This is a genomic window from Acinetobacter sp. WCHAc010034 (assembly GCF_001696615.3).
In the GTDB taxonomy this organism is placed as follows: domain Bacteria; phylum Pseudomonadota; class Gammaproteobacteria; order Pseudomonadales; family Moraxellaceae; genus Acinetobacter.
Genome location: NZ_CP032279.1, coordinates 3492904 through 3548124 on the forward strand (window position 1 = coordinate 3492904; position 55221 = coordinate 3548124).

Below are 55221 nucleotides of genomic sequence, written 5' to 3' on the forward strand. Positions count from 1 at the left end.
CTTTATTTTGCTCAGCGCTTTAGGGGCAGACGCTAAATCGCCGTTTTTTTACAACCGGGTTAAAGGCGAGCTGGAATATTATGTGAAAAGCCTGTCCTTGTACCGGACATCAATTATCCGGCCCTCCCTGCTGCTGGGGCAGCGCCAGCAGCAGAGAACGCTGGAGGACGCCGTGCAGACGCTGTACCAGCGCTTTTCGCATTTGGTGCCGGACAGTTTTAAATATAAGCCAGTGACAGCAGCCCAAGTGGCTCATACTATGGTCGATGCAGCGGCTGCGCAAACTGAAAAATTTCAGATTTATGATAATTTACGCATACAAAAAACCGATTGAGGGAGAGATACGTGTCTACCGTGCCTTTTGTAACTTGTGATTTGCTGGATGATAACCCGGAAAAAGACCTGCAGGTGGTGACGCCGTCACTGGATGGAAAATTCTTTAAAAGCTATGGCGCCCGCAAAAGCTTTGGCGGGCAGGCCGTTACCGTAAAATGCTTTGAGGATAACTCCCGCGTGAAGGAGCTGCTGGCATCTGAAGGCGCAGGCAAAGTGCTGGTGGTTGATGGCGGCGCGTCTATGCGCTGCGCGTTGATGGGCGACTTAATTGCTGAATCTGCCGTAAAAAACAGCTGGAATGGCGTGATTATTTACGGCTGCGTGCGCGATGTCGACGCCATTGCCGAATTGGATTTAGGCGTGCATGCCTTGGCGGCTATTCCGCAGAAGAGCAACCGCAAGGGCGCTGGGGAAACCGATATTCAGCTGAATTTTGGCGGGGTCAGCATCAACTCAGGCGATTATGTGTATGCAGACAATAATGGCATTGTCATTGCAAAAGAGCCGCTGGCTGCGCTTTAAGCCGCAGAACTGCAAGCCGGACTCAGATGCATCAGCCAGCGGTTTTAGCCGGCTGATGCGCCGGATATTGAACAATAATGAATAACTAAGCAAAACTAAAAGAGGGACACAACCATGCTGCATCATCGAATTAAAGTCGCGCAGGCTTTTCTTTCCGCAATTGCGGAGGGCGGGCGCGGCGCCAGCGGTACGCCTTATCCTCAGCAGCCGGAAAAAGCCTTAAAGCTGTATGAGTTTGAAGGATCGCCTTTTTGCCGCCGCGTGCGCGAAGTGCTGACCACATTGAACTTGGACTATGAGGTGTATCCTTGTCCCAAAGGCGGCCAGCGCTACCGTCAGGAAATGAAGCAGCTGGGCGGGAAAAAGCAGTTTCCTTTTTTAGTCGATGAAAATACCGGCGACCAGCTGTATGAGTCGCAGGCCATCATTCACCACCTGTTCAGGCATTACGGCAAAACCGGAACAACCCCGAAAAAGTATGCGCGCTATCCTAAAATACCTGTGGCGGCTTTTGCCGGAACAATTCTGAATGGCGCGCGCGGCGTTTGGGTGAATAAGAACATTTTAAACCGTGAAGCGCCGCCGCAGCTGCTTGAGCTGTGGGGCTTTGAAGCCAGCCCTTATACCCGCATTGTCCGCGGCGTACTGACAGAATTGGAGTTGCCGTTTAAATTTCACAATGCAGCCAAAGAGCGCTGGCAGGATCAGGGCTTGGCGGCGCTGCGCCTGAAGCCGGGCAAGTATGCGCCGCTGGCGGGCGGCAAGCGTGAACGGATTTTAATGGTTATGGGCGATAACCTGCAGGTGCCTTATCTGGTTGATCCGAATACCGGCGTCAGCATGTTTGAGTCGGCGGAAATTGTGAAATACCTCCAGCAGCAGTATGGAAAATAGATAGCGGAAAAATCCGGCGCTGCTGTGCAGGGGCTGCAGCGCCCGTCCGCAAGGCCTTGAAGCATTTGGTCTAAATTGCCCTAAATGAACTCGCTTTTCCGGCTTTAAGGTGTATAACTGTATAAATATACTTAATTCTAGGGATATCCTGCGGGTATAGATCTGATTAAGCTAAGAAAATTTAGTTAAGGAGAAGGCAGGCGATGGCATTGGAAGCAATTTTGCCGGTACCGGTTCTGGTGGTTGAGGATGAGGAAATTATCCAGCTCAGATTGCGGAAAATTTTAACTGATCTGGGCTATGCCAATGACGTCCTGCTTTTTGCTAAAAACGTAAAGGAAGCGTTTGCTTTTCTGGAACAGCAGCCTATCTCGCTGGCCCTGATTGACTTGGGGCTGCCGGACGGCAACGGTATTGAAATTATTGAAAAGATCCGCGTTTCGGACAGCAATGCGCTGATACTGGTGATTTCGGCATGGAGCACTCAGGAAAGCCTGTTTGGCGCCATTAAGGCCGGCGCGACCGGCTATGTGCTGAAAGAGCGCGATGACGCGGAGGTGCTGCTGTCAATCCGCAGCATTTTGCGTGGCGGCGCGCCGATTGACCCCTTTATTGCGCGTGAGATTCTCCGGCAGATTGCCGCCTCTGAGCATGAAGACACTGTTATTGCGCCGCAAAGTTCAGAGGCTGAACCCAGCCTGCTGACCGCGCGGGAAAAGGAAATACTGAATTTGGTTGCGCAGGGCCTGAGCAACCGTGAAATTGCGGAACAGCTGTTTGTTTCGCGCTATACAGTGGAAAGCCACATTAAGCATATTTACCGAAAACTGTCGGTTACCAAGCGGACAAAAGCGGTCAGCGCTGCGCGGTCACTGGGAATCCTGTAATGCGCCGGTGGAAATATGCATGGCTCATCATGTTCTGCTGTTTCGCCAGCACCTTCAGCTATGCATTTACTTCCTACGACATCAATGATCAATGCCGGGTTGACCTGAACAGCATTTCTAAAGTCAAGACCGACTCCAACCTGCAGCTGCCGCAGGCCGGCTGGGAAGCGGTTAAAATGCTGCCGGACCGCTGGGATATGACATGGCCGGATTATTCAGGCGGCGCATGGTACAAGCTGGAATGGACATGGCAGTGCAAAAACGATGCGCGCCTGGCTGAGCCAATCGTATTTTCACTGGACTATATCAACTCTGCCGGCGCCGTTTTTTTAAATGGCGATATGCTGTGGAGTGACCGGCATCTGCAGGAGCCGCTGTCTAAAAGCTGGAATATGCCAAGGTTGTGGGTCATGCCCATTTCCGGGCTGGAAAACGGCAGCAATGAAATCCTGATTTATGTTTACGGCTATGCAGTGCAGAGCGCGGGCATCGGCAAAATCAGCTTTAATAACGTGATGCAAGCCAATGCGGCGCAGCAGCAGAAAATCTGGAATACCCGCACCTTATTTCAAATCAACATCATTCTTTCAGGTGTTTTAGGTATTATCTGCTTGGTGATCTGGCTGTTCCGCCGCTCGGAAAGCAGTTTTGGCTGGTTTGCCCTCAGTTCGCTGCTGTGGATTTTCTTTACTTCCCATGTGCTGGCGGCAGAAACCGCGCCATTTCCAAACTCACTGGCGGCATCCCGGGCCAACTTATGCTTTTTTATCCTGTATATTCTGTGTTTCTGCACTTACCTGCTGCGCTTTATTTCGGTGCGCAAACCCAAGCTGGAACGCGCCATGCTGCTGCTGACGGCCGTCTGCATTCTGAGCATATGGAGCGTTTCTCTGGGCATGATGAGGCCGCTGTTCGGCACGGTTTTCCTCTTTTACTGCGGCGTTTTTCTGCTGGTGTATCTGTATTTGTGCTGGGTGTCTGTTAAGGCGAAGCGTTCGGACTATATTTTCCTGGCAGTCTGCATGACTGCAATTGTATTTTTCGCGGTTTTTGATGTGTATAGAACTTATACAGGCGAAAGCCATGAAATCGGGCCTTTATCGCCTTATACATCACCGCTGATTACCCTGTTTATTGTGGTGATTTTGGGCGCGCGGCTGAACAAGAGCATTAAGCAGATTGAGCAGTTTAATGATGAGCTGTCGACCAAGGTGCAGCAGGTGAGTCTGGATTTAAGTTCCAGCCTAAATGACAAGCACCGCCTGGCGCTGTTCAATGCGCGCCTGCAGGAGCGCATTAAGCTGTCGCATGATCTGCATGACGGCTTGGGCGCGTCCATTGTGCGCTCGATGATTTTAGTGGATCAGTGTGAGAAGAACATTCCAAATCAGCAGTTTCTGTCGATGCTGAAGCTGCTGCGCGATGACCTGCGCCAGATTATTGACAGCGGTTCGGCCTTGGATGATAAAATTCCTGCATCGCCGATTCTTTGGGCCGCGCCGGTGCGCCACCGTTTCAGCCAGCTGATGGATGAGCTGGATATTCATGCTGCATGGCGCTTTGCGCCGCAGTGGGAGGCGGAACCGTCTGCGTTGCAGTGCCTGAATCTGATCCGGGTGCTGGAAGAAAGCCTGACCAATGTGCTGAAGCACAGCCAGGCCACGCATGTGCAGGTCAGGATGGATTTTACCGGCCCGCATCAGCTGGAGCTGGTGATTCAGGACAACGGCGTCGGCTTTGATGCGGACTGCGTCAAGCAGAATGGCATGAGCATTGGCATGCGCAGCATGAAAACCCGGGTAGAGCGCATGGGCGGCCAGCTGAATATCAGCTCAGCTAAGGGTGAAACCGTGATTCAGGCCATCATCAATTTAAAACCGTCATGATGCGGAAGCTGCAGCGCGCTGTACGGAAAAAATAAGGAAGAGGCCGAATTTCCAGGCCCTAAACTTGCGCCGATTGGCATCTCAAGGGACAATACGCAAAATTTAATGCGTAGTTTTTCTTATGTCCCAATCCATAGATATTTTAGGCGGCATTTCCGCCGAGCAGTTTCTGGCCGAATACTGGCAGAAAAAACCCTTGCTGGTGCGCAATGCCTTGCCGGAAATTGCCGGCCTGCTTGAACCGGATGATGTGATGGAGCTAGCGCTGGAAGAGCACATCAGCGCGCGCCTGATCAAGCAGAAAGACAAAGACCCGGATCAGTGGACAGTAAAGTCTTCTCCGCTGATTAAGGGCGATTTTCAGAAAATGCCGAAGCTTTGGACGCTGCTGGTGCAGGCAGTCGATCATTATTCCTTTGACCTTGCGGAACTCTGGAAGAAATTTTCCTTCATTCCACAATGGCGCCGCGATGACATTATGGTGTCCTATGCGCCTAAAGGCGGTTCAGTCGGCAAGCATTTTGACTTCTATGATGTGTTTTTGGTGCAGGGCTATGGCCGCCGCCGCTGGCAGCTGGGGCAGATGTGCGATGCGGAAACCGAATTCGTTGCCGGGCAGCCGCTGCGCCTGCTGCCGGACATGGACGTGAATTTTGATGAAGTGCTGGCGCCGGGCGACTTGCTGTATGTGCCGCCGGGCCTGTCGCATTACGGCGTTGCGGAAGATGAGTGCCTGACTTTTTCTTTCGGTTTCCGCATGCCAAATATTACGGAAATGATGGACCGCGTCAGCGACAAATTTTCGGATGATCAGCTGCTGAAAAACCCGCTGGCGGACATCATCCGTGATCAGCAAAGCCCGATTGGGCAAATCAGCCAGAATGAGCTGGAATATCTGAAAGCAAAACTGTTTGAACAATTGCAGAATTCGACGATGCTGGAAGACGCCATTATGAGCCTGATGTCTGAGCCGAAATATCCGGAAAATATTCCAGAAGCAGAAGAAATTGGCGCCGGCGATCTGGAAGAAGCGCTGGAGCAGGGCTATCAGCTGATGCTGGAGCCTGCATCGCGCCTGCTGTATACCGATCAGGACGATGCGCTGCTGTTTTGGGCCAACGGCGAAGGCATCTGCATTTCCGAGCAGTTTGCGCCGCATCTGAAGCAGCTGGCGGATGGCCAGCCGATTGCTTTGGATGAAGCGCTGTTTGATCAGGAGATTCTGGAAGATATTGCGCAGCTGCTGAATGACTCCGTGCTGATGCTGCTTCCAGCTGAAGCGGATGAATAAACCCTGCAGGGCATTGTAAAAGAAGGCTTGCTGCGGCATAGCCTGATTTAAAAGAAAACCTGAGCCTGTAAAGTTAAAATATAAGCGCAAGCAAGTATTTTAATCATAACGGCTCAGGTTTTTTCATATCAGCATACTTGCTTTATCAATTGCTTAGCGCTGTTTTAAAGCATTAAGGCCAGCTGCTTTTAAATGCGCAGGCTATGACCACCAGTAGCGCAGAATATGAAAGAAAATAGGCGCAGAGAAGCAGATGGAATCAATCCGGTCCAGCATGCCGCCGTGCCCGTGAATCAGCTGCCCCCAGTCCTTTACGCCGCGGTCGCGCTTAATGGCGGACATCACCAGCCCGCCAAAAAAGCCGAAGATGCAAACAATAAAGCCGATCAGCGCAGCCTGCCAGTAGCTGAACGGCGTCAGCCAAGACATTGCCACGCCTAAGGCTGTGGCAAGGGCAATCCCGCCAATTAAGCCTTCAATGGTTTTTGACGGCGACAGAACCGGCGCGACCTTATGCTTGCCGAATAATTTTCCGCAGACATACTGCAGCACATCAGAGGTCTGCACCACCATAATCAGCCAGAGCGCCAGCCAGATTTTATCGCCCTGAAAGCCCGGAAGCTTCAAATTGATCAGTGCCGGGACATGGGAAATGCAGAATACGCAAACCATCAGCCCCCATTGAATTTTAGCGCTGCGCTCTAAAAAAAAGGTGGTGTCTTCCTGCTTGAGCGTGGCAATTGGGATCAGTAAAAACACGTACAGCGGGATGAAGATAGAATACAGGCCATACCAGTCGATGTAGACCAGATAATACTGATAGGGAATCACAAAATAGAACGCGATCAGCAGCGGAAAATAGTCGCCGCGCCGTGTCGGCAGCAGGCTGATAAATTCGCGCAAGGCAAACAGGGAAATCAGGCCGAACAGGATGATGAATGTGATTTTGCCGATCAGAATGGCTGTGCCTAAAACCAGCAGCATGACCCACCATGCATTGATGCGCGCGTTTAAATTGTCAATGACCGGCGCAGGCTTCAGCCCGGCTTTGCGCTTTAAAATATGCCCAATGCTTGAGGCAATCACTAAAATAGCTGCAAAAATGCCGAACAGCAGATAGGTCATCTGCAGATTGGTTAAATTCATTGATATTCAACCTCTTTTAATTTAAGCAATTCGCTTTGCGCATACTGCAGAAATTCAGCTTTATCCTGCATCAGCTGCCTGTCTAATGGACAGCCAAAGATCACGGTGGACAGCAGCGGCAGCGGAACCAAAGCGCCTTTGGGCATGACGCGCTTTAAATTGGAAATCCACACCGGAATAATTTCAACGTCTGGAAACTGCTGCTTAAGATGGTAAAGCCCGCTTTTAAACTGCAGCAGCTCAACATCATCATTTAAATTGCGCGTGCCTTCCGGGAAAAAAATAATCGAATAGCCTTCGGCAAGCACCGCTTTTACCGGCTGCAACGGGTCTTCGCCGTTCCCGCCGCTGCGCCGTATGGTGACGCCGGAAAAAGCATCCTGAATTAAAAAGCGCCGCAAACCGTCTTTCAGCCAGTAATCTGAGGCGGCAACTGGGCGGGTCCGGCAGCGGATATGCCGGGGCAAAGATGACCACAGCAAAATAAAGTCGATATGGCTGTTGTGATTGGCGTAGTAAATCCGCTGCTTCATTTCCGGCCGGCACCCGACCCACAGGCTGCGCGCGCCAGTCAGCAGGCGAGCGCCGCGCCGGGTTAGAAATGCGATAAAGCGGGCGCAGGATCGGGACAGTAAGTTGGGCTTTCTTTCGGTCTGCGGCATGGTCAAATGGCCTGATGATGTATTGTTAAAGTCCAAAATGCTAAGCACATTAGGACAAGATACTGCATAAACAGCAGACAGGCTTGCGCTTTAAACAGCCGGATGCAGCCCTGAAAGCGCTCAGTCCAGCCGCGGCCGGCTTTCGCCTGAGGCATCAGCTTGAGCTGAATTAAGCTTTGGTCTAAATCTGCGGTGATTTCATGCAGCGGCTGTTCAGACTGCGCTAAGGCGTCCAGCAGCCGGGCATCGAACAGCACCCGCATGGAAAGGTAATGATGCGCAGCCAGCAGCAGCACGCAGAAAAGCAGCGCGGAAAAGCGGTACAGGCCGGGTGAATTGGGCTGCAGCAGGAGAATAAAGCTGAACGCAAAGGCTGCATAGCCTGACAGCAGCAGCCCGCGCGTGGACTGCAGCAGTTTGCTCAGCACTGTAAAATTCATTTTCATGGCGCAAGCCCTTTTAACTGGCGCTGATAGCTTTCCAGCTGCTGCATTTGCGGCGCTCTGATGACCACCCACGGCCGCGCGGACTGAACAAGCGAAACAGCGTGCGCTGCGGATTCTGCATGGCCTTGCTGCATGAGCCACGCCGCTAAAATGGCGCTGCTGCGGGAGTAGCCCAAGGCGCAGAAAATCAGCAGCTTTTGCGCTTGGCCTGAAGAATTATCCAGCGATCCGAACAGCTGCTGAAACTGCAGGGCTGCCTCCGCCAATTGAGCCGCCTGCAGAGGCATAAGGTCCAGGCTGATGAACTGCCGGTAAGCGCAGTCCGCCTGCACGGGAAGCTCTGCACAGGCATCAAACAGCGCAGCATAGTTCTGCGCATGGCTTGCGTTTGGAATCCGGCCCAAATAAATTTCAGCGCTTTCAATGCGGATGATCTTGGAATCTTCCGGATGCCTGCGGGTCCAAAACCGGCTGTTCAGCCATGCAAAACAGAAATAAGGCGCGAATAGCAGCCAAGCGCCTGCAGTCATTCTGCCGTTGGCCTGCTTTTGAAAAAAATGCGGGCGGTTCAGCGCATAAGCGCTGCTGACCATGAACAGGCTGGCAGCGGGGTACAGCAGCCATAAAGCCCATGAGCGGATGAAATAGGCGGCCAGCGCCAAAACCATGGCAGCGCTTAAATAGTAAAGCGCCAGTTTGAAGTGTTTCGGCTCGGTGCGCGAGAGGCGGTTATTGCGCCAAGGCGCTTTTGCCGTAACTGGAAACAGCCAGAGGCAGAGCGCGCCGGCCAATAGCCCTGTCGGAATATCAATAAAGTGATGCTGCCATGTGGTCAGCACCGATAAGCCGATTAGGAATGCCCAAATATCGGCAACAAGCTTCCAGCGGCCGGGCGCATGGCGCCGGTAAAAATCCCACAGGATGATCAGCAGGACAATATGCAGCGAGGGCGCCTGATTAAACGGCTTGTCAAAGCCCATCAGCACATCAAACCATAAGCCGAAGAAGCCCTGCAGCTCAGGCCGTTCAAAGCTGAATTTCAGCGGAAACAGCAGGAAGCAGCTGATTGAAATCAATTGCGCCGCTAACAGGCGCAATACATGCTGGCGCAGTTCAAATTTATTCCAGCACAGCAGCAGCGACAGGCCATAAAACAGGTCAATTGACCAGTAAGGCACAATCGTCCAAGGCCAGAGCGGAATATGCTTTTCCCAGCTAAAAACCATCACGGGAACCTCGGCCAGCCCTGCGGCATACTGGTTGGCGAAGCCGTAACTTAAAAAAAACAGCGGCGCAAGAAACAGCAGGCAGAGCAGCCCCCATCGCCATGTGCCGCTTTGCCGAGTCAGTTCCTGCATGCAGACCTCTTTCATGATGAATTATGGATAGGCCGCTTAGGGCTTGCTTTTTAATTTTTTCGCTACGGAAACGGTAAAGATGCCGAAGTCATCAATGCATTGATCGATCTTCTGAAAGCCGGCTTCTTCCACCAGCGCATCCATTTCCGCCTGAGAGCGCAGGCGCATCACCCATGCATTGCCTGCGCGGTGAGAGGTCAGCGCGCGGGCGATGAATTCCTGCTGCGGATGCCAAATTTGACCGGTATAAATCAGATAGCCTTCGTCTTCTACCGCTTGGCTCAGGCCTTGCAGCGACTGGCGCAGCAGATCATTATCATTGAACAGCTCATACAGTCCGGAAACCACCGCCAAATTCGGCTTTGGTTCGACATGGGCCAAAGATTCAGCATTAAAGGCGTCCGCTTCGGCAAATTGCGCAATATCCTGCAGTCCGCGCTCAGCAATCAGGGCTTGGCCGGCCTTGACATTCACCGGGCTGTAGTCACGCAGCAAAATCGAGGCTGGACGCTGAGGCAATTGCGCTGCTGCATCTAAAATATAGCGCCCATGGCCTGCAGCGATATCCATGATCTTCAGCGCTTTGCCCTGTTCCAGCAAGACCTTCGCGTATTTGTTCAGCAGCGCTTCAATATTCTGCTTGCGCACCCGTATGCCGCGCCAGCCAATAGCATTCAGGTATTGGCGGTCAATAATCTTGCCGATAGGGTTTGCACTTTCAGCCTGATTGCGGTAGACGAAATCCAGCGTGCTGCCGGAGTCATAGCCGGTTTCTTCGCCAATTTTCAGCCCTTGCGACAGCAGGCTGCCAATTTTCAGGTTCTTTTTAGTCAGCGCCCAAAAAGACTGCCTGATGGATTTCGGCGGCAGCGCTGCGCTAAGGTTTTCCGCCACGGCGCAGCTGGCGCCAATTTTGTCGGCATGCAGCACATTCGGCGCCTGATACGGCTTGGCAAAGCATTGCACGATAAAGCGGCGGATTTTCTGCAGGGCAATCCCGCGCTGCTTTTCACCTAAAGTGTCATGGTAAAAGCCGTCTAAGATATGGAATTCTTTATGCGGATGCGGCAGTTTTTGATAAAAGTCCCACTGCGGTTTCTGATGCACCACAAAATCTGAACCTGAACTCAGCACCTGCGTCGGCACATAAATATTTTGCGCATCATCGACAATGCGTTTTGAGGCGGCGTACAGCCCCAGCAGCATGCGCACGGAAATCGCCCGGGCAATTTTCGGGTCGGTGCCGTAGCTTTGCGCGCGTTCTTTATCATGGGTCAGCATTTTGGCTTTGACATAGCTGTTAATGAAAAAATTGCCTTTGAGCTGGCTCAGGACGCTTAAGCCGGGTTTGGCAAAAGGCACATACAGCTTAATGTCAAAGGCGGGAGAGGCTAGGCAAAGCGCGCGGATTTTAGGGGCATAGTCATGCACCCACGTAGCGGCCATGACCGCGCCAACGCTTTGCGCAACCACGGCAATATTTTTAGAATCAATGTTATAGCGCTGCTGAATATGCTGTACAAAGTACTGAATGTCCTTGACGCAGGCGGAGAAGCTCGGCGCGTCGCCGCGTTCGCCGGGAGACTCGCCGTGGCCGCGGGCGTCCCAGGCGAAAAAGTCAAACTCAGGCAGCTGCAGCTCTTCGACCAAGTGCGCCATGCGGCCGGAGTGCTCATGGCCGCGGTGAAACAGCAGAATCGCCTTTCTGGTTTTTGATTTGGACGCGGTGCTGCGCCAATGCTGGTAAAACAGCTCAGTGCCGTCATGCGTTTTAAAGGTGTGCTGATTATTGTTATGCATCGGTAATCCCATGTTTAAAAGTAATAAAATTATTTCAAGCTGTTTTTAATCCGGTTATAGAGGGTAAGGCAGAGCAGCAGGTTAATCAGCGCAAGCAAGCCGCTGCAGAGGTAAAACAGCAGCTGCGCTGAAAATGCAAACCAGTGCTGCGCCAGTAAAATAATGCAGATCAGGCTGAACCAGAAGGCGCGGTCGCTTTTCCCCATCGGGCCATCATAGCGCCGCTCCTGACCCACCAAGGGCGCCATTACCCCGGCATATTCCGCTAAAATGGCAAGGAAAGCCGCCAGCAGCAGCAGTTCATTCTGCACAGCGCTGAAGGCAATCAGGCAAAGATACAGCGCGGTATCGGAAATGATGTCGCAGAGTTCATTATAGAAAGCGCCCAGCTTGGACTGCTGCTGAAACTCGCGCGCCAGCATGCCATCGATGGCGTTAAAGGCCATACGCAGCAGCATCCACAAGGGAAACAGCAGGATCAGCCAATTGACTGCATGCGTCAGGTAATAAGCATACAGGCCGGCAGCCAGCCCCACTGAAATGAACATGGCGCTCAGCGTCACTGCATTTGCACTTACGCCCATGCGGTACAGCGCTTTGACCAATGGACGCAATAAATTTTGAAATGCAGGCTTTAATTGGTAAATAGAAGGCATTGTCTTTATTTTAGCGTCTGATTTTGCATGGATTTTAAACGCTTTTCTCCGCTGTTTTCAATTGTATTTATTTTCCGCTGTTTTTCAGGCTTAAAATGTACGCGTTATATTTTCCGGACTTTACCGGAAATTATGCGCAATATGGACTTGAACTATAGGGCATGCGCAGCTTAAAACCAGTGAATTAAAACCACTGAATCCGTCAAGCGCTGCAAAATCGGCAATGAAAGGCATATAATGCCGGCATTGCCGTGTAAATGCTGAGAAGAAATGACGCCCGCTAGTAAACTGTTAAAATCCCGCAAAATTGAATTTTCCATTCATGAATATGAGCATGACCCGGCCGCCAAAAGTTTTGGCCTGGAAGCGGCTGAAAAATTAGGCTTGGCGGTTGAAGAAGTGTTTAAAACGCTCATGGTCACCGATGATAAAAATTATTTTGTTGCTGTGCTTCCAGTAAACCATCAGCTGAATTTGAAAAAAGTCGCGTCTGCCGTTGGCTGTAAAAAGCTGCATATGGCAGACCCGAAAGATGCTGAACGCTTAACCGGCTATCTGGTGGGCGGCATCAGTCCAGTCGGGCAGAAGAAGCGCTTAAAGACCGTGATTGACGCTTCTGCGGAAAGCTTGGCAAAAATCTATGTCAGCGGCGGCAAGCGCGGCTTGGATATTGGCTTAAAGCCGCAGGATTTAGCGCAGGTTTTGGGCGCCAGCTTTGCTGATATTATTGATGAATAATCAGCTTATTTAACGGCATAGATGCAAGTATAAGTTTTAATGCTGCTTGCATCATTGCTCACTTTTTATTCTGGATCAAAATAAGCGTAAAACAGTACAGAATTAGAGCCTTAAGGTTGAATTCATTGCAAAAATGATCCATTTTTCCATAAGGCTATATCTTGCTTGCAGGTTAATTACCGGGCAGGGCTTAAAGAGCCGGAAACTTTGAAATCTCGCGCTTTAACCCAGCCGGATGTGTCATTGCCGTTCTTGTCAATGTACATGACATAAAGCCAAGTCTGATTTTCATTTTTGAACTCCTGGTATGCAATCACCGAGTCCTTCGGTATTACAAATAGATTTTTGATCTTGCATTGATTTGATGGCGCTGAATGGAAATAGGTGCGGAAGCCTTTATTTCCTTGAACCACAAAGCTGTATTTGGTTCCAAACATTGTCCCGTTATCATCAGCAATTTTTGCAAGGCGGTCACATGATGGGGAGGCCCAAACTGCCGCGCTGCAGGCTGATGCAATGGCTAAGAGGAGGAGTTTTTTCATTTGTCTTTTCTCTTGATTAAAGTGCGCTGCTAGGCCGAATTGGATTTATTGCCTAGCGCAATAGGCTGTAATACCGCTTTCGTGCAGTTTTTTGATTATAAAACAGTGACTAAAACTGCAGGTTATTATGATATCAATAATTGGGCTGATATATAAAATTATTGATATTTTTCAAGATTTTTTTAGGAGAGGCAATGATTGATTTAATGAAGGCGATAGAATTATTCATTAACCGTAAAGATAAATTTAAAAAAGCTGAAGAACGCGCAACCCGCAGGGAAGTATTTTTTAAAGAAATCGCTGAGCTTGATAATAATGAAAGTTTTGATGCGGACCGGAAAAGAGCGATGAAGAATTCAGCCGCTCAAAAATTAACAGGAAGTGGGTTGGTAACCTATGAACTTGTAGATTATTACTATAAAAATCCTAATTTTGTTAATTTTGAAATCATTGCTCCAGTCGTTGCATTTTGGGATCAAACCTTAATAAAAACTTATGATGATAAAGAGCAAATTATTAAGCTGGAGTTTAACCGCTGGGCATATAGAAAAGAACAGTTAATGGCTTTGTCTTCATGCATGATTATGCTGTTAGCGCTATGGTTCTTTTTTAATTATGGACATGCTGCTATTCATGCCATTTCATCAAATCTTTATATTAGTCAGAGCATTGTAGCTATCGCTTATTGCATTTTACTGCTGGGGTTGATGTCCGGCTTTATATTTGCCACATTTCTGTTCTTAACCTTAATGGATTTAAAAAGGCTGATTAAATAGCGCTGCATAGCTTATGCAGAAAAGCAGCCGAATAGCCCTTTTTGACTGGAAAGAGCATAAAATCAGCCATGTCAGCCGATATCATGGCTTTTATGCTTTGATTTTCGGGATAAGCTGTTAAAAATACTGTATTATTTGATGCGAATGATTTTTATTAACACTTTTAACAATGCATAAACATCTGATCCTGCTTTTTGCTTTATCTGCGCCCAATTGGGCATTTTCCGCCAGTTATGATCCGGACTTCAGCCAGCCCATACAGCTTTCAGGGGATTCATTAGGGCTGAACTTAAATTCTGGTGAAGGCGCCTACAAGGGAAACTTTACAGCAGTACAAGGCTCCATGAAGCTGGAAGGAAGTGAAATTCAGTTCAAGCAGAAGAAAAATAAGGAATTGGATAAAATTATTGCCAAGGGGCAGCCGGTTAAATTTCAAAAAAAGAGCCATCAAACAGGAGAATGGATCAAAGGCCACGCGCAAAACGTAATATATGATGCCACTAAACAGGAGATTAGGCTGGAAGGAAATGCGGAAATTAGCGGCGGCTTCGGCAAAAGCTTCAAAAGCGCCATTATTATTTATAGGCCGGCGGCTGGAGAGATTGAAGCCAGAGGCGATGCTAAAACTAGAGTCCGCGCAGTGATCCCGCCGAATAGTCCGAAATAAAGCATGCTGAGCGCTGCATGCTAATTGAAGCTGCCTTTTGAGGCTAATGCCAGTCAGTTAAGAAGTTGGCTGGCATTTTTTAAATTCTAGAATCTTTTAAATATAGATAATCTATTTTAAAAACAATTATATATTGTACTTTTGGTAAAATTAGATCATTTATGCGTTCTTAAGTTTCAGCGCTTGCACTGCCTCATTTTTCCTTTAGAAATTTAAACACCTTTGCGCAGGCAAGATCTTACTTTGGAAAGCCCCAAAGTAACAAAAGTCTTTTGTTACTCATACACGGCATCCTGAGCCAGTTTTAAGCACTGCTTTAAAATGCAGCGCAAGGGATGGGCAACGTGCGGCATTCATGCCGCATCGCGTATCCAAAGTTTGTTTTACTTAACTATGGGGTAGCAATGGGTCTAAATATCGAATTTAAAATGGAAAGACTCGGCCTGATGCGTTTTCTGCATTAAAGCCGGACGCATTAAAAAACAGCTGGAAATTGCCCGTGAATGGCTGAAGAATCTCTAAGAAAAATTCTATATACTCAAATGCTTAAAAATAAAATATGAATCATCGGCATGCATCAGCGCTTTTTAATTTTTCTCTGCTTTTCAGCGCTATTCGGGCTTTCCGGGTGTGACCGGCAGGTCAGCGCATTCAAAGACTATCTGATTGAGAAAAAAGCGGAAAAAGGCGATGCAGAAGCCATGTACCAGCTGGCCATGCGCCTGAAATCCAGCGATGCCAAGCTGTCTTTTGAATGGATACTGAAAGCTGCCGATGCCGGCCATGCCTTAGCGCAGGAAGAAGCCATTGACTGGTTTATCCGGCGTGAATCGCCGTTTCATGATTATGATCAAGCCTATGCATACAGCCTGAAGCTGGCAAAGACAGGCAATGCGCTTGCCCAATCGCAGCTGGCATGGCTGCTGGTCAACGGCTATGGCGCAGAGCGCAATTTTGATGAAGGCCTGCAATGGTATATCCAAGCTGCTGGGCAGGGGCATGCTTATTCCATGCAGTATCTGGGCTTTATGTATTTTATCGGCATGGGCGTGCCCGGCGACAACCAAGAAGCATTTCAATGGTTTAAAAAGGCTGCTGAAAAAGGCCAGAAAGAATCCCAGCTGCTGCTTGCCCATATGTATGAACAGGGCGTTGGAACCGCAGCCAATCCAGCGCAGGCTCAGCATTGGTTTGATGCCGTGGCGCCGTATCGCGAGCAGATTGAGCAGGGAAGAAGCATTATTCCAGAGTTTGATTTGGATGACAGCAGCATTGCAGACCGGGTCAAATCACAGGCGGAAATGAATAGGAACAATCAAGGCCAGCCTTCTGCATATTTTGAGCAGGACAGCAAGCGGTTCTATCAGCTGTATAATCTGGCCTTGGATTATCTGCACAGCAGCGCCGGCAGCAGCAGCCATGCTCAAGCCTTTAAAATTTTCAATCAGCTGGATATCCATCACGAAGGCGTCAGCTACCACTTGGCGGAAATGTACCGGCAGGGCTTGGGCACTGCGCAAGATGCCGTCAAAGCCGCAGCGCTGTATGAACAGTCGCATCAGGCCGGCAATTGGCAGGCTTCTTACCGGCTGGGTGAAATGTATTTGAATGGCGCATCCGGCATTGCGCAGAATGACCAAAAGGCGCTGTACTGGTTTAAGAAATATCAAAAGAAAATGCCGTCCGGCGCAGGGGATAAAATTGCTTTGCTCTATGCGCGCAATGCCCACACGCCTGCGGAAATGAAAAAAGCCATGCAGGATCTGGAAAAATTGGCCGCTTTGGGAAGCCAAGAGGCAATTTTCCAGCTGGCGCAATTTTATCAAAGCGGCACGGGTACGGCTAAAAATGAAGAGCAGGCGCTGTACTGGTATAAGCGCCTCGCCGACCGGGGCAACCCGCAGGCATTGGAAAAAATGGGCGATCTGTATATGAAAGGCGCAGCAGGCGTCATTAAAGACCGCCAAGCAGCTTATGACTGCTACCTGCAGTCCGCCATGCGCAAAAACCGCGCTGCCGAACAGAAAATGCTGAAGCTGGCGGAAACCGCCGCGGCCAGCCAGCAGTTTGAATTGGCGATGTTATATGCAGAGGGCGCACTCAGCAATAGCCCCTTAAATAAAGCCGGAACAGCAGAAAAGCTGATGAATATGGCCGCAGCTAAAGGGCATCAGCAGGCGCGGTTTTATTTAGAATCCAAGCGCCGCCATCAGGAAGCAGGCCGCAATTAAGCGCATTCCGCGGCTTTTTTGCGCGGAATGCTTACATGGATTAACCTAAAAGCCGGAAAAACCATACAAAAAATAAAGCAAACAAGTGATCTTTGATTAAAAAACACTCAAAATTGTTTCAATCTTTATGCTTTTTCCTTTGAGCGCATATTGTTCTATAGCATAAATCCTGAAAAAAATGCTTAGGGATATAAATGCTTAAATTTCATCAAAAAAACATCAATGGCGCAATTTTTGATATGGATGGGACAATGTTTGATACTGAACGGCTTCGGTTTCAAACCTTGAAACAGGCGTCTCTGGCGCTGCATGGCGTTGAATTTTCCGACGCCTATCTTATGGCCTGTTTAGGCTTGAGCGCGGCCAGTTCTGAAGCTTTGGCCAAGCAGGAATACGGCGAGGCCGTTCCTTATGCGGAAATCCGCAGGCATGCCGATGCCTTAGAGCTGGAAAGCGTGCGCCAATACGGCGTGCCGATTAAAAAAGGCCTGGTGCAGGTGCTGGAGCGCCTGCGCAAGTCTGGCCTGCGCATGGCGGTGGCGACTTCCAGCCGGCGCGCCATTGCGGAAGAATACTTGATCAATGCCAACGTCTATAAGTTCTTTGATGTGCTGGTCTGCGGCGACGAAGTCAAGCAGGGCAAGCCGCATCCTGAAATTTTCATTACGGCGGCCGAAAAGCTGAATTTGGACCCGGCAGCCTGCCTGATGTTTGAAGATTCGGCCAACGGCTTGCGTTCAGCGCGTCAAGCGCAGGGCCTGACCATTCTGCTGAAAGACATTAAAGCGCCAAATGAAGAAATGATGCGCAATGCGGATTTCTACTATGAAGACATGTATGCCTGCTTTGAAGATTTAGACCGCTTTGTCAGCCATTTGGCCATGCCGAAACTCACAGATGCCTTTCCGCAGAGCCTGAATCAGCTCAGTGTCGGCATTCACGGCTTTGGCGCCATCGGCGGCGGCTATATTGCGCAGATTTTTTCGCACTGGGATGGCTATACCCGGCCGAAGCGCATCTATGCGTCGACCCGCAACCCGCTGTATCAGTCTGCGGTGAATGCCTTCGGCGCTTACTGCATCCGCTATGGCCAGGTGTCTTATGATGAGCGCATTGAAAATATGCAGGTTATTGATGCGGGAAATCTTGAACAGATGCAGGAAATGTATACGGAATCCTGCATGATTGCGGTGTGCCTGCCGGAACAGGCCATTGCGCAGGAAGCCAAAACGATTGCCCAAGGGCTGATGGCGCGCCACATGGCCTTTGAACAGCAGGAAGCGCCGCTGACTTTGCTGATTATCCTGAATAAAGTCGGCGCAAAGCAGCTGTTTATGCAGCAGGTTAAAAAAGCCCTGCTGGAAATCTCCGATGCTGAAATTGCCGACAAGATTATGGCGCAGCACTATTTCTGCGACACTGTGGTGAACCGCATGGTGTCCAAGCTCAGTGACCAGAACCTGTACCGTCAGCTGCGGATCAAGCACAGCATTTTCCAGCAGCATCAGCAGGAGGGCGAGAGCGATCAAATTGAGCTGGAAGACGCAACCCGCTTAAGCGCAGATCAGGAGCGCCAGGCGGCGCTGTATGTAGAAGATTTGCGCCGCAACTTTCAGCCCAGCCATATTCTGCAGAATATGGACTTGATTCTGTTTAATGCGGAAACCGACATGCCGATTTACGCTGAAAATGCCAGCCCGCTGCTGAGTAAAATGCGCCAAATGATTCTGGTGGATAATATTGCCGATATTCAGCTGATTAAAAACCGGCTGTGGAATGGCGTGCATGCCATGACCGCGTGGCATGCCAGCCAGCTGCAGCACCCGACCATTGGGCTGGCTATGGCCGATGCGCGCGTACAGCGGTTTACAGCGCAGCTGATGGCCGAGGTCAAGCAGGGGCTGAGCCTTGAAGTGCCGGAATATCGGCAGGATTTAGACCGGCTGGCGGATGCGTTTTTGGCTTCTTGCCAGAGCGCCTATAAAGACCCTTGCGCGCGCGTGGCGCGTGATCCGCTACGCAAGCTGAATGCGCGTGAGCGCGTGCTGGGTTCGCTGGAAACGAATCTGAAATACGGACTGCCGCATGAGGCGCTGCTGCAGGGCGCAATTTTGGGCTGCCTGTATGCCATTCAACACGGCCAGAGCAGCCGTTCAGAGGCGCTGGCTCATGTGCACAGCAGCATCGGCGGCATGGAGATCAGCAGTGAACTGCAGCAGGCGCTGCGCAGCCGCATCCGGCAGGGCGTAGCGCAGCTGCTTGCGGCGGAAACTGCAGCCGAAAGGCTGGATGCCGCGGGAGGCTGAAACAGTTCCGAGCCGCGGCGCATGAAGAAAACTCACGGTTAAAGTGAATATTGCTAAAGAAACATATGCGCCGTGCAGCCGCAATTCATGATTAAATAGCGCAACTGATTTTGTTGTGAATGCTGCGTGTTTCTTTTGCCCTCTATGCCTGCTGTGCCGACGGCCGCTCAGGACTATCCTGAGTGGCATAAGGGCCGTCAGCGCTATGCCCTATGGTATTTGGAAATCCGGCAGCCGGAAGTATTGGCTTATTTGGCGCAGCTGCGGCGGCATTTTGGCGATTTTTTATTTCATCCGAATACCCGGCAGTTTCATATCACCTTGTTTGTCTGCGGCTTTCTTCATCAGCATAAGCGCTATGATGATGATTTCACTGATCTGGAATTAAACGCGCAGCTGCGGCAGTTGCAGCTGCTGGATCTTGCGCCATTCCAATTGAAAACCGGAAAAATCAACAGTTTTGAAAGCGCCTTATTTATCGAAATTGAAGATGCGGAACAAGCTCTGGATGCAATCCGCCAGCAGCTGTCGCGGTGTTCCGGTGAAATTGCGCCCTTAAGCTATTGCCCGCATATTACCTTGGGTTTATACAGTCATGCTTTTAACAGCAATGAGCTGTTCCGCCGCGCGGATGAAATTGAACAGCAAAGTTTTGAGCTTAAAATACAGCAGCTGACTTTTGGCGCTTATACGGCGCAGCAGCTGCAGGGGCCGCTGTCGGCCTGTCAGCAATTTAATTTAGGTGGCTTATGATTCAGCTTATATTGGGCGGCGCGCGTTCGGGCAAGAGCCGTTTGGCGGAACAGACTGCAGCTTCAGCGCATTTGCCGGTAAGCTATGTGGCTACGGCGCAGGCCTGGGATGATGAAATGCAGGCGCGGATTGAGCATCATCAGGCGCAGCGCCCGGTGGAATGGCCGCTGATTGAGGAGCCGCTGCATTTGGCTGAGCGCCTGCAGCGGATTGATCAGGCCGGGCAGATAATTCTGGTGGACTGCCTGACGCTGTGGATGAGCAATCTATTGATGCATGAAGATGCCCAGCTGCAGGCGGATGAATGCGCAAAGCTGCTGCAGGTTTTGCCTGAACTGCAGTCCGATATCATTTTAGTCAGCAATGAAACCGGCTTAGGCGTTGTGCCTATGGGGCAAATCAGCCGAAAATTTGTCGATGAGTCGGGCCGCCTGCATCAGCAGCTGGGGCAGATTGCCGATAAAGTGATGTTCTGCGTTGCAGGATTCCCAATGATTTTAAAAGGAGAGAAAGCGTGAACTGGTGGTTGGAGGCGTGCAAGGCGCCAAGTGAAGAAGCAAGACAGCAGGCCGAAGCGCGCCAGCTTCAGTTAACCAAACCGACAGGCTCACTGTCTGAGCTGGAGCGCACCGCAGTTTTGCTGGCGGCGCTGCAGCATCAGGCCAAGCCGGAGATCAATCAGCCGTGGATTGCTGTTTTTGCCGGCGACCATGGGGTGATGGAGGAAAATATTTCGGCCTATCCGCAGGCGGTTACCCGCCAGATGCTGCAGAATTTCGCCTCCGGCGGCGCCTGCATCAGCGTGATTGCTAAAGAATACAATGCGGCTTTGCAGGTGATTGACTGCGGCTCGGTGGGCGGCGCCTATGAATATGCAGGCGTAGAGCGCCACTGCATTATTCCGGGAACAGCCAACTTCGCCAAGCAGGCCGCCATGACTGAGCAGCAGTGCATGCAGGCCATGAATTTAGGACGCTTAAGCGCAGACAAAGCGCTGCAGCAGGGCGCGTCAATTTATGTTGCAGGCGAGATGGGCATCGGCAATACATGTTCAGCTTCGGCGGTTGCCTGCCTCCTGCTGAATGAGCCGGCGGAACAGCTGACCGGTGTCGGCACAGGCATCCGCGCCGAACAGCTGGCGCATAAGAAAGATGTGATTAATCAGGCTTTAGCCCTGCACCAAGACTATGCTGGCCATGACGCCTTTAAGGCGCTATGCGCAGTCGGCGGTTTGGAAATTGCAGCCATGGCCGGCGCCTATATCCGCTGTGCGCAAATTGGCTTGCCTGTTGTGGTCGATGGCTTTATTTCCACAGTTTCGGCTTTGGCCGCCGTGCGCATGAATCCTGCGGTGCGCGGCTGGATGCTGTTCGGCCATCAGTCTGCAGAATACGGCCACCGCCGCCTGCTGGATGAGCTGCAGGCGGAACCCCTGCTGAAGCTGAATTTGCGCCTGGGCGAAGGCAGCGGCGCAGGGGCTGCGCTGGGCTTAATCAAGCTGGCCTGCAGCCTGCATAACAATATGGCGACCTTTGCGGAAGCTGCTGTTATTGGCGAAAAGGTTTAATTGCAAAATTAATCTAAAAATTAACTGCAAAATCAGCCGCAGGAAGAACAAATGTACCGGATTGACCTGCTTCGGCATGGAACAACTGAACTGAGCCATACGCTGCGCGGTTCAACTGACGATGCGCTGACGGCGGAAGGCTGGCAGCAGATGGAGCTGACGCTGGATCAATCCTTGGCTGCCCAAATGCGCTGGGATGCAGTATTCAGTTCGCCGCTGCAGCGCTGCCATGCGTTTGCGGCGCAGGCTGCTGCACAGCTGGAGCTGCCGCTTATTCCTGCGCCATGGATGCAGGAAATGCATTTCGGCGACTGGGAAGCAGTTTCGGCGCAGCAGATTTATGAAACTGAGCCTGAAGCGCTGCAAAAGTTCTGGCTGCAGCCTACGCAGTTTACCCCGCCGAATGCCGAAAGCCTGCAGGCTTTTGAACAGCGGATTTTTTCTGGGCTTGAACAGCTGCTGCAGCATATGCGCCAGCGCGGCTATCAGCGGGCCTTGCTGGTTAGCCATGGCGGGGTGATTAAGCTGCTGAAATGCAAAGCGCTGCGCCAGCCTTTGGATGATGTGCTGAAAATGACTGCCGAATTGGGCCAGCTCAACAGCTTTGAACTGGCCGATGCAGATTCCATCCGTATTTTGGAGCAAGAAGCATGACGCCATTTTGGATTGCGCTGCAGTTTCTGACGGTTTTTCCGGTGCAGCTGAAAGCCATGCCCAGCAAAGAGCAGAATGGCCGGTCGCTGCTGTTTTATCCTGTCATCGGGCTGATGATTGGCCTGACGCTGTTTGCGATTGCCAGCGTGCTGCATGCGGTTCCTGCAGTGCTGCTGTCCAGCCTGATTCTGACGGTTTGGATCTGGCTGACCGGCGGCTTGCATTTGGACGGCTTAGCCGACACGGCTGATGCCTGGCTGGGCGGTTTTGGCGATGCTGAGCGCACTTTAAAAATCATGAAAGACCCGGCCTGCGGGCCGATTGGCGTGCTGAGCCTGATTCTGACGTGCCTGCTGAAATGGTCGGCTGTTTATCTGCTGCTGGAAAAGCAGCTGTATGCTGCGCTGATTTTATTTCCGGTATTGGGACGGCTTGCACCGCTGTTTTTATTTTTAACCGCGCCTTATGTGCGTGAAAACGGCTTGGGCAGCGCCATGGATGCCTTTATTCCCAAAGTTGGCGCAATTGGTATTTTTATGGCCTGCATTGGCGCATCCGGCTATTTTTCATGGGCGGGATGGGTTGCCAGCTTATGCTTCCTGCTGAGCCTGATCTATTTGCGCCATAAGTTCATTCAGCGCATTGGCGGAATTACCGGCGATACCGTGGGCGCCAGCATTGAAATTGTGGAATGCGTAAGCCTTTTGGCTTTTGTGATTTGCAGTTTTTACGCTGCCTAGGCCGGTAAAACTGCCTGATTTTCAGATGCAAAACGCTGGCTTGGAAACTGATTCTTAGCTGACGGCATTAGCCCTGAAAACCGCGTGCCGTCCAGCATTTAGAGCCTTGAACAGCGCGCTGCGGTAATCAGCCTAAAATCCAAATCACCGCATGAATTAGGCTTGGCCCCAGCAGCACCATGAAGACTCCCGCCAATACCATGCTTAAGCAGGCGGCTACGCCTTCCTCTTTGTGGCGCATAAAGGCTTTGCTGGTGCCAAAGCCGTGCGCTGCGCTGCCAAGAGCCGCGCCTTGCGCAAACTTCGAATGCAGTTTTAATCCCGCCAGCACCAAATCCGCCAGCGCGACTCCGGCAATGCCGGTAATCATGGTAAACAGAATCACTAACTCAACCGAACCGCCAAGATTTTCGGTCAGCTCTATGGCGAACGGCGTTGAAATAGAGCGCGCCATTAAACTGTAGGCGGTTTCCTGATTGAGGCTGAACAGCTTGGCTAAATAAAAGGCGCTGACAATCCCGCCCAGCATGCCCAGCACAATGCCGAGGCTGATGGCGATGGCATGATTTTTCATCACCTGGCGGTATTCATAAATCGGAATGGCGAAAGCCACGGTCGCTGGGCCGAGCATCCAGACAATCCACTGATTTTCTTCCATATAGGTATCATAAGACACATTAAAGGCCAGCATGAACAGAATCATCAGAAAGGGCACAAACAGCGCCGGCGACAGCAGCAGATAAGGATATCTGCGGTACAGCTTTTTCACCAGCACATAGGCGGCCAGGGTCAGGGCAAAACATAAAACCGACATGCTGTGCATCTTATTCACCATGCGCCATTTTGCTGCCAGAAGGATGGCGTTTTTTCTGCTTTAAGCGCGCTTCAAGCTTGAAGCCCAAATGTACGGCATAGGCGGTAACCGCCATGACGCAGACCGTGCCGGTCACCACAGACACAATCAGCTGCCAGCCCTGCGTCACAAATAAATGCTGATACTTGATCAGGCCGACCAGGCAGGGAATAAAAAACAGCATCAGCTCCGCCAAAATCAGATCAGTGCCTCGCTTAATCCACTGCAGCTTGAATACGCCCAGCAGCAGCGCAGCCAGCAGCAGCAGTAGGCCAATGACGCCGCCTGAGATCGGCAGCTGCAGCCATTTTTGAATGGCCGTTCCGATCAGCCAAATCATGAAGAGCAGGCCAAGCTGGGCAAGCGCTTGGGCAAAATGAAGCATTTTTGGATGCTGAGATAAACTGGACATAACCGGCTGAATTTGTGGGATTGGCGCTATTTTAAAATTGACCGGCATGCTTAATTATGAATAATAAAATTATAATTATGCTTAATTGGAATAATTCAGCCGTGGATATTAAAGCCCTGAAGGTTTTCGCCGCCATTGTGCAGAAGCAAAGCTTCAGCTTGGCCGCAGAGGAGCTCTGCGTCACTCAGCCGACCATCAGCAAGATGATCCGCCAGCTGGAAGAGGAAATCGGAGTGCCTCTGTTTCATAAAGGCGAGGCCGGGCGCAAGCGCGAAGCGGTCATGACCTATATGGGCGAGAAAATCTATCAGCATGCTTTGGTGATTTTAAATGAGCAGCAGCGCATTGCGGAAACCGTGGCGCAGGTCAGGGCGCTGAAGCAGGGCAAGCTGACGCTGGGCCTGCCGCCCTTAGGCTCGGTGCTGCTCAGCACGCTGATCGCCAAATTTCACAAGCAGTACCCGAATATTGAATTGAGTTTTCTCGAAGTCGGCGCATCCGGAATTGAAGACGCCATTTTGGAAAAGCGCGTTGATGTCGGCATTCTTTTAGGCGACTTAAAGCCCATGCTCAGCGGCATTCAGATTATGGATTCACCGCTGTGCCTGCTTTCGTGCAGGCAGTCGCAGTGGCGCGACCGCGGGAAGGTGTCTTTAATTGAACTGAGGGAGGAATCTTTTCTGCTGTATGCCGATACCTTTACGCTGAACAATGTGATTATTCAGGCTTGCAATGACGCCGGCTTCGAGCCGAATGCCGTGTGCAAAAGCAGCCAGTGGGATTTTATCGCCAAAATGGTGGAGTCCAATGTCGGCATTGCGCTCCTGCCGAAAATTTACTGTGAGCAGCTGGATCTGCAGAAATACAATGTCAGCCTGCTGGAAAACCCCAGCCTGAACTGGACGCTCAGCATGGCATGGAACACGGCCGCCGCCATGAGCCCGGCGGCGCGGGCTTGGCTGGAAATTATTGCGCAGGATTTGGATCAAATCCATTTTTAGCGCAGCTTTCAAGGCGCAGGCCCTTTTCAAAGCGCGCTTAATCCATTAATTTTAGGGCATAGATCTTAGGTGGTTCATCAGCATGAAATGGGAAGATATTGGCGATCAGCCGTGTTCAATTGCGCGCACGCTGTCCGTGCTCGGCGACCGCTGGACGATGCTCATTTTACGCAATGCCTTTATGGGCATGCGCCGTTTTGATGACTTTCAGCAGAATTTAGGCATTACGCGCCATGTGCTGTCTGAGCGCCTGAAGCGCCTGGTCCAGCATGAAATTTTAGTCAAAGCGCCGTATTTTGACCGGCAGGAGCGTTTTGAATACCGGCTGACCGAAAAAGGCCTGGAGCTGTATCCAATTTTAATGTCGATGAGCCAATGGGCGGATAAATGGATGGATGAGGGCCAAGGCGCGCCGGTGCAGTATGTGCACAGCAGCTGCGGCCAGATTTTTCAGCCCGTCATGGTCTGTTCAGAATGCAAAAACCGGCTGCATGCCAGGCAGGTGAAGCCGGTTTTTACCCAGAGCTATTTCAGCTATATCCCTAAGCAGGCTTAAACGGTAGAACAGGCCACAAATCTAAAAAACAGCTTATAGGCAGTTGGCCGGCTTGGGCACGCCGGCTAAGCGGCTGAGATGGCGCGCCACCAAGCCGGTATTGAACTTTTCCTGCAGTACCGCGTTATTGATATCGGCGTTGACGGTTTTCATCAGGAATTTAATCAGCGGGCGGGTGGCCGGAGCATGCCCGAACTGCTGATAAAACTGGCGCACCGCCTGCAGAATTTCAAAATGCCAAGGCGTTAATTCAAGTTCTAAGCTTTTGGCCAGCTCCTGTGCCACGCTTTCAGACCAAATGCTGTAATCCGCCAAATGGCCGTCTTGATCGAGTTCTAAATTCATTGCTAAACCATTTCTGTAAACTGTTATTTTAGCGTCACGCAGCGGCTGAACTGCAGGCATAAATCGGCAAAAGCGCTGTAGCTGATGATTTTAACCGCGCTTTGCGCCGGATTCAGCAGCTGCTGTTCAGTGTCCAGCACATGGCAATTTGGCAGCTGGGCAATAGCTTCATGATCTGCATGCAGCACGGATTCGCCCATCAGCACGGCCTGATCGCCCGGCGCATAAAGCTGCTGCAGCTTGGCAAGGGCCAGCGGGGCAGCGGCATAGCTGGCCTGAATGAGATAGAGCGTATTATTTGACATGGTTTTTTCTGACATTTTTCTCACCGCTTACCAGTACAGCACATGATCGAACTGCTGAATCAGGGCAGCATTCAATTCGATAAATTCAACTTCCTGCTCAGCGGCTTGAACAAAGGCATTGCCCTGATTTTTTGCTTCGACAAGCACCGGCGTCAGGTCATAGAACTCAAAGCTGTCGACCATATTGGAGGCCAGCTTAAAGGCATGCTTGAGCTGGTCAAATTCAAGCTCGGAAGCCAGCAAGCTCAGCGCGCCATCCTGCAGCAGAACTTTGACTTCACAGCCGAAAGTTGCCAGCACCATGGCCGCGGACAAGCTTTCATGCGCTTGCAGGCTGGCTAAATTGGCCTGAGTTAGTATAACGAGTACAGTTTTCACACAATAAACCTTTTAAATACAGCAAATTCCAGAAAAATTAACTCTTAGAATTGAATAAGACGCTGTGAGGATTGAACTGCATCAGCGAGTTCGCCTAAGCCGGCCAGTTCAAAGCCGGCAGCAAGGTTATGCTGCTTCAGCTGGTGGCGCTGAGCATTTTCTTTATCTGTAATTCCCCGCGCCAATGCTGCGCTGACACATACCGGCAGCCGAAGCGCAAGCTTCTGCCATTCTGCAGTGAGCTTGCGCTGATCATCCGGCACCCATTGCAGAGCATTGGCAACAGCCACAGCGTCTTGATAAAAGAATACACAGAAGTCTTCACTTTTCTGCTGCAAGGCTTGGGCAAGGCCCAGCGCATGCCAGGCATGAATGGAGGTCGGCGCGGAGGTAATCAGTAATAAAGTGCTCATCAAAATTCACTGCAGGAACAGGCAGCGGCGTGCTGCTTATCCGGACTTCATAAGAAAAAGGTAGTATACAATGATTTTAGGTGGTATCTAAAGAATTCAACAACGCATGTTGAATTTTTTGTATAAATAGATATTTAAAAACAATATCTTATTTATTGTTTGATGTTTTAAAAGTATTAGAAGCCTTCTTTTATCCGCATAAAATTCCCCGTATTTCCGTTCCTTTTATTGCGTTATCGATAGAATAAAAGGCAATCTGGCCCAACAAAATGAAGCTGCCAAAACCAATACAACGCGGGTCAAGTTGGCGTATCATTGTCACCTTTGAAAATAAGCGATACTCAGCCACCAGAGATACTGCCAAGGAATGCGAGCACTGGTCATCAATCAAATTACTAGAACTTAAAACAGGTAAGGCTAATCTAGAGCAAGGTATAAAGCCAGCTTATCCATTTCGTCAATTATGCGATAAGTATTATCAAGAATATGCTCGGCATATAAGATCTGCTTTATTGCTGTGCATCCTGCTTTCAGGCTGCACAGCATATTCTATGTTAATATCCAGTCTGTAATGGTCAAAACTATTACAGATTAGACATTTTATTGGTGAAAATACAAACACTTTAATTGGGTTCTAATAGTTGCATTTCGTATAACCTCCATTATGTTAAATAAATATAAAATAAGATATTCTTTTGGTCTCTTTTTAAAATTAAAGAATATCTAATAAATGAAATTTTTTATTCAAATTATTCTGGCGATGTACTTATTTCTAAACTTACAGAATGTATTTGCAGAACAATGTCCAAAAGACGATGAAAATAGAACAGCAGAAATTATTGATGGTGTAATAAAACTAGATTTAAAACTGACAAAAGAATGTGCAGAAAAGGGAAATATTCGTGCACAAAAAGATTTAGGAATCGCCTATGCATCAGGACGATTTGGAATCGCTCAAGATTTAGATGAAGCATTAAAATGGGAAATAAAAGCTGCGTTACAAGGAGATCCCGAAGCACAATATGATGTTGGGCTATCTTACTCAGTAAGAGATGACTATAAAAAAGCAATGGAGTGGTACTTAAAAGCTTCTGAGCAAAATTATGCTGAAGCACAGCTCCATATAGGAATGTTATATGCGTACGGAAATGGGGTTCCTCGTGATGTAGATAAGGCTATATATTGGTATAGAAAGGCTGCTACAAATGGGAACATTTCGGCTCAGATGGTTATAGCTAATATTGATGAAAAGTAAATTAGTTACAGCGTACTAAATTACGCTTTTTTTAAACTTTTAGATTAATTACTTAGTTTTCCTAAAATTAACATAATACCGATTATGCGCAATCTATTTTTATTTCAATATAAATCATTAGTTTAAAAGTTAAGAAAAAGCCTAGTCCTAACCGGTTGGGCTTTTTTAATGATTTTTCACATTCCACGCCCACTATTCAAGCAATGTTTCACTACTTGGATTAACTTTCCGTATAGATTCCAGTCCAGCATTAAAATTTTTTACTTTGATTGCCTTTACATAGGTCCAGTCAGGCTCTTTGCTGGCCACATGAGCCGCGCTTAGTAAATTCAATATAAGAAGTAAAGCCAAGTTTTCATTGTTGTATTAACCTTGTTTTAGACGTTTAGTTTTTATCATAGCTAATCTATACAAAGCCATCGGTTGAGGACTTTGTTAAATATTCTATTGTGTATTTTTAGTTCTATGGTGATTTCATAGTATTTCGGATTAATCGGAGTAAAAATCACCTTCAGCGTATTCATAAGATCTTCTGCTTGAATCTACAGCAGGGTCGGGCTTCATGTTCTTCATATATTCAATAGACTCTCTGGTTTCATCTGAGTTAATAAAGTCAGCTAAGTCATTTAAATCTTTTCTAATTTCAGCTTCAGAAACGGGTCGAGTATTATATTGTTGTCTTGACGGCTGAAATTGGCGTTGTGTCTGTATTGCGCGTTGTTGGCGTTCAAGTTGACGCTGAGCTTGAATTTCTCTTTCTCTCTGATTTTGTAAACGCTGTTGGTCCACAAAGCGTTGAGACATTCGATGTCCCTCGCTAGCTGCATCATATGCAAAAGCGGCTGTTACTGGTGTTAAAAGCAGACTGGAAAGTACAATTTTACTTAAAAGTTTTTTAATCATTTATTTATCACTTTTGTTTGTGGTTGATAAAGTTAAATCATTATAAATAATATGAAAAATAATAAAAGCTCATTCAAATTTCGAATGGTAAGCATCTTATCCCGAAAGGGCGGTTTTTTTAAGGCAAAGAAGTATAAATTTTGAACGTCATTGATTGATTCAAAAAATTGCGCCTGTTTTTACACCTTGGATGAAATTTTATTATTATAAATAATTGTTTTATTTATCTATTTATGGGTTAGTGGAACCACTTCAGCCCGGCTAATCTGTTACAGCACCTAAGTTTCTATTTCTTGTCATAAACAATATACAGTTCATAGCTATAACTGCAACACACGCAAGATTCCGAACCTATAAGATGATGATATAATGCTCTTGCAGATTAGCCGGCCCAAGAGAATTTTTGAGTCGGTTTTTTGTTTTCAACATCTGTAGATAAGTTATTGGAAACACCAAAATTACACCAATAAATCGCAAGATACTGATTATTATAAGGAGTATCTATACAATGATTTTAGTGACTGGTGGATTAGGCTTTATAGGCTCGCATACTGCTTTAAGTCTTTTAGCGCAGGGACAAGAAGTCATTATTGTTGATAATTTGTCCAATGCAGGCCTGCAGGTATTGGAACGCCTTGAATATATTTCCGGCATGTATGTGCCCTTTATTAAGCTGGACATCCGTAATACTCCGGCGCTGAATAAAGTGTTTGAGCAGTATTCCGTCAGTGCGGTGGTGCATGCGGCGGGCTTTAAGTCTTTAGAAGAATCTGTGCTGAAGCCGCTGGAATACTACAATGACAATGTCAGCTGCATTATGAGCCTGCTGCGCTCCATGCAAAGAACCGGCGTTCGAACGCTGGTGCATCTTTCAAGTCTGGCGGTGTACGGCAAATCGTCCGCAGAATTGAAGGAAGATACGCCGTTTAACTATGCTTACCCCAACCCCTATGTAAAATCGCAGCAGATGATTGAGGAAATCATCCGCGATACCGCGCATACCGACAGCGAATGGAAAATTGCGATCCTGCGTTTAGGCAATATTGCCGGCGCATTTGAGCATGGTGTGCTGGGGGAATTCATCACGCCGCTGCCGAAAAATATTGTGCCGCTGGCTATGCAGGCCGGCGCGATGCAGCGCGAGTTCATTGAACTGCGCCGGCAGGCCAATACTGAAAATAAGACCGCGGAACGCAGTTTTCTGCATGTGCTGGACTGCTGCCAAGCCATTATGCTGACGCTGCATTGGCTCAGCAGGCAGATGCATGTATGTGAAGCATTCAATATAGCGGGGGAGCTGATTTCAATTCAAAAACTATTGGATCAGGTTTCAGAAGTCACCGGCAGCGAAATTAAAACTGTGGATGCCGGTTATTATTCAAATGCGGAGTTTGACCAGCTGGGGGCCAGCACAGAAAAGGCGCAGGAAATTTTAAAATGGAAAGCCGAAAACAGCCTGAAAAAAATGCTGGAAGATGAGTGGCGCTTCTATCAGCTGACCTTGCGGGGGCAATAGCAGGCCTGTGATGTTCGCAGCCGTAAACTTTGCCGGCTCATATCCTGAGTTTCAGCTCAGCTTTAAATGCGCATGCCTAATGCATGCATTGCCTGCGCGCATATTCCTAAACGGCTTTCTGCATGCGCCTTGAAAAATTCCGGATGCGGCAATGCTGTTTAGGCTTGCATATCCGCCCAAACCCGCCAAAATAGAATAAGCAGCTGAATACAGATGCTGAAGCATGGCATCTCAATAAGTAATTAAATATTGAAAACAATTATCATTTACAAATATTTCAATCTTGCATAAACTGCTGGAAATAGCCATAGCACGCTGTTTTTGCTAGAGCCAAGGTCTTTAACCTTTAACAAGGAAATGAGGTTTGAACATGCAAACACGTATTGAACACGACACTATGGGTGAGGTGGAAGTGCCAAGTGAAGCAATGTGGGGCGCGCAGACGCAGCGCAGCCTGCAGAACTTTAAAATTGGCGGTGAACGCCTGCCGCGCCCAATGATTCGGGCAATGGGGCTGGTGAAAAAGGCCGCCGCCATGACCAATGCAGAATTGAATCAAATTCCTCAAGAGCTGTCGCAGTATATTGTCGGCGCAGCTGAAGAAGTGATTGCCGGCGATTGGGACGCGCAATTTCCGCTGGTGGTCTGGCAGACCGGTTCCGGCACGCAAAGCAATATGAACTGCAACGAAGTCATTGCCAATATCGCCAATCATAAGCTGGGCAATGCTTTAGGCGCGCAAAAGCCGGTGCATCCGAATGATCACGTCAACCGCGCGCAGTCTACTAATGACTCATTTCCAACCGCAATTCATGTGGCGGCCAGCCTGCAAATCAATGAGCTGCTGATTCCGGCTGTCACCGCTTTGCGCGATACTTTGGCGGCCAAATCCAAAGAATTCTCCGACATTGTCAAAATCGGCCGAACCCATTTGCAGGACGCGACGCCTTTAACTTTGGGGCAGGAATTCAGCGGCTATGTTTCGCAGCTGGATCATGGCCTGAAGCGCCTGCAGCAGGCGCTTTCCGGACTGTATGAACTGCCTTTGGGCGGCACTGCAGTCGGCACTGGCTTAAATGCGCACCCTGACTATGCTGTGAAAGCGGCAGAGCAATTGGCTGAACTGACGGGCTTGCCTTTTGTTACTGCGCCAAACAAATTTGAAGCGCTGGCAGGGCGCGATGCGGCGGTATTTGCTTCCGGCGCATTGAAAACTTTGGCGGCCAGCCTGAATAAAATCGCCAATGATATCCGCTGGCTGGCCAGTGGCCCGCGTTGCGGTTTTGGCGAACTGCGCATTCCTGAAAATGAGCCGGGTTCCAGCATTATGCCAGGCAAGGTCAATCCGACGCAAAGCGAAGCCATGACCATGGTTGTGGCGCAGGTGATGGGCAATGACACGACCATCAATATTGCCGGCGCATCAGGCAACTTTGAGCTGAACGTGTTTATGCCGGTGATTGCCTACAATCTGCTGCAGTCAATTCAGCTGCTGGGCGACGCATGCAACAGCTTCAATGAGCACTGCGCTGCCGGCATTGAGCCGAACCGTGAAAAAATTGACCACTTCCTGCATGACTCACTCATGCTGGTCACGGCTTTGAACCCTGTCATAGGCTATGAAAATGCCGCCAAGGTGGCAAAAACCGCCTATAAAGAAGGCAAAACCTTAAAGCGCGTGGCGGTTGAGCTTGGGCTGGTGACTGAACAGCAGTTTGATGATGTGGTGCGTCCTGAACAGATGGTTTCTCCGAACGCTAAATAAGCGCTATAAGGAGCTGTGCAAGAAGGCCAATCCGCATTGAAAAAGGGCCGGCTTGACCTTGTACAGGGCGTACTTTTGCTGTTGTGGATGAACAAGTTATAATAATTCAATAAGATAAACCCCGCATTTGCGGGGTTTTGTTTTTATCTATATTGGCTATAGGTTATAAAAATAATGTTTTCAGCTGAACCAGTCACAAAACGTAATGGTAAATGCTTAGAATTAATACAAAATAAGTTGGATAAAGTGCAGATTTGCTCAAGTGAATGGTGGCAAGGGCTTTAACGATACTTTTAGTTTGTATAAATTGAAAGACAAAGCATTTTTAATTCGTCAAGAAAAGGGCGAAGATAGAACTTCTTTTATGAGTGATCTTCAAGGGTGTAATGAAATAAAAGTTGAGCGTGTTAATCGTTATTTAGATATATTGCAGGAAATCAAAGACCTTAATTCTATTAGCGGGCAGACAGGGTTCTGTTATACAGCTATAAATGAACAGAATGGACTTTGTGTATTGCCAATCAAAGTGTCTATTTAATACGAATAACTTATCGAAAGATGATTTTTTATTGCCTGCAGAAAGCCAATTTGCAGAACATGCCTTCGAATAAAGCAAATAAAGTAGGGTTTGGCATCTTGCACTAAAAGGAATGAAAGCCGCTAACGCTGACTTGAATGCTGGGTTGGCGTGATTATGAGTAGCCGTAGCTATGATTATTTTGCTGATTTTATTGGAAAATAGCTTGATGGCGACATAATATGACGTTTATGTGGGTTTTGGTTGGTTCTTACCCAGATATAATGTTGTTTTTATTATAAATTATTAGAAATATAGTTACTTTTTAGAAAGCTTATCATGAATACATATGCATCTTTATTACAACTCATAACTGATTTCGAGAAATTGCAGGTAGGCCAAACGCTCCCTATAAAAGAAATTGAAAGTAATTTTATCGAAGCAATGAATGATAATATGATTTCGAATTATCAAGAAATTCTATCTAGATACAGTGAGATAGATGAAAAAACTATTGTTGGTTTTGATCAAAATACCATTTTAGCTTTTTTAACTTCAGTTATTCGTATGGATCGTTTTATAGAGGGTACGCTTTCTCATAGTCTTCGTTCAGGATTAGTTCTAAAAGCACTAGAAAAGCTAGCTGTATGCGTAAATGCTGAGCATAAAGTCATGTTAAATGACATTTTGCAAATTAGAAATTTGGATAATGTCAAAATCAGACTTAACGTCATGTTTGGTGGGAATTGGAATCCAATAGAAGTATTCAAAGATGGGAATATAGATGAAATTCTTAAAGGACATTATTGGAACTATAGCTCCAAAAAATCGTATAAAGACGGTCAAACCACTATAGGGTTAATTAGAATAAAACCAAATGAAGATTTATGGTTATTGATTCATGTAGGAAAGATCACCAAGGATTTAAATAAATTTAATGATGTTGGCTATGAGTTTAAAGTTTTAGAGCAATACCGTAAATATTTTGGGCGAATTATTGTTAAGTATAAAAACTCATCGCAGGCTTTAATTCGTAAGGCAGATACTATAATTAATGATTGTGAAGTCCATCAAATTCTTCCTGATATTTTTGATAACGATATTTTTCCAGGATATGAAAGTGTGAATGTGTCATGGCAAGAGCTAATACGAGTAATTAATAAAGAGTCTTGGAAAACTGCATTACAAAATCAAAAGGCTGTATATTTAATCACTGATATCTCTAATGGGAAAAAGTATGTTGGTTCCGCATATGCAGAAAATATGCTGCTAAACAGATGGCAAAGCTATGTAAAAAGTAGACATGGCGGTAATGTTCAATTAAAGCAACTTTCAAAAGAGCATATTGAAATTAACTTTAGATATTCAATATTGGATATTTTTAAATCGACAACAGATGATAAGGTTATATTAAGTAGAGAAAGTTGGTGGAAAGATACATTGCTAACTAGAAAATTTGGTTACAATTCAAACTAATGGCTTTAAGTCACTTAAAATTAACATAATAGGCGTTATACGAAATTCTGTATAATTTATTTTATAAATAAAAGTTATGGTTTCTAGAATATAGCCCAATCTTCTAAGATTAGGCTATATTATAGTTTTTCACGTTCTACGTTCACTATTCAGCAATCAAACGGTTATTAACTGCGCCGCAGCTAACCGGAGCTGCTCAGGAACTGTACGGTAGGCTATGCAAAACCGGCACAAGCTGCAGATGGACATGTCATTGCTGTTGAGTGATTAAGTGAGTGATGATCCTTACCGCCGTAATTTTAAATGCCCTGATTGGCATTGAATAAACCGTCAAAATTGTTAAAATGCCTTTCTTTTTCTGTTTTATCCTTATTTTGCATTTGTTTTGCAGGCATGGGAATAGGACGGTAGAAAACAGAATTTTATTTAAAGGTTTTTTCAATGTTCAATATTTATTTAATATATATTGAAAATTGAAATAACTAACTGATTTATATAAAATAAATAGAATAAAAACGCCGTAAAATACGGTAAAATTGGTGCATTTGGTAATTATGTAAAACAATAACTTAGCATATAGTTTTGATAGGTGTTTTTCTGTCAGTAGGGTCAAAAAAGCCACTTAAGTAAGTGGCTCTTAAATCAGCTATCTTTAAATGGTAAATTAATCCCAATATCTGCATCATTCCAAATAATTTCATGTCCAGATGCATACATTTCGGTCATCTTCTCAGTTGCATGCCCAGCTAAGGTTTGCGCTGATCTACCTGCTTTTTTATGCAAGTGAATCGACAGTGCGCGAATTTCATGAAAGCTTGGCAATTGACGACCTTTCAATTCAGGATATACACCCGATCTCTGGCCTGCTTTCAAAAATTCACGCGACACATACTGTGCTTCAAGCTGTGTCCAATGCTCTTTGGTTTGCCCCTTATTTTTCGTTTTACCTTTAGGCACACGATGGATAATAAAAGGACTAATCACATCATCTTTGCATCGGTCTAAAACCTTCTGCAATTCATCATTGATCTTGATACGCACATAGCCAGCACCCTCCAATAATTCAAATTCATCATCAGGATCATCTGTGGTTTTTTCCTGCGCTACATGCAAATAGCCATCTTTAATATCTGACCACTTCATATTAATGATATCGACTCGTCGCTGGGTTGTGAGCATTGCTAGGTCAATCGCATTTTTCAACCATTGAGGCGATGCGTCACGAATCATTGCCAAGCTTTCCAGTGTATGTCGTTTACGTTGCTTGATTCTGAAACGCTTAATGGTTTGTGCTGCAGGATTCTCAGTGGCTAAACCTTTGCTGATTGCAAGGTCGAAGATTTGAATCAGCAAACTGCGTGTTTCAATACTGGTTGACGCAGGCAAGCTCTCAAGCAATTTATTCGTCATAAACAGGGTAATGGATGATAGTGGCTTATCATTCCACTCCGCACAGCGATTAAGGCTGTGTGTATAAGTTCGAATAGAGTTGGGAGCCAGTGGACGACCATCTTTCCTGCGCTTTTCAGACAAGAATTTTTGAGAGAATTCACCAAACGTTACCTCACCCATGACAACAGATACGAGATCCGTTGTTGGTGCAAGGATGTCATTTAACTTACGTGCTGCAGCAACCGCTTTTGCTTTATCGGCGCCCATGGCATGCCATGTACCAGTAACAGGGTGTCTGTACTTCCACGTGTTTACACCGTTTCGGTACAGATTTGACGGCAAGTCTTTATTTCTCTTAACGCGAGGCCGTGACATTTGCTAACTTCCTAAAACTTTATCAACGAGATCATCACCAGTTTGTTTTTGGTATATGTCCCATTTGATGTACCACAAATTGCCTTTCTGTTCGGCTGGTAATTTGCCCAGCTTACATTGTCTCACAATCGTTTGGCGGGCAGGTTGTGACCCCTGATCGCCATACACACGTTTGATAAATTCTGAGACTTTTACCAAGCAGGTCATGAAACCTCCTTTAAGCTTTGCAGCACTGTAGCCGGTAGCCCAGGCCGAGCTTTGGCTGCCCGCCATCCCTGCCAGCGGTCATCATGAATGTGGCTGACTGGGGCGCCATTTGCCCAAGTAACATGCTCGCCGTATTTCGATTCATGCCAAGCCTCAAAAGCCTTTCTCTCCAATTCAATATCCATCATCCTCTCCAGACAGCTTCTTTTAATTTCGCATTCATTACGAGCTCTTCAATTTCACCGACGCTGACGTTATTGAAGATGTGGTCCATTTTTGCCCCGAACACTATCAGTGTCCGGGTGATGGTTGAGTATTTGAATTTCATGAAGCCTGATTCTCCAGCTCGGCGCGGCGCCGTTTTACGGCTGCCATCAATTTTGGCTGAATGTCCGGGTGCCGGCCGGCAGTCTCAATTTCCAGACAGTCCAGTTCGGTCAGATCGGCTGCGTTTTGAATTTGAACCAGAAGTGACGGCGGCTGTTTCATCTCGGCTGCTTCCGGCGGATTCAGCTCATTCAGGCGCTTGTGAATGGCCTCAACCAGTGGTTTGCGCTGCTCTTCGGTCCATGACTTTGTATAGCCGGTGAGGGCTGTTGCTTCCGCAGGTGTTTTGGCTGATGCTGCGCGTCCCAGCAAGTCATCCAGGACGGCTTTCTGCTTAACATCTTCGACTTGCTGTTCAGCTTCGGCCTGCAGGCGCTGCAATTCTTTGACGCTCAGGTCTGCCGGCTCAGGTGTTGGAGAGGGTGCGGCTGGCTTGTATGCTTCAGGATCCAGCTCCTCAAGTTTCAGTTCGGTAAGCCTGCATAGGTGTTGAACATGCTCGCGTTCAAGATGGCCATTTGCTGAGAATGTATAACGCAGCGCCAAAACTAGCTCTGCCTGTGTGCACGCGTTAATTTGAGCAGTAAATTTCTCAACCAGTTTCACCGGATCAGTTTCTATTTCAGCTGCTTCGTGAGCCTCTGAATTTTCAAATGTCTTTTTTGCAGCATGATTTGAGGCGGCGCCTGCAGGCGCCGGCGCATCTTCCCTGGCTTTGCGGCTGCGCTGTTTCTTCGGCTTGTCCATCACCCTGATCAGCGGATCGGCTGCAGCCCGGCCAAAGAGGTCGGCAATGGCCCGCAGCTGAAGCTTGGCATTCTCTGCGTCCGCCTGCACAAAGCCGTTCAGCAGGCTTTGGGTGTGTTCAGGATCTGCTTCATCAAATTTGGCTTGAACAATGCAGGCCGGCTGCACAATAAAGATATCCTGGCCATTTTCAGCATCAGCGCGCTCCAGCGGACGAGTGAACTGAATCCCGGCCAGCTCAATCATTTCGCGCTTGATGCAGAACTCATAGCCGGGCCGCGCAAAGATGGTGGCGGGGAAGCGGTCCAGGTCATCAAAGTCCAGCATGTCGCCGGCAGGGCGGCATAAGATCTGCTTGCCGGCCATCAGTGCATTGAAAGCTTCAGAACTTGAAATAATAGAATTCATTTAAATACTCTCCAATTAATGACGCATGCTGTTTTGCTGCTGGCTCTGGTTTTGCTGGGGCTGCGTTTCTGACCAGCCCATCTGATCGGCCCGAGCCCGGCATGCCTGACAGATTTGGTCACTGTATTTAGTCCCGGAAAAGGTGCTGATGGCCTTATCCAGCGTTGCCGGCCTTTTGGCTTCCCGGATGGATATCAATGCATCCTGATAGCGCTGATCGATAGTTTTCTGCTGCGGATTGTTGGCCTGCGCCTGCTGGTGCGCCGGCGGACTCTGCGGCGCGGACTGGCGCTGCCGGTTCTGATTGCCCTGACTCTTGTTGGCCTGATGATTTACCTGATTGTGGTATTCATCCGAGTCATAGTCTTTGGTGTCATCAATCAGGAACAGGCCGTTCAGCGCATACTTGCGCGCGTAAGAGCTGGATGTGCCGAACGTCTGCGCGACGTCCATGCCTTTCTTGTTGATGTCCACGCCGGCATGCGCCGTGACGGCTGTTTCTTTGCCTTCGGAATCGGTAAAGATGGCCTTGGCTGTGACCACGACGACCGGGCCGATCTGCTGCACCTCGTCGGTAATAACCAGGGTGGCATTCATTTTTTGAAGCAGCGGCTTAACGGCTTCCAGAATGTCTTCGCAGCTGCGGTAATGGTATTTGCCGAATGTGTTGTATTTGCCCTTAGGCGCTTTCAGTTCAAGCTGGATCTGCTGCAATGCGTTCATATTTATTCTCCCCGGCCCAATCAGTTAAACGTATTGCCGAAGGCATCAGTGTTGTGCTTTTTGATCTTGTACTGCTCGCATTCATGGCGCGAGTGCCAGCGGTTCATGCTGTGTTTTTTCTTTGCCCGGTCAATAGCCCGCTGCGAATTCAAAGCAGCTTTAACTGCAGTCTGGAAGGCCAGCACATTCACGACTTCTGCCGGCGCGCGCTGCTGCATGCAGTTTTTAATTTCAACCACGTCTGACCAGAAGAATCTTGGCGCAGACCAGTCAAATACATTCCGGTCAAAGCCTTTGGTGAATTCTGCAGAAACGCCGATGATATATTCAGTGTCGTTCACATCAACGACATAGCCACTGCGGGCTTTGCGTACAAAGCTGGCGCTGTATTTCTTTACGCCGAGAACTTCATTGACGTTGCGGCGAATCCAAGACTTTTCGGTCAGTGTGGCTTCATCCACGCGGCTCAGTTCACCGGCAGCGTTCAGCGTGCAAATCATATTGTCTTTCACGCAGTAAACGGTATTACCCATGCGGATGCGGTGGAAGCCGGTGCTATCCAGGCCAAGGTCTTCGCGGAATGGTTTTGTAAAATTGGTTTTCATTACACAGCCTCCAGCATGCGGTTTTTAAGCATGTGCGCGACCAGCATGGCATTGATATTGCGGTGGTCAGTAAAGTCAGTGAAATCCCGGACCGGATAGCCAGAGTCATCGAGGACCTTGTCTACGTTTAGTCGGGTGATTTCTGCGGTAGTGAATTCGCTGCCGGGTACGCCGTAGCCATCTTCAAACTTTTCAAACTCAAAGCTGACGTCGAGAGTGAAGCCGTCCAGGCGGATCACCGCGGTGCCGGTGCTGGCAGAACTCAGGGCCATGGCCGCAACAGCTGTGTAAGCGGGAACTGTCTTGTTTTCGGCTGGCGCAGTGCCGCCAATATCCGGGTTATAGGCGAAGGCTAAAGCGCCGATTGTTACAACAGCTGCACCAAGTGTTACCTTGAGGCTATTGATTGGAGTGAGAGTTTTATTCATACTTATCTCGCAGTTTTGCAAAGCCCTGATCCCTTCGAAAGTCTCAGGGCTTTTTTGTGGGTACGAGGTAATTAAACCATGGGTTTAATTTGGTTTCAAGGGTAAATTAAACCTTAGGTAGAAAAAGTTTTAAACCATTTTATAATAGACAAAAGAAAACCCATCACATGGATGGGTTGTACTGCGTATGAAGTGTTTGAAAAAGAAAACTTACCGAAGCAGGCTGTGTCTCATTTTTTCTTATTGTAAAATGCTACCAGCAAGACTGCGACTATGATCAAAATTACAATAATGACATATCTTTCCATGGCTTCACCTGTAAGCAATATGCTGTCTTAATTTTAGCATTTAATCGCAGATTTATTTTTATAGTAATCTAAAACAGACTTCAAATCAGCCAGCAAGTTAGCTTCGGTATATTCGCCTGGCGATAACACCAATAGCGCCGGTATATATTTTGTTTTGTATTCTGCAGGATAGTCTTTACAGAGAATTTGAGTCTTTTCCTCCTTGTAAGTTTCAAGGCTTTCCAGTTTGTCCAAATAGGCGCCGATAACAGCATCTGACTTTTCAAATTGTGTGGTGATGGCGGCGGGATCAGTCTTGGCATCTTCAGCTTGCTGCTTTTGGCAGCCAGTGAAGAACAGAGTGAGGAGCAGGGGGATAAGCGTTATTTTTTTCATAATTGGGTCTTGTTGTTATTGGAAAATAAATTATAGAGTAATTTTAAAAACAAAACCCACAACTGGAGTGGGTTTGTGGAATATAGACAATTGAATTAATTTAAAGTTTTTTTACAATCTTTTTTATGTTTATACATTTTCTCATCAGCTTCACGTATCGCATCTAACAGCCCATGAGTAGGATTACGCATAGCAATACCTATTGCAGCACTAATGCCAGCTTTATTCAAGGCGTCAATTGCTCTATTCGATAACATTTCTATATTTTTTAAATTGCTTTCAAGACTTAGAATGGCAAATTCATCACCACCTAAACGAGCAACAATATCATTATTACGAATACAGCTTTTTAAAGTTGTTGCAGTATTTTGAATTAGTACATCACCCGCACTATGTCCTAGACTATCATTCGTTATTTTAAGGTTGTTAATATCAATCATGATAATGGATGCGGGATGGCCGTAACGTTTGCAGCGTGCTTCTTCTAAGCTAATAAATTGGTCCCAGGCTCGACGATTGAAAACACCAGTTAAAGCGTCATGCAGTGCCTCAAGTTCAAATTTTTCTCGTTGACGTATTTGTTCGTCTTCTCTTAATTCTGCTTGTAAAATATGACTGAGTAATTGTCCCATTAGTTCGATAAGGTTGGACTCTTTTAGCAATGAATCTGATTGCGGGGATGGATCAATAGCGCAAAGCGTGCCAAAAATTGAACCATCTTCATTTAATAATGGCTCTCCAATATAGGCCTTGATATCCACTAGATTGTTAATTTTGGCAGTGGTATATAGAGGAATTTCTTGGGAACGAGGAGCAATTTTTGGCCCATTTCCTTTAACCATATGGGAGCAGTATGAATCACTCCATTGAAACACCTGACCAGGCTTTACATTGTATCCATTGTCTTCCACCTGGAGAACAATCCAATCATTACCTTCAGTGCGCGTAATCATCCATAAATTAAACCCAAACCTCCGATATAAAAAACTTAAGACAGTTTGACATGCTTCTTCAAAATTTTTAAATTTCATATTATTCATGTATTAAGCCTGCTTTAGATGATTATCATTCAAAACGCGTAAATTATTTAATTTAAACATAAATGTGATAAAAATTAGAAGTCAATTTTATTTACAGATGATTAAATTTAGGATGATTTGTAATCACAAGCTTGCGTCTAAATCTGTTTTAAAAGGTGCATCCGGTTCATAGTTTAATCACACAAAAAGCTGAATTCTCTTAAATTTTTTATTGGCTTCTATATTGTTTCTGTAAAATTTATCTTTGTCCGGCGCATCAACAAATTCTGCGAATGTACTGGCCTCAAGAAGTCTGTATATAAACTTCTCACCAGTTTTGAGTTCAACTGTTAACAGGTAGTGCTGATAAAGCACACGGCTGATCTTGTGGGAGTTTATTTCAATTATTTGCATTAAGTCTATTAGCTATTTCCTCAATCTGTTTTTAAGTACTGTATCGAATTTGCAGTTTTACTAATATTTTCGGGTCGGGTGATTTCATTTTTTAAAGCATCTTAAGTGCTCAACAACCACACCGATAATTCTGATTTCTTGTTGAGTTGAGCACATTGTAGGGAAATCAGGATTAAGAGGAATTAATTCAAAAGTTTCTCTACCATGCTCATCGTATCCAATTGCTCTATATTTTTTAAAAGTTGCTTCATGGCTACCATTTTGTGCAATTACATAACAGCCTGGATAAGGTGGTTTCGATGCATCAACTACCAGTCTATCACCTGGATTAAATTCAGGAGTCATGCTTAAACCAGAAACTTCAAGCGAAAATACACATTCAGGTTTGGCACTTTCATAAGTGGTATAAGCATCGCCTTTAGGATTTATTCCGTCGTAGCCCGCCTCATGAAACATGCCAGCCTGCACAAAATCTAGAACTGGAATTTTTCGTAAAGAAGGGGTATTGAAGCTAACATTGCTAAATCCTGTACCTAGTGACGAATGAGCAAGCATTTCCCCCTCACCATCAAGCAACCAACCGGAACTAACACCTGTTTCCTTGGCTAATTTAGTTAAATTTTCTCGGCTAATTTGTCCTTTCTTCCACTTCGAGGCTGCTTGAGCGCTTAATCCAATTTTCACAGCCGAACCAGACCACGACAAATTTGCATGATCCAAAGCTTTTTGAATTCTTTCTACAACTGAAGGGATCATATTCATCTTACTTTCAAACCTTTGGTTTAAATTCTTTCATAAATAATAAGCAAAAAGAAGCAACTCCAAGTTGATATTGACTTAAACCCATGGTTTAATTAAGTGGTGAGTTTAGTTAAATTAGGTTTAAATATGAATCCCATTAAATATGCTTTCGATGCTGTTGGTGGTCGATCCAAAGCAGCAAGTTTGCTTGATAAATCGTATATGGCAATGAGCAAGATGGAAAAAAAAGAAGTCTTGCCTAGAACCGAATACACAGGTGAAACCAATTACGCTCAAATTTTGGCTGATAACAGCAATGGTTTATTTACAGCTGAATGGCTTCTTGATGTGGCAAGTCCAAATAAGCAGTTGAGCACATAGGAGCAACTCATGAGCAAAGTATCAATCGAATTGCCTGCAACTGCCAGCAATGACGCATCACTCATATTGCGAGCACTGAACGCAAGCAATCAAAGCAAAGTTGCTGAACAGTTGGGGGTAGATCCAAGCACTTTATCGCGTCTTAAAAATGACAAAAAATCCAATGACTTGACAGAGGTTGAGTTTTTTACAGGTTTATTGAGCGCTGTTGGATTGAAGGTGGTGAACGCCAATGATGTGTATTGCTCTCCAGAAGTTGCCGAGGCAACACGGGTTTTTCTCAGCAATTCTTTTAGTTCGCCCGACTACATGCGGATCTTATTCAAATAAAAAAGCCTGATCTCGAGAATCAGGCTTTTATATCCAAAACTTTTGAGGGGATCGAATATGAGATCAAATTTACCACAACACCCATGCGCGGACAAGTGCACGGATTTTAAAGAAGAGCAGTGCAGGAACTGCCTGGTGCCGGATGCTGACTTCATGGTTGGTGATGCCGTTGTCTTTGTGCATGACGACATGCCGGACTACCTGATGACAGTTTCCGCCGTAGACCGCCTCAGCGTGTTTATGGATGAAGACGATAAGTTTGCACTGAAGCATCTGATACGGCCAGCCAGCGCAGCGGAACGCGAAGCAAAGAAGCGGATTATGGAGGCGGGGAATGACCATGCTGCAGGAAATTGAACTGAACCGCCTCATTGAGCGCTTCCGTTCCGCCGTGACGGCCCATGCGCTATGCAAGACCGTCAAAACCGCTCAGGCAGTCGCTGATGCGCGCCTGCAGCTGTCTTCTTTTGTTATGCAGGGGGCAAAATGAGTGTTGATGCAACACGCTGGGCGTGGACTGCGCCAGTCAGTAATTCTCCGCAGCGCTTAATCCTTCTTTCGCTGGCGGATCGTGCCGGCGAGGATCATACCTGCTATCCAAGCAATAAACGCCTGGCTGAAGACACACTGCTGAACCTAAAAACAGTTCAAAAAGCAGTGAATGAACTTATCGAAATAGGCTTGATTTTTGATACAGGCGAGCGCAAAGGAAATACAAAACAAGTTCGGGTTTTACAGCTGGTAGGAGTTGATTCCCGAGAACATAACGCACCCAAAAACGGTGCAGTTAAACAAACCCAAAAACGGAACGATACCGAATTTGGTAACGATACCAAAAACGGTGTTGTTATTAATGGGGTAACGAACCCAAATTTGGAGGGTAACGAACCCAAAAACGGTATCGGTAACGAACCCAAATTTGGGTTAGGGAATCTACCATTGAATCTATCAATAAATCTTTTGTGTGAACACGAATGGATTCCAGATCAAAAATCATTGGAAACGAAAATCAAAATCGCAGGTCATGAAAAAAATCTTGAACTGATTTTTGGATTGCCGAATTTCGAATTTGAACTGAGCTCATTCAATTCCCATTTCGATGGACGAGTTTTATCTGATTCTCAAAAGCTCCACAAGTTCACAGCGTGGATTATCGACAAGTTTGAGAAACATCAAAAACGCCATCCTGAATACAGCGAAAGTATTCCTGGGCAATCGGCTCCGGCACAGCAGAACGCGCCGCAAGGTTTCAGCCTCCCTGAAAAACCAAAAGGATTCTTAGGAGGCCGCAATGCTTAACACCAAAATCCACAGTGTGCAGATTGAGCAGGCGGTGCTGGCTGCGCTGATGACCGTTTCCGAGTCTTACACTCACGTTGAAAACCTGCTGACGGAAGATGACTTCCACGCTACGCGCCACAAGCTGATCTTCAAGGCCGTGGCTGATCTGGACGCTAAAAACTCACCGTATGACGCCGTACTGGTGAACGAGTGGCTTGCATCCCACGGCATGATCGAACAGGCAGGCGGTGAGCAGTATCTCATCCAGGTGATGCAGGAAGCGCCTTCCAGTTTTTACAACCTGGTTTCCTACGCTGAAAAACTCAAAGACCTGACCACTTGCCGGAAAGTCGAAGAGGAAGCGCACAAGATTATCCAGAAGGCTCAAAACCTGACCGTCAGCCGCGGCGAGCTGGTGCAGGAAGCGCAGGGCCTGTTCGCTGAAATCAACACTGAGCAGGCGAGTGAATCGCTGTTCCACATTCACGAAGCTGCTGCGAATACTTTCCTTGAAATGCATGAAAAGATGACAGCGGCCGCCGCCGGCAAAACGATGATCAAGGGCATACAGACAGGCATTCATGATCTGGACCAGAAACTGGGCGATATTGAGCCGGGCTGCCTGACGGTTATCGCTGCGCGCCCGGCCATGGGCAAAACCACAATGATGCAGGTGATTGCCAGCAATGTGTCGATATTCCAGCAGAAGCCGGTTTTGATTATGTCAGGTGAAATGCCGAAGGAACAGATCGCCATGCGGATGTGCTGCGCGGCCGGCCCCGCAGACATCAGCAAAGTCCGCAATGCGCCGCATATGCTGCCGCAGGAAGAGTTCACGGCCTATACGCGCGCCGTAACCATGTTTGCGAATGTGCCGCTGCAGATCAACGACACTTCGCGCCCGTCAATCGCCAATATCCGCGAATCAATCCGCAAGGTGAAGCATCAGTACGGCTCAATAGGCGCAGTCTTCATTGACTACCTGCAGATCATGAAAACCACAAAGCAGTTTGCGCGTGAAGACCTGAAGATTGCCTATTTCACCGGCGAGCTTAAGGCAATGGCCAAAGAATTTGACTGCGTGATTGTGCTGCTGTCGCAGCTGAACCGTGAATTGGAAAAGCGGCCAAACAAACGTCCTATGATGTCGGATCTCCGCGAATCAGGCGCGATTGAACAGGATGCGGATCAAATCATCTTCCTGTACCGCGATGAGATTTATCACAAGGACTCCAAATACAGAGGGATTGCGGAAGCGATTTTGGGCAAGAACCGCCATGGGGAGCCGGGCACAGCATACATGCATGCCCAGCTGAAGTACTGCCAGTTTTCAAATCTGGACAGCCAGGCGATTGAGCAGATTCACGGCTTGGGAGGCGGGATTTGAATAACGAAACGATCCTTTTCATTTGCCTGTGGGCCTTAATCGCGTTTTGCGCAGCAGTGAGTAATTCTGAAAATTCAAATTTTGTGCTGGGGTGGCTATGAGCAGTCAGCAATTCAGCAAGCAGGTTGATGCGAGATTGGAAAAGATGCGCGAAATCACAATGCAGGCTGATCAGTTTGAGAGGCGCATGGGTATTTTAATTTTTGCGGTACACGCACCGGCACCTTTTTCAATCACGGATATTCAGGGCGCAGTCTTGGATACTGGCGCGCAATCAATAAGAACTTATCTGCTTGACCTGATGAGCCTTGGTTATGTTGAAAGGGAAACAATCTGGACATATCAGGCGACAGATAAAACAAAACAATTATTTGGAGTGAAGGTATGAAGACTGAAATTTCATTTACAGAAAATATGCGCGAGCTTATTGAGTTGGGGCGAAAGACACAAACCAGAAGACCAATTAAGGATTGGGCGCTTGAGGCTCTGCAAATCAATGTTGGGCATGATGCTTATGCTCAGTCTAAAGGTGGTGATTTGCCGGCAGTTGATGATCTTGGTTATGACTGGGTTGATGGTGAACTAAGGATGTGGTGCGCCGAATATCCAGAAGAAGGCTATGTTGTAGCGGAATGCCCTTATGGGAAAAAAGGTGTGATTTTAAAAATCAAAGACTCTGATTTGTGTCTTGAAATTACCCACATTCGGATTGAGCGTGTTCAGGACATTTCTGAAGGTGATTGCCTAAAAGAGGGCATTGGGTCGCGAATTACACGCGATTGCAAAGTGCCTAAATTTATACAGCTCTGGGATTCCATCTATTTAGGCTCAGAATTCAACTGGGATAAAAACCCATGGGTTTGGGTGCTGGAATTCAATGTGCGTGAAGGTGTTGTGGCATGAAAGACGAACAAGAAAATAAGACTGTGGACTGGGCCATGAGGGCGAATGAATTTATCAGAAACCTTGGTGTGGAGGCATGCCAGTGATTAACTTTGAGCAATGGTTCAGGCAGCAGGACTTTTACACAAATATGATGTTCATTTATGGAAACAAGCTATTTGATCATGATGGTGACTTTTATCGTGTGCTTGCTGTTCATATAGCTTACCAGGTATGGCAAGACCGGCAGGCTGAGCTTGATAAGCAGCAGAAGCGGATTGATAGGGCGCTTCCGTTCCTTGATCGGGCTTATAAATTCACAAACAACACATCAGGAAATTTAGCAATTCTTGATGCGAAGGGAATACTGCGGGGTGAGCTTTGATCATTGGTATTGACCCGGACTTGGAAAAATCAGGAGTGGCCATTTTGAGTCACTCACTCGAGCTTAAAAATTTAACGTTTGCTGAAACTGTGGATCTGTTCCGCAGTCAGCAGGATCAAATCAAGAAAGTGGTTATTGAAGCGGGTTGGTTGAATCAAAAGGCAAACTTCCACAATCGCATTGGGCAACGTAAGAGCGTAGGAGAGCGAATTGCTAAAAACGTAGGTGAGAACCATGCAACAGGCAAACTGCTCGCAGAGATGGCGGAGAGCTTAAATTTAGAGGTGGTTTTAGTCAGGCCTGTTAAAACCAAGAAAGATGCTAAAGAATTTAACCGCATTACGGGTTGGCAAGGCAGAACAAATCAAGAGCAGCGTGATGCTGGGATGCTTATTTTTGGGATGAAGTGAGGGTGGTTGGATGAATGCAATGGTGGGAATAAAAATGAATTGGTCTAAACGTTCGGCCCACCAGTGGCTTGAGCAGTATGGGGTATGGGTGCGATCTACAAAGTCAAATGTGTCTGCTAATCCGCTGGCAATACTCATTGATAAAAACGACAAGCAAAGAATAAGAGCCAGCAAAGTTTCGATGGCCTGTGAAATCAGCGACTATGAGGCTGTTCAGGTGAGCCAGCTGCTGGCTAAGATGCATAACGATGAGCGGGAATATTTGGCGGAGCGGGGCTGGTTGTTGATTTTGAAATTTGAAAATGATTGGTCAGATCAGTCAATAGCAAATGCTCATGGGTGCAGTAGAGCGAAAGTGCGCGCTGAGGTGGAAAAAGGGCTCGCTTACTTGGATGGAAAAATAGAGGCCTTGAGTGATTGACATGGCAGCCATGTTTGTATAAATTTAGTGTATGGTGGCAAGTTGTTATGCTTACACCAGTTTATTGAAAGCTCATCGAAAAAGATGGGCTTTTTTATTGCCTGCAGAAAGCCAATTTGCAGAACATGCCTTGAGTAAAAGCCTAGATGCTATAGGCAATTCCCACTAGGGCTTGGCAACCGACCTTAAAAGAGAACGAAAACAGGTAAAGCTGACCATGCATGTTGGGTTGGTGTGATTGTGAGTAGCGGTAGATCAGTTGCCGAGCTGATTAATATCGAACTATAGGCAAGGGTGTGGCAGATCACCGCACCATTTTTATGCGCCATTAGCTCAGCTGGATAGAGCATCCGCCTTCTAAGCGGATGGTCGCAGGTTCAAGTCCTGCATGGCGCGCCAGATATTTAACAATGAAAATCTGATCATTTGATTATTTTTTGCTTTTTCTAAACAATAGGTTAAGAAAATTTAATAATGTGATTTAGTTGGTATTATTTTTACATTTGATATATTTTGCCACTGAAAATTATTTGATTGGTGTAGAAAATAGTCATTAGGAACTAATTGTAGGCTCTAGCATCCTGTTAGGGTGTCCTTGATTTTAGCCCACCTTTAAAAAGTGGGCTTTTTTTTTGCTGAACTTTTAACTAGATCGAATTCGATTCAATTGAAAGGGGATTTACATGCTCCAATTTTTAAAACGCCTATTCTGCATTCATGCATTTGACTATGAATCAGATATTTTTGTGCAGGCCGAGTGTCGGCATTGCGGAAAAGGAAAGCCTGATTAGCCGGGCGTATTACGGCATATAAAAACCCCTCGCATTCTAGATGTTGAGGGGTTTTCTTTTCTTATTTGGTGGTGTTTATGACAGATAAAGTGCAAGCGAAACAAGACTTAGAATTTTGCAGCGCTGAGCTGTCAAAGTATCAGAATCTGAGTCGGGCTGGTTTGAGGCACAGTGAGTTAATCGCAATTGATAGTGTGATGATTCGACTAAAAGAGCAGATTAAGAATTTGCGTGAAGCGCTACATGGATGCTGACAGCTATTTTGGGAAAACTAAAAAGCGCCCACCTAAAACGAAACCACGCTCTAAACCTTTACCTAAGGCCAAAGAAAAATACTTAGAGGCCGAAGAAGACTTTGAACAGGCTTTAAATGTCCTTGGCATCAAATACGAAAAGAAATTCCAATTTAAATCTACCAAGCATTGGCGTTTTGATTTTCATCTTATTGAACATCGAATTTTAGTTGAGATTTCAGGCGGGCCTTGGTCTGGTGGGCGCGGTGGGAAACTGGCAAATAAGGCTTGGAGCTTGGATCGTTACGATGACGCAGCTGAAATGGGCTTTACCGTAGTGCGATTGGAGTCTGCGGAACGTTACAGGATTGAAGAATCAGGCCCATTGCAGATTGATTCTTATCGAGCATCCCAATGGCTGAAAGATTTAAAAAGGCAGATATTCAATGGAACAGATCAGACCATTCCCGCCGACAGACTTAATTGACCGGGCAGAAGAGCAAGAAGCTATTTTGCTTGCACCAGCACCAGAGCTTAAAGAATGGGTATTGGCGAACTGGCTGACCATCGGCGGTGAACTGCACAACCCAGATCATGACCACATTGCTGAACTGCTTCATGACGATGAAAACTTTTTAGCATTTGCATGGGCCTCATCAGCTGCCATGGCTAAAAAGCGCATGGTGCTGGGCCAATGTGAGAAGGTGATGTTTAACCAGGGCGGATGGAAGAAAGCGCGCCAGGAACAGCAGATGCGCGACTGGTTCGGCGCCGTGCCGGTGTATCTCATTACCATTGACGCCAGTTACTGCGAAAACTCAAATGATCTGGAGTTCTGCCGCTTGATTGAGCATGAGCTGTATCACATCGGTGTAGAGCGCGACGAAGATGGCGAGATTCAATATAGTGACCACACCGGGCTTCCGAAGCATTACTTGGCCGGCCATGATGTGGAAGTGTTCTTTGGTGAAACAAAACGCTGGGGAGCGGATGAGTCAGTAAAACGGCTTTTGGAAATTGCGAAGAATGCGCCGTTTGTTTCAGAAACTAATATTGCTGCGTGTTGTGGGACCTGTGTAATAGGTTAGCTTTAAATTTTTTGCCCACTTTCCTTGATGTACCTTGATGGATGGTGATTTATGGCAAGGCTTAAAAAAACAGAAAAAGTCTTTATTGTTCGATCACTTGCACAGTTCATGACCCCTACAGAGGTGGTTAAGGATATCAAGGAAAAATTCAATATTGATGTATCACCGCAGCAGGTAGAGACATATGACCCCACAAAGGTTGCTGGAGCTGATTTATCACAGGAATTTGTGGATTTGTTTAATGATGCACGTCAGAAATATATTGCGCAGCCGATTTACAACATCGAGGGAGCAAACGATATTGTTCAGCTGAAAATTCTCAGTGATCTTCTAATCAAGAAGAAAAACAATACACGCGATGCGATCAAACTATCCGATCAGATTCAGAAAATCATTAAAGGGTTCTACGAAAAGAAAATTGAAATTACAGGCAAAAATGGTGAGCCATTAATCAGCATCTCTGATGATGAGTTGGATAAGCGTATCAAAGATGCAGAGGCTAAGGCGAAACAGAAATGACAAGAGAAGAAAAACTAGCTTACTTAGCATTGCTGGAAGAACGGAACCGCCGGGACGATATATACCAATACCGGAATTTTGGTGAAAAGCTTTATCCATTTCAGCGCGAATTGGTTTGGGCTACAAAACAGTATTCTCAAGTCATGCTGATGGCTGCCAACCGTGTCGGTAAAACAATGACAGGGACGTATGTGGACACACTGCATGCGCTTGGACATTATCCTGATTGGTGGGATGGCCATGCTTTTGATCATGGCCCGCTGGTGTGGCTTCTTGGATACTCTGGTGAAAAGATTCGGGATCTGCTGCAGACACCTATTTTCGGAAGGCGCATCGAAAATAAATGGGCAGGGGGTTTAATTCCTCCTGAATATATTCTTGATCATGAGTCCATGACAGGAACGCCGAATGCAATGCGCACAATTTACGTGAGGCATGGCGGCGGCGGTGATGTGCAGTATCAAACGTCAAAAGTTCAGCTTTGGTCATATTCTCAAGGTCAGCATGCATTAATGGGTGACTCGGTAGACTGGTACCACATTGATGAAGAACCTCGGGATCAGCAGATTTTCCCACAGGTTTTGACGCGTACAGCTACTGGCGACCAGGGCTTAGGCGGACGAGGCATTTTGACGTTCACACCAGAGAATGGCCGGACTGATTTGGTTGTTCAATTCATGGATACACCATCAAAAGGGCAGTATTTGATCCGCGCTGGCTGGGATGATGTCACCCACTTAACAGAGCAAACCAAAGAGACACTATTGGCTTCATTTCCGGTGCATCAGCGAGAAATGCGAACCAAGGGTATTCCGATGCTTGGCCATGGTCGAATCTATGATTTGAGCGAAGAATTCATTACGTGTGATCCGTTTGAGATTCCAGATCATTGGATGATTATTAACGGCATGGACTTTGGCTGGGACCATCCGCAAGCACAGGTATCGCTGGCGATTGATATGGATACAGAAACAATCTATGTCACACATGCATGGAAGCAGCGCCAAGTGTCACCAAATGATGCATGGGGCGCTGTTAAATTGTGGGCTTCGGGTATCCCTATTGCATGGCCTTTAGATGGCCTGCAGACGGAAAAGGGCTCAGGGAAGCAACAGAAGGCTTATTACAAGGAAGCTGGATTTGAAATGCTTCCGCAGCATGCAACGTGGCCAGATGGATCAAACGGCGTCGAAGCTGGCTTGTTTGAAATTTTGGACTTGATGCGTAAAGGCCGCTGGAAAGTATTTAAGGGGTTACGCGTTTTCTTGGATGAGTTTCTTCAATACCATCGGGATGATAAAGGGCGAATAGTTAAAGTTGGCGATGATGTATTGGACGCTGCCCGCTACGCATATATGATGCGCCGCTTTGCAAGGCGTAAAGGTCTGATAGGCCAACCAGAACCAACCCCCAAACCAATCATGAAAACCGCTTCAAGCTGGCAGGGCTAAAACATGGCGAACGAAGACAAAAAGCAGCATGAAAAAATTTTAGCTGAAGCGAAAGCATTTAAAAGCGAGGCTCAAAGCTATTGGCAGGACACCTATGATCGTGCCGCCAAGGATAAAGAATTTGTCACTGTTGAGGGCTCGCAGTGGGATTCTGCTGCAAAAGCTAAGCGCAGAGAGGAAGGCAAGCCAACACTTGAGCTGAACCTGCTCCGCACTTTTGTCCGTCAGCAGATTAATACCATGCGTCAAAACCGCCCACAGATCCAGGTTGTCCCAGTGGATAGCGGGGCTGATGTTGAGGTGGCCAAGATTCTTGCTGGGCTGATTAAAGATACTGAAGAGGGCACTGATGCGGAAGATGCCTACGATCAAGCGGGTGAAAACTCAGTTTTTGGCGGTATTGGATTTTTGCGTTTGGTGACGGATTATGTGGATGAGCGATCATTCAATCAAGAGCCACGCTTCATGGCAATTGAGAATCCGCATGCTGTGCTTTTAGATCCGCTATCGCGCAAGCTGGATGGATCAGATCAATCGCGCTGCTTGATATCTGAATGGGTATCAAAATCTAAAATTGCTGAAATGTACGGCACTGATGCTGTAGATTTTGAGTCAGACGGTGAAACAGAGTGGCTTAATAAGCCTAAAGATACCGTTTTGATTGCTGAATACTTTTACAAAGATGAAGTAAAGGATTCGCTGGTAATGTTGAATGATGGCTCAATTGAGTTTAAATCAGTTTTGCTGAAAGATTGGGCTGAAGCTGAGTTGGAGCAGCTTGTCACTCAAGAGCGTGAAACCACACGTACAGAAATCAAATGGGCAAAGCTTTCTGGAAGCAAGGTCTTGGAAACAGGGGTATTCCCTGGGAAATATATTCCAATTATCCCAGTCTATGGTGAGGTTACATGGATTGGTGAAGAGCGCTATGTGTTTTCATTGATTCATTTTGCTAAAGACGCGCAGCGCCTATTTAATTACTGGAAATCAACTGAGGCGCATATTTTGCAGAAAAACCAAGATGATATTTTGGTGGTGGATGCGAAAGGTATTTCTGGATTTGAGGAGCAGTGGCAAAACCCCGGAAGATATGGCGCGCTTTACTATAAATATATTGATGATCAGCAGAATGTGCGCCCAGCACCATTCCGCATGGGTGCTGCGCAGCCGCCGACAGGTATTCTAAATGCCGCGGTAACTTCGCAGCAGTTAATATCTGACACGCTGAATATGCATGCGCCACAAATGGGACAGGATGTTAATCAGCAATCTGGCAAGGCAATAGGTTTGTTGCAGCGCCAAGCTGATACCGCTCACTTTCATTTTCAGGATAATCTCAATAAATCTCTGCGTCATGTTGGCCGGATACTGGTTGGCTTATACCCGCTGCTTTACGATACGGAAATGACACGCAGGATTGTTGGTGCTGATGGTGATGAGGAGCTTGTGCGCTTGAATGCGCAACCTAAAACACCAGATGAGGCAGAAAAAGCAATTGATAGTCTGCTAAATAATTTAACTGTGGGCCGATATGATGTAAGAATGGATACAGGCCCATCATTTAATACTCAGCGTGAGCAATCATTCCAGCTTATGCTTCAATTGATGCAATTCAATCCTGAGATTGCTACGGTAGCAGGTGATTTGATCCTCAAGGATTCGCCGCTTGTAAATGCGAAAGAAATAGCAGAGCGGATTAAAAAGACAATGAATCCGCAGGTCTTAGGTAATGAGCAGGCGATACCGCCTCAAGTGCAGGCACAAGTTCAGCAGATGGATCAATTGATTCAACAGCAGCTGCAGCAGATTGATGAGCTTTCACAGCAAGTCAATGATAAGAATGCAGATCGTGAAGTTGAAATTCAGAAAACCATCTTGCAGGCTGAACAGGCAATTAAGGTTGCCCAAATCAATAATGCGGGCCGTGCTGATGTGGAGGAGTTGCGTGGCATTGTTGAGCTTCTTAAGCAAAGAATTGACCTGGAGAATACTCCACAGGATTGGCTGCAGAAAGGTGAGGGTATTCAAAACTATGAGCCCGAGCCAATCGAACAGCAATTACCGCAGTCTGATGGCTTTGAGCCGCCACCAGACATGACGCAGCAAGGAGTTAAAAACCCTGCCATTGAGCAGGGTTTTTTAATGCCTGAAGAAATGGCTCAGAAAGACTTCGCTCTCAGTCCTGATCAGCCTGAGGAAAGCGCATTGATCAATGATGGTGTTGAATTGGCGCCAAATATGGAGCAGGAAAATGACGGTTGAAAATAACGGCAGCGTAGAAACCACCGCTACGGAAAATAAAGGTGCAGACGCCGAAAATACACAAACCGAAGTGAAGCAGCTGGAAAGCGAAACCCCTGAATCTGAGAAACCGGAAGGTGGCGCAGAACCGGAAGGTGAGCAAGAGCAGCAGAAGCCGAAGAAGAGCCGCGCACAGGAACGCATTCAGCAATTAGCCCGTGAAAAGGCCGAGATGGCTGCGGAACTTGCGGAATACAAAGCTAAAGCCGCGCAACCGCAAACTAAGGCTGAGCGGCCCAATATTGCCGACTATGAAAATGTCGAAGATTACTACAGTGATCTGGATGATTATCTCGTTAGCCGGGCTGAAGAGCGCATTCATGATGCGCGGGAAAAAACCAAAGCTAGTGAAACGGAGCGTGAAAAGCAGATTACCTTTGAAAGCGCCATGATTGCAATATCGGAAGAAATTTCTGATTTTGATGTGGTGGTGGCAGCTGGTATTGACCGTCAACTGCCTATGCCCGTGACGCTGGATGAAGTTGCTGCTGAATTTGGCTATGACACAAATACTCAGCTTAAGCTGCTTTATGAATTGGCAAAAGATGAAGCATTCCATGAGCAGGTTTCGTCTTCACAAAAGCTTAAGGCTGCGCGGTTACTGAGTGAACGCGTTGAATCATGGGATAAAAAGCCCGCTCCACAAGTTTCCAAAGCTCCGCCGCCAATCAATCCAATTAAAGCAAGTGCCACTGCAGCACGTTCACCCGAATCAATGAGCGATGACGAGTGGTATCAA

At 47.2% G+C, this 55221-nt stretch carries 64 protein-coding genes, 1 tRNA gene and 2 pseudogenes (2 of these 67 cut by a window edge); 43 read left to right on the forward strand and 24 right to left on the reverse strand.

From position 1 onward, the window contains the following. The 6 genes from BEN74_RS18415 to BEN74_RS18440 form a co-directional block, all read left to right on the forward strand. Window positions 1-334, forward strand: partial view of an NAD(P)H-binding protein gene (locus BEN74_RS18415; RefSeq protein ID WP_068910854.1) — the 3' portion only. The gene continues 332 nt to the left of window position 1, outside the view; only the last 334 of its 666 coding nucleotides appear in the window; the start codon falls outside the window, past its left edge; its stop codon occupies window positions 332-334. 11 nt (window positions 335-345) lie between these two features. Continuing rightward, complete coding sequence (gene rraA, locus BEN74_RS18420; protein WP_068910855.1) at window positions 346-858, forward strand: ribonuclease E activity regulator RraA; 513 nt, start codon at window positions 346-348, stop codon at window positions 856-858. A gap of 114 nt (window positions 859-972) precedes the next feature. Next, window positions 973-1752 carry a glutathione S-transferase N-terminal domain-containing protein gene (locus BEN74_RS18425; protein WP_068910856.1) on the forward strand — a complete coding sequence of 260 codons (780 nt, stop codon included), beginning with the start codon at window positions 973-975 and terminating at the stop codon, window positions 1750-1752. A gap of 203 nt (window positions 1753-1955) precedes the next feature. Then, window positions 1956-2639, forward strand: a complete 684-nt coding sequence (locus BEN74_RS18430) for a LuxR C-terminal-related transcriptional regulator (protein ID WP_068910857.1) — start codon at window positions 1956-1958, stop codon at window positions 2637-2639. After that, entirely contained in the window at window positions 2639-4525 is a 1887-nt protein-coding gene (locus BEN74_RS18435) for an ATP-binding protein (RefSeq protein ID WP_068910858.1), read from the forward strand. Before BEN74_RS18430 ends, BEN74_RS18435 begins: the two co-directional genes overlap by 1 nt. A gap of 121 nt (window positions 4526-4646) precedes the next feature. Next, a complete protein-coding gene (locus BEN74_RS18440) occupies window positions 4647-5816 on the forward strand; it encodes a cupin domain-containing protein (protein WP_068910859.1) in 1170 nt (389 codons plus the stop codon). Window positions 5817-6017: 201 nt separating this feature from the next. Here BEN74_RS18440 and BEN74_RS18445 read toward each other — a convergent pair whose 3' ends face one another. The 6 genes from BEN74_RS18445 to BEN74_RS18470 are packed head-to-tail and all read right to left on the reverse strand — an operon-like array spanning window position 6018 to window position 11884. After that, window positions 6018-6962, reverse strand: coding sequence for a phosphatidate cytidylyltransferase (locus tag BEN74_RS18445; RefSeq protein WP_068910860.1), 945 nt, complete (start codon window positions 6960-6962; stop codon window positions 6018-6020). Further along, the gene (locus BEN74_RS18450; protein WP_068910861.1) at window positions 6959-7624 is read right to left on the reverse strand and encodes a lysophospholipid acyltransferase family protein; all 666 of its coding nucleotides are present in this window, start codon (window positions 7622-7624) and stop codon (window positions 6959-6961) included. The genes BEN74_RS18445 and BEN74_RS18450 overlap by 4 nt, the downstream gene beginning before the upstream one ends. 2 nt (window positions 7625-7626) lie before the next feature. Further along, window positions 7627-8070, reverse strand: a complete 444-nt coding sequence (locus tag BEN74_RS18455; protein WP_068910862.1) for a hypothetical protein — start codon at window positions 8068-8070, stop codon at window positions 7627-7629. Further along, a complete protein-coding gene (locus tag BEN74_RS18460) occupies window positions 8067-9428 on the reverse strand; it encodes a phosphatase PAP2/dual specificity phosphatase family protein (protein ID WP_068910907.1) in 1362 nt (453 codons plus the stop codon). Before BEN74_RS18460 ends, BEN74_RS18455 begins: the two co-directional genes overlap by 4 nt. 36 nt (window positions 9429-9464) lie before the next feature. Further along, window positions 9465-11228: a bifunctional alpha/beta hydrolase/class I SAM-dependent methyltransferase gene (locus BEN74_RS18465; RefSeq protein ID WP_068910908.1), complete on the reverse strand. Its 1764-nt coding sequence runs from the start codon at window positions 11226-11228 to the stop codon at window positions 9465-9467. A gap of 29 nt (window positions 11229-11257) precedes the next feature. Beyond that, complete coding sequence (locus tag BEN74_RS18470) at window positions 11258-11884, reverse strand: CDP-alcohol phosphatidyltransferase family protein (RefSeq protein WP_068910863.1); 627 nt, start codon at window positions 11882-11884, stop codon at window positions 11258-11260. A 270-nt stretch (window positions 11885-12154) separates the two neighbouring features. Here BEN74_RS18470 and ybaK point away from each other — a divergent pair, with 270 nt between their 5' ends. Then, window positions 12155-12622 carry a Cys-tRNA(Pro) deacylase gene (ybaK, locus tag BEN74_RS18475; protein ID WP_068910864.1) on the forward strand — a complete coding sequence of 156 codons (468 nt, stop codon included), beginning with the start codon at window positions 12155-12157 and terminating at the stop codon, window positions 12620-12622. Window positions 12623-12798: 176 nt separating this feature from the next. On the opposite strand, the gene BEN74_RS18480 is transcribed toward ybaK, so the two are convergent. Further along, window positions 12799-13164, reverse strand: a complete 366-nt coding sequence (locus BEN74_RS18480; RefSeq protein WP_068910865.1) for a hypothetical protein — start codon at window positions 13162-13164, stop codon at window positions 12799-12801. Window positions 13165-13358: 194 nt separating this feature from the next. Between BEN74_RS18480 and BEN74_RS18485 the strand changes: the two genes are divergently transcribed. The 9 genes from BEN74_RS18485 (at window position 13359) to BEN74_RS18525 (ending at window position 22858) form a co-directional block, all read left to right on the forward strand. Beyond that, on the forward strand, window positions 13359-13940 hold the full coding sequence (locus tag BEN74_RS18485) for a hypothetical protein (RefSeq protein WP_068910866.1): 582 nt from the start codon (window positions 13359-13361) through the stop codon (window positions 13938-13940). Between the two features lie 169 nt (window positions 13941-14109). Continuing rightward, window positions 14110-14607 carry a lipopolysaccharide transport periplasmic protein LptA gene (gene lptA / locus BEN74_RS18490; protein ID WP_068910867.1) on the forward strand — a complete coding sequence of 166 codons (498 nt, stop codon included), beginning with the start codon at window positions 14110-14112 and terminating at the stop codon, window positions 14605-14607. 572 nt (window positions 14608-15179) lie between these two features. Further along, window positions 15180-16838, forward strand: a complete 1659-nt coding sequence (locus BEN74_RS18495) for a tetratricopeptide repeat protein (protein WP_068910868.1) — start codon at window positions 15180-15182, stop codon at window positions 16836-16838. Window positions 16839-17032: 194 nt separating this feature from the next. Further along, window positions 17033-19144, forward strand: a complete 2112-nt coding sequence (gene mtlD / locus BEN74_RS18500) for a bifunctional mannitol-1-phosphate dehydrogenase/phosphatase (protein WP_068910869.1) — start codon at window positions 17033-17035, stop codon at window positions 19142-19144. A gap of 126 nt (window positions 19145-19270) precedes the next feature. Beyond that, window positions 19271-19897: a 2'-5' RNA ligase family protein gene (locus BEN74_RS18505; RefSeq protein ID WP_416240764.1), complete on the forward strand. Its 627-nt coding sequence runs from the start codon at window positions 19271-19273 to the stop codon at window positions 19895-19897. After that, window positions 19894-20415, forward strand: a complete 522-nt coding sequence (gene cobU, locus BEN74_RS18510; RefSeq protein WP_068910871.1) for a bifunctional adenosylcobinamide kinase/adenosylcobinamide-phosphate guanylyltransferase — start codon at window positions 19894-19896, stop codon at window positions 20413-20415. Before BEN74_RS18505 ends, cobU begins: the two co-directional genes overlap by 4 nt. Continuing rightward, window positions 20412-21464, forward strand: a complete 1053-nt coding sequence (gene cobT / locus BEN74_RS18515; protein WP_068910872.1) for a nicotinate-nucleotide--dimethylbenzimidazole phosphoribosyltransferase — start codon at window positions 20412-20414, stop codon at window positions 21462-21464. The genes cobU and cobT overlap by 4 nt, the downstream gene beginning before the upstream one ends. Window positions 21465-21515: 51 nt before the next feature. Beyond that, window positions 21516-22118, forward strand: a complete 603-nt coding sequence (locus tag BEN74_RS18520; RefSeq protein WP_068910873.1) for a histidine phosphatase family protein — start codon at window positions 21516-21518, stop codon at window positions 22116-22118. Next, window positions 22115-22858 (forward strand): adenosylcobinamide-GDP ribazoletransferase, encoded by a 744-nt coding sequence (locus tag BEN74_RS18525; protein ID WP_068910874.1) that lies wholly within the window; start codon window positions 22115-22117, stop codon window positions 22856-22858. Before BEN74_RS18520 ends, BEN74_RS18525 begins: the two co-directional genes overlap by 4 nt. Window positions 22859-22985: 127 nt before the next feature. Here BEN74_RS18525 and BEN74_RS18530 read toward each other — a convergent pair whose 3' ends face one another. Further along, complete coding sequence (locus tag BEN74_RS18530; protein ID WP_068910909.1) at window positions 22986-23681, reverse strand: LrgB family protein; 696 nt, start codon at window positions 23679-23681, stop codon at window positions 22986-22988. A 1-nt stretch (window position 23682) separates the two neighbouring features. After that, the gene (locus tag BEN74_RS18535; protein WP_068910910.1) at window positions 23683-24123 is read right to left on the reverse strand and encodes a CidA/LrgA family protein; all 441 of its coding nucleotides are present in this window, start codon (window positions 24121-24123) and stop codon (window positions 23683-23685) included. A gap of 101 nt (window positions 24124-24224) precedes the next feature. On the opposite strand from BEN74_RS18535, the gene BEN74_RS18540 reads away from it, so the two are divergent. Both BEN74_RS18540 and BEN74_RS18545 read left to right on the forward strand, forming a co-directional pair. Continuing rightward, window positions 24225-25124 (forward strand): LysR substrate-binding domain-containing protein, encoded by a 900-nt coding sequence (locus BEN74_RS18540; protein WP_068910911.1) that lies wholly within the window; start codon window positions 24225-24227, stop codon window positions 25122-25124. 82 nt (window positions 25125-25206) lie between these two features. After that, the gene (locus BEN74_RS18545; protein ID WP_068910875.1) at window positions 25207-25680 is read left to right on the forward strand and encodes a winged helix-turn-helix transcriptional regulator; all 474 of its coding nucleotides are present in this window, start codon (window positions 25207-25209) and stop codon (window positions 25678-25680) included. A gap of 33 nt (window positions 25681-25713) precedes the next feature. Here the strand turns inward: BEN74_RS18545 and BEN74_RS18550 are convergent, their stop codons facing one another. From BEN74_RS18550 to tusD, 4 genes are read right to left on the reverse strand one after another with little or no spacing between them, the layout of a single operon-like run. Then, window positions 25714-26025: a TusE/DsrC/DsvC family sulfur relay protein gene (locus tag BEN74_RS18550; RefSeq protein WP_068910876.1), complete on the reverse strand. Its 312-nt coding sequence runs from the start codon at window positions 26023-26025 to the stop codon at window positions 25714-25716. Window positions 26026-26048: 23 nt separating this feature from the next. Further along, a complete protein-coding gene (locus BEN74_RS18555; protein ID WP_068910912.1) occupies window positions 26049-26330 on the reverse strand; it encodes a hypothetical protein in 282 nt (93 codons plus the stop codon). A gap of 27 nt (window positions 26331-26357) precedes the next feature. After that, window positions 26358-26708, reverse strand: coding sequence for a hypothetical protein (locus BEN74_RS18560; RefSeq protein ID WP_068910877.1), 351 nt, complete (start codon window positions 26706-26708; stop codon window positions 26358-26360). Window positions 26709-26752: 44 nt separating this feature from the next. After that, entirely contained in the window at window positions 26753-27121 is a 369-nt protein-coding gene (gene tusD / locus BEN74_RS18565; protein WP_068910878.1) for a sulfurtransferase complex subunit TusD, read from the reverse strand. A 269-nt stretch (window positions 27122-27390) separates the two neighbouring features. On the opposite strand from tusD, the pseudogene BEN74_RS19770 reads away from it, so the two are divergent. Continuing rightward, window positions 27391-27630, forward strand: a pseudogene (locus BEN74_RS19770) (site-specific integrase); the annotation flags it as partial. A gap of 221 nt (window positions 27631-27851) precedes the next feature. Next, window positions 27852-28376, forward strand: a complete 525-nt coding sequence (locus BEN74_RS18575; RefSeq protein WP_068910879.1) for a tetratricopeptide repeat protein — start codon at window positions 27852-27854, stop codon at window positions 28374-28376. Between the two features lie 489 nt (window positions 28377-28865). On the opposite strand, the gene BEN74_RS19530 is transcribed toward BEN74_RS18575, so the two are convergent. Further along, on the reverse strand, window positions 28866-29279 hold the full coding sequence (locus tag BEN74_RS19530) for a hypothetical protein (protein ID WP_162898209.1): 414 nt from the start codon (window positions 29277-29279) through the stop codon (window positions 28866-28868). 508 nt (window positions 29280-29787) lie between these two features. Between BEN74_RS19530 and BEN74_RS18585 the strand changes: the two genes are divergently transcribed. The 5 genes and pseudogenes from BEN74_RS18585 (at window position 29788) to BEN74_RS18600 (ending at window position 34553) form a co-directional block, all read left to right on the forward strand. Beyond that, the gene (locus BEN74_RS18585; RefSeq protein ID WP_068910881.1) at window positions 29788-30795 is read left to right on the forward strand and encodes an SDR family NAD(P)-dependent oxidoreductase; all 1008 of its coding nucleotides are present in this window, start codon (window positions 29788-29790) and stop codon (window positions 30793-30795) included. Between the two features lie 370 nt (window positions 30796-31165). Further along, on the forward strand, window positions 31166-32560 hold the full coding sequence (gene fumC / locus BEN74_RS18590; protein WP_068910882.1) for a class II fumarate hydratase: 1395 nt from the start codon (window positions 31166-31168) through the stop codon (window positions 32558-32560). A gap of 262 nt (window positions 32561-32822) precedes the next feature. Further along, window positions 32823-33098: a hypothetical protein gene (locus tag BEN74_RS18595; RefSeq protein WP_068910883.1), complete on the forward strand. Its 276-nt coding sequence runs from the start codon at window positions 32823-32825 to the stop codon at window positions 33096-33098. A gap of 435 nt (window positions 33099-33533) precedes the next feature. Further along, window positions 33534-33671, forward strand: a pseudogene (locus BEN74_RS19910) (GIY-YIG nuclease family protein); the annotation flags it as partial. Between the two features lie 78 nt (window positions 33672-33749). Next, on the forward strand, window positions 33750-34553 hold the full coding sequence (locus BEN74_RS18600; protein WP_068910913.1) for a GIY-YIG nuclease family protein: 804 nt from the start codon (window positions 33750-33752) through the stop codon (window positions 34551-34553). Between the two features lie 642 nt (window positions 34554-35195). Here the strand turns inward: BEN74_RS18600 and BEN74_RS18605 are convergent. From BEN74_RS18605 to BEN74_RS18655, 10 genes are all read right to left on the reverse strand, one after another. Further along, window positions 35196-36320 carry a phage integrase Arm DNA-binding domain-containing protein gene (locus BEN74_RS18605; RefSeq protein ID WP_068910884.1) on the reverse strand — a complete coding sequence of 375 codons (1125 nt, stop codon included), beginning with the start codon at window positions 36318-36320 and terminating at the stop codon, window positions 35196-35198. Window positions 36321-36323: 3 nt separating this feature from the next. Then, the gene (locus BEN74_RS18610; RefSeq protein WP_068910885.1) at window positions 36324-36527 is read right to left on the reverse strand and encodes a hypothetical protein; all 204 of its coding nucleotides are present in this window, start codon (window positions 36525-36527) and stop codon (window positions 36324-36326) included. A 324-nt stretch (window positions 36528-36851) separates the two neighbouring features. After that, a complete protein-coding gene (locus BEN74_RS18620; protein ID WP_119285066.1) occupies window positions 36852-38009 on the reverse strand; it encodes a hypothetical protein in 1158 nt (385 codons plus the stop codon). 15 nt (window positions 38010-38024) lie between these two features. Then, entirely contained in the window at window positions 38025-38732 is a 708-nt protein-coding gene (locus BEN74_RS18625; RefSeq protein ID WP_068912705.1) for an ERF family protein, read from the reverse strand. A gap of 20 nt (window positions 38733-38752) precedes the next feature. Further along, complete coding sequence (locus BEN74_RS18630) at window positions 38753-39337, reverse strand: hypothetical protein (protein WP_068912702.1); 585 nt, start codon at window positions 39335-39337, stop codon at window positions 38753-38755. Further along, window positions 39337-39765, reverse strand: coding sequence for a hypothetical protein (locus BEN74_RS18635; RefSeq protein ID WP_068912699.1), 429 nt, complete (start codon window positions 39763-39765; stop codon window positions 39337-39339). The genes BEN74_RS18630 and BEN74_RS18635 overlap by 1 nt, the downstream gene beginning before the upstream one ends. A gap of 341 nt (window positions 39766-40106) precedes the next feature. Continuing rightward, window positions 40107-40448: a hypothetical protein gene (locus BEN74_RS18640; RefSeq protein WP_068912696.1), complete on the reverse strand. Its 342-nt coding sequence runs from the start codon at window positions 40446-40448 to the stop codon at window positions 40107-40109. Between the two features lie 95 nt (window positions 40449-40543). Continuing rightward, on the reverse strand, window positions 40544-41488 hold the full coding sequence (locus tag BEN74_RS18645; protein ID WP_068912693.1) for a GGDEF domain-containing protein: 945 nt from the start codon (window positions 41486-41488) through the stop codon (window positions 40544-40546). A 177-nt stretch (window positions 41489-41665) separates the two neighbouring features. Next, entirely contained in the window at window positions 41666-41881 is a 216-nt protein-coding gene (locus tag BEN74_RS18650) for a KTSC domain-containing protein (protein ID WP_068912690.1), read from the reverse strand. A gap of 84 nt (window positions 41882-41965) precedes the next feature. Continuing rightward, window positions 41966-42643: a LexA family protein gene (locus BEN74_RS18655; protein ID WP_068912688.1), complete on the reverse strand. Its 678-nt coding sequence runs from the start codon at window positions 42641-42643 to the stop codon at window positions 41966-41968. A gap of 126 nt (window positions 42644-42769) precedes the next feature. On the opposite strand from BEN74_RS18655, the gene BEN74_RS18660 reads away from it, so the two are divergent. The 18 genes from BEN74_RS18660 to BEN74_RS18740 form a co-directional block, all read left to right on the forward strand. Then, window positions 42770-43003 (forward strand): hypothetical protein, encoded by a 234-nt coding sequence (locus BEN74_RS18660; protein WP_068912685.1) that lies wholly within the window; start codon window positions 42770-42772, stop codon window positions 43001-43003. Window positions 43004-43012: 9 nt separating this feature from the next. Then, window positions 43013-43333 (forward strand): hypothetical protein, encoded by a 321-nt coding sequence (locus tag BEN74_RS18665; protein WP_068912680.1) that lies wholly within the window; start codon window positions 43013-43015, stop codon window positions 43331-43333. A gap of 57 nt (window positions 43334-43390) precedes the next feature. Continuing rightward, window positions 43391-43690, forward strand: coding sequence for a hypothetical protein (locus BEN74_RS18670; RefSeq protein ID WP_068912676.1), 300 nt, complete (start codon window positions 43391-43393; stop codon window positions 43688-43690). Beyond that, window positions 43668-43823 carry a hypothetical protein gene (locus BEN74_RS19535; RefSeq protein WP_162898132.1) on the forward strand — a complete coding sequence of 52 codons (156 nt, stop codon included), beginning with the start codon at window positions 43668-43670 and terminating at the stop codon, window positions 43821-43823. The genes BEN74_RS18670 and BEN74_RS19535 overlap by 23 nt, the downstream gene beginning before the upstream one ends. Beyond that, on the forward strand, window positions 43820-44632 hold the full coding sequence (locus BEN74_RS18675; protein WP_119285026.1) for a helix-turn-helix domain-containing protein: 813 nt from the start codon (window positions 43820-43822) through the stop codon (window positions 44630-44632). The genes BEN74_RS19535 and BEN74_RS18675 overlap by 4 nt, the downstream gene beginning before the upstream one ends. Beyond that, complete coding sequence (gene dnaB, locus BEN74_RS18680) at window positions 44625-46001, forward strand: replicative DNA helicase (RefSeq protein ID WP_119285068.1); 1377 nt, start codon at window positions 44625-44627, stop codon at window positions 45999-46001. The genes BEN74_RS18675 and dnaB overlap by 8 nt, the downstream gene beginning before the upstream one ends. Before the next feature lie 97 nt (window positions 46002-46098). Continuing rightward, window positions 46099-46389: a hypothetical protein gene (locus tag BEN74_RS18685; RefSeq protein ID WP_068913337.1), complete on the forward strand. Its 291-nt coding sequence runs from the start codon at window positions 46099-46101 to the stop codon at window positions 46387-46389. Next, the gene (locus BEN74_RS18690; RefSeq protein ID WP_086374425.1) at window positions 46386-46904 is read left to right on the forward strand and encodes a hypothetical protein; all 519 of its coding nucleotides are present in this window, start codon (window positions 46386-46388) and stop codon (window positions 46902-46904) included. Before BEN74_RS18685 ends, BEN74_RS18690 begins: the two co-directional genes overlap by 4 nt. 76 nt (window positions 46905-46980) lie before the next feature. Further along, window positions 46981-47268, forward strand: coding sequence for a hypothetical protein (locus BEN74_RS18695; protein ID WP_068913335.1), 288 nt, complete (start codon window positions 46981-46983; stop codon window positions 47266-47268). Next, entirely contained in the window at window positions 47265-47678 is a 414-nt protein-coding gene (locus BEN74_RS18700) for a hypothetical protein (RefSeq protein WP_086374423.1), read from the forward strand. Before BEN74_RS18695 ends, BEN74_RS18700 begins: the two co-directional genes overlap by 4 nt. A gap of 10 nt (window positions 47679-47688) precedes the next feature. Next, window positions 47689-48099: an antiterminator Q family protein gene (locus BEN74_RS18705; RefSeq protein WP_068913051.1), complete on the forward strand. Its 411-nt coding sequence runs from the start codon at window positions 47689-47691 to the stop codon at window positions 48097-48099. 322 nt (window positions 48100-48421) lie between these two features. After that, window positions 48422-48498 (forward strand) — tRNA-Arg (locus BEN74_RS18710). Window positions 48499-49133: 635 nt separating this feature from the next. Further along, the gene (locus BEN74_RS18715) at window positions 49134-49610 is read left to right on the forward strand and encodes a hypothetical protein (protein WP_068913054.1); all 477 of its coding nucleotides are present in this window, start codon (window positions 49134-49136) and stop codon (window positions 49608-49610) included. After that, window positions 49570-50211, forward strand: coding sequence for a putative metallopeptidase (locus BEN74_RS18720; protein ID WP_068913056.1), 642 nt, complete (start codon window positions 49570-49572; stop codon window positions 50209-50211). The genes BEN74_RS18715 and BEN74_RS18720 overlap by 41 nt, the downstream gene beginning before the upstream one ends. Window positions 50212-50262: 51 nt before the next feature. Further along, on the forward strand, window positions 50263-50730 hold the full coding sequence (locus tag BEN74_RS18725) for a DUF2280 domain-containing protein (RefSeq protein ID WP_068908146.1): 468 nt from the start codon (window positions 50263-50265) through the stop codon (window positions 50728-50730). Next, complete coding sequence (locus BEN74_RS18730; protein ID WP_068908150.1) at window positions 50727-52181, forward strand: terminase large subunit domain-containing protein; 1455 nt, start codon at window positions 50727-50729, stop codon at window positions 52179-52181. Before BEN74_RS18725 ends, BEN74_RS18730 begins: the two co-directional genes overlap by 4 nt. A 3-nt stretch (window positions 52182-52184) precedes the next feature. Further along, a complete protein-coding gene (locus tag BEN74_RS18735) occupies window positions 52185-54443 on the forward strand; it encodes a portal protein (RefSeq protein ID WP_068908154.1) in 2259 nt (752 codons plus the stop codon). Continuing rightward, on the forward strand, window positions 54433-55221 hold the 5' portion of the coding sequence (locus BEN74_RS18740) for a hypothetical protein (RefSeq protein WP_068908160.1). 30 nt of this gene lie beyond the right edge of the window; 789 of the gene's 819 nt are visible here — the first part of the coding sequence; the start codon lies at window positions 54433-54435; its stop codon lies beyond the right edge, outside the window. The genes BEN74_RS18735 and BEN74_RS18740 overlap by 11 nt, the downstream gene beginning before the upstream one ends.

Excerpts from the sequence above, each read along its gene's own strand:
- ybaK (WP_068910864.1), top strand. The coding sequence starts at position 12,155 with ATGACGCCCGCTAGTAAACTGTTAAAATCCCGCAAAATTGAATTTTCC.
- tusD (WP_068910878.1), bottom strand. The coding sequence starts at position 27,121 with ATGAGCACTTTATTACTGATTACCTCCGCGCCGACCTCCATTCATGCC.
- BEN74_RS18650 (WP_068912690.1), bottom strand. The coding sequence starts at position 41,881 with ATGCAAATAATTGAAATAAACTCCCACAAGATCAGCCGTGTGCTTTAT.
- BEN74_RS18545 (WP_068910875.1), top strand. The coding sequence starts at position 25,207 with ATGAAATGGGAAGATATTGGCGATCAGCCGTGTTCAATTGCGCGCACG.
- BEN74_RS18460 (WP_068910907.1), bottom strand. The coding sequence starts at position 9,428 with ATGCAGGAACTGACTCGGCAAAGCGGCACATGGCGATGGGGGCTGCTC.
- BEN74_RS18455 (WP_068910862.1), bottom strand. The coding sequence starts at position 8,070 with ATGAAAATGAATTTTACAGTGCTGAGCAAACTGCTGCAGTCCACGCGC.
- BEN74_RS18635 (WP_068912699.1), bottom strand. The coding sequence starts at position 39,765 with ATGAATAAAACTCTCACTCCAATCAATAGCCTCAAGGTAACACTTGGT.
- cobU (WP_068910871.1), top strand. The coding sequence starts at position 19,894 with ATGATTCAGCTTATATTGGGCGGCGCGCGTTCGGGCAAGAGCCGTTTG.
- lptA (WP_068910867.1), top strand. The coding sequence starts at position 14,110 with ATGCATAAACATCTGATCCTGCTTTTTGCTTTATCTGCGCCCAATTGG.
- BEN74_RS18645 (WP_068912693.1), bottom strand. The coding sequence starts at position 41,488 with ATGAATAATATGAAATTTAAAAATTTTGAAGAAGCATGTCAAACTGTC.
- BEN74_RS18425 (WP_068910856.1), top strand. The coding sequence starts at position 973 with ATGCTGCATCATCGAATTAAAGTCGCGCAGGCTTTTCTTTCCGCAATT.
- BEN74_RS18485 (WP_068910866.1), top strand. The coding sequence starts at position 13,359 with ATGATTGATTTAATGAAGGCGATAGAATTATTCATTAACCGTAAAGAT.
- BEN74_RS18725 (WP_068908146.1), top strand. The coding sequence starts at position 50,263 with ATGGCAAGGCTTAAAAAAACAGAAAAAGTCTTTATTGTTCGATCACTT.
- BEN74_RS18675 (WP_119285026.1), top strand. The coding sequence starts at position 43,820 with ATGAGTGTTGATGCAACACGCTGGGCGTGGACTGCGCCAGTCAGTAAT.
- BEN74_RS18640 (WP_068912696.1), bottom strand. The coding sequence starts at position 40,448 with ATGAAAAAAATAACGCTTATCCCCCTGCTCCTCACTCTGTTCTTCACT.
- BEN74_RS18530 (WP_068910909.1), bottom strand. The coding sequence starts at position 23,681 with ATGCACAGCATGTCGGTTTTATGTTTTGCCCTGACCCTGGCCGCCTAT.
- BEN74_RS18665 (WP_068912680.1), top strand. The coding sequence starts at position 43,013 with ATGAGCAAAGTATCAATCGAATTGCCTGCAACTGCCAGCAATGACGCA.
- BEN74_RS18575 (WP_068910879.1), top strand. The coding sequence starts at position 27,852 with ATGAAATTTTTTATTCAAATTATTCTGGCGATGTACTTATTTCTAAAC.
- BEN74_RS18695 (WP_068913335.1), top strand. The coding sequence starts at position 46,981 with ATGCCAGTGATTAACTTTGAGCAATGGTTCAGGCAGCAGGACTTTTAC.
- BEN74_RS18720 (WP_068913056.1), top strand. The coding sequence starts at position 49,570 with ATGGAACAGATCAGACCATTCCCGCCGACAGACTTAATTGACCGGGCA.
- BEN74_RS18440 (WP_068910859.1), top strand. The coding sequence starts at position 4,647 with ATGTCCCAATCCATAGATATTTTAGGCGGCATTTCCGCCGAGCAGTTT.
- BEN74_RS18480 (WP_068910865.1), bottom strand. The coding sequence starts at position 13,164 with ATGAAAAAACTCCTCCTCTTAGCCATTGCATCAGCCTGCAGCGCGGCA.
- BEN74_RS18450 (WP_068910861.1), bottom strand. The coding sequence starts at position 7,624 with ATGCCGCAGACCGAAAGAAAGCCCAACTTACTGTCCCGATCCTGCGCC.
- BEN74_RS18705 (WP_068913051.1), top strand. The coding sequence starts at position 47,689 with ATGAATGCAATGGTGGGAATAAAAATGAATTGGTCTAAACGTTCGGCC.
- BEN74_RS18435 (WP_068910858.1), top strand. The coding sequence starts at position 2,639 with ATGCGCCGGTGGAAATATGCATGGCTCATCATGTTCTGCTGTTTCGCC.
- BEN74_RS18585 (WP_068910881.1), top strand. The coding sequence starts at position 29,788 with ATGATTTTAGTGACTGGTGGATTAGGCTTTATAGGCTCGCATACTGCT.
- BEN74_RS18670 (WP_068912676.1), top strand. The coding sequence starts at position 43,391 with ATGAGATCAAATTTACCACAACACCCATGCGCGGACAAGTGCACGGAT.
- BEN74_RS18620 (WP_119285066.1), bottom strand. The coding sequence starts at position 38,009 with ATGAATTCTATTATTTCAAGTTCTGAAGCTTTCAATGCACTGATGGCC.
- BEN74_RS18735 (WP_068908154.1), top strand. The coding sequence starts at position 52,185 with ATGGCGAACGAAGACAAAAAGCAGCATGAAAAAATTTTAGCTGAAGCG.
- mtlD (WP_068910869.1), top strand. The coding sequence starts at position 17,033 with ATGCTTAAATTTCATCAAAAAAACATCAATGGCGCAATTTTTGATATG.
- BEN74_RS18610 (WP_068910885.1), bottom strand. The coding sequence starts at position 36,527 with ATGACCTGCTTGGTAAAAGTCTCAGAATTTATCAAACGTGTGTATGGC.
- dnaB (WP_119285068.1), top strand. The coding sequence starts at position 44,625 with ATGCTTAACACCAAAATCCACAGTGTGCAGATTGAGCAGGCGGTGCTG.
- BEN74_RS18660 (WP_068912685.1), top strand. The coding sequence starts at position 42,770 with ATGAATCCCATTAAATATGCTTTCGATGCTGTTGGTGGTCGATCCAAA.
- BEN74_RS18495 (WP_068910868.1), top strand. The coding sequence starts at position 15,180 with ATGCATCAGCGCTTTTTAATTTTTCTCTGCTTTTCAGCGCTATTCGGG.
- BEN74_RS18555 (WP_068910912.1), bottom strand. The coding sequence starts at position 26,330 with ATGTCAAATAATACGCTCTATCTCATTCAGGCCAGCTATGCCGCTGCC.
- BEN74_RS18630 (WP_068912702.1), bottom strand. The coding sequence starts at position 39,337 with ATGAAAACCAATTTTACAAAACCATTCCGCGAAGACCTTGGCCTGGAT.
- BEN74_RS18525 (WP_068910874.1), top strand. The coding sequence starts at position 22,115 with ATGACGCCATTTTGGATTGCGCTGCAGTTTCTGACGGTTTTTCCGGTG.
- BEN74_RS19530 (WP_162898209.1), bottom strand. The coding sequence starts at position 29,279 with ATGATTAAAAAACTTTTAAGTAAAATTGTACTTTCCAGTCTGCTTTTA.
- BEN74_RS18730 (WP_068908150.1), top strand. The coding sequence starts at position 50,727 with ATGACAAGAGAAGAAAAACTAGCTTACTTAGCATTGCTGGAAGAACGG.
- BEN74_RS18655 (WP_068912688.1), bottom strand. The coding sequence starts at position 42,643 with ATGAATATGATCCCTTCAGTTGTAGAAAGAATTCAAAAAGCTTTGGAT.
- BEN74_RS18470 (WP_068910863.1), bottom strand. The coding sequence starts at position 11,884 with ATGCCTTCTATTTACCAATTAAAGCCTGCATTTCAAAATTTATTGCGT.
- BEN74_RS18715 (WP_068913054.1), top strand. The coding sequence starts at position 49,134 with ATGGATGCTGACAGCTATTTTGGGAAAACTAAAAAGCGCCCACCTAAA.
- BEN74_RS18520 (WP_068910873.1), top strand. The coding sequence starts at position 21,516 with ATGTACCGGATTGACCTGCTTCGGCATGGAACAACTGAACTGAGCCAT.
- BEN74_RS18535 (WP_068910910.1), bottom strand. The coding sequence starts at position 24,123 with ATGTCCAGTTTATCTCAGCATCCAAAAATGCTTCATTTTGCCCAAGCG.
- fumC (WP_068910882.1), top strand. The coding sequence starts at position 31,166 with ATGCAAACACGTATTGAACACGACACTATGGGTGAGGTGGAAGTGCCA.
- BEN74_RS18605 (WP_068910884.1), bottom strand. The coding sequence starts at position 36,320 with ATGTCACGGCCTCGCGTTAAGAGAAATAAAGACTTGCCGTCAAATCTG.
- BEN74_RS18550 (WP_068910876.1), bottom strand. The coding sequence starts at position 26,025 with ATGAATTTAGAACTCGATCAAGACGGCCATTTGGCGGATTACAGCATT.
- BEN74_RS18690 (WP_086374425.1), top strand. The coding sequence starts at position 46,386 with ATGAAGACTGAAATTTCATTTACAGAAAATATGCGCGAGCTTATTGAG.
- BEN74_RS18465 (WP_068910908.1), bottom strand. The coding sequence starts at position 11,228 with ATGCATAACAATAATCAGCACACCTTTAAAACGCATGACGGCACTGAG.
- BEN74_RS18625 (WP_068912705.1), bottom strand. The coding sequence starts at position 38,732 with ATGAACGCATTGCAGCAGATCCAGCTTGAACTGAAAGCGCCTAAGGGC.
- BEN74_RS18685 (WP_068913337.1), top strand. The coding sequence starts at position 46,099 with ATGAGCAGTCAGCAATTCAGCAAGCAGGTTGATGCGAGATTGGAAAAG.
- BEN74_RS18600 (WP_068910913.1), top strand. The coding sequence starts at position 33,750 with ATGTTAAATGACATTTTGCAAATTAGAAATTTGGATAATGTCAAAATC.
- BEN74_RS19535 (WP_162898132.1), top strand. The coding sequence starts at position 43,668 with ATGACCATGCTGCAGGAAATTGAACTGAACCGCCTCATTGAGCGCTTC.
- BEN74_RS18445 (WP_068910860.1), bottom strand. The coding sequence starts at position 6,962 with ATGAATTTAACCAATCTGCAGATGACCTATCTGCTGTTCGGCATTTTT.
- BEN74_RS18430 (WP_068910857.1), top strand. The coding sequence starts at position 1,956 with ATGGCATTGGAAGCAATTTTGCCGGTACCGGTTCTGGTGGTTGAGGAT.